The sequence below is a fragment of the Algoriphagus marincola DSM 16067 genome (genome assembly GCF_000429405.1).
GTDB classification, from domain to species: domain Bacteria; phylum Bacteroidota; class Bacteroidia; order Cytophagales; family Cyclobacteriaceae; genus Algoriphagus; species Algoriphagus marincola.
Genome location: NZ_AUBU01000013.1, coordinates 173,015 through 230,685 on the forward strand (window position 1 = coordinate 173,015; position 57,671 = coordinate 230,685).

Consider the following 57,671-nt stretch of genomic DNA (forward strand, 5'->3'; position numbering starts at 1 on the left):
GGTGGGGGAATACCGCTCCGCAGATTATGGATAATCGCTACGCCAATGTGCACTATTCTTTTGCGGATCATTGGAATTACGATGATGTGAGTGAGGATTGCCTCAAACTCAATGTCTGGACTCCTAGTTTGGACGGAAAGCGAAGACCAGTCATGGTTTGGTTACACGGTGGAGGCTTCACAAATGGAAATGGTATCGAACAGGACGGCTACCATGGAGAGAATTTTGCGAAGCAAGGGGATGTAGTCTTTGTATCCATCAATCATCGATTGGGTCCGATTGGATTTACGGATCTTTCGGGTGTAGGAGGGGAGAAATACAAGGATTCCGGTAATGTCGGCATGCTGGATATTATCGCCGCTTTGGAATGGGTTCGGGACAATATTTCCAACTTCGGAGGAGATCCAAACAATGTTACCATTATGGGACAATCAGGTGGCGGGGCAAAAGTTACCTGTGCGATGGCGATGCCTGCCTCAAAAGGGATCGTTCACAAGGGTGTCGCACTGAGTGGAAGTATGCTTACCGCGAATGATAAAGAATATGCTCAAAACCTCGGAAAGTATGTGATGGAGGCAGCTAACTTGACTCCTCAAACTATCGATCAACTTCAGGACTTGAGCTGGAGGGAGTATTTGGATGTGGCTTATGTGGCATTGGAGCGCATGCGAAAAGAATTTCCTCAGCCAGGTTTCAGGGGTGGGTTTGGTCCTGTGGCTGACGATATTCATATTCCGAAGGGAGAGTTTTTTAGTGAAACCTCCACTCATGCATCCGATATGCCTTTGATGGTGTGTACGACTTTCCATGAATGGAATCCAACCCGAACCAATGCTGAATTAGAAAAAATCGATCGACCTGGTGTCATAGATCAATTGAAAGGACGGTTTGGAGATAAGGCCGAAATGGTTTATTCAGCCTATGAAAAGGATTTCCCCAGTGTCTCCCCGGCTGATCTTTGGGCGATGATCCTTTCCAATCGTCAGGGTGCAATCAACACCTCTACAGCAAAAGCCAAACAAAGTGCACCCGTTTATTTGGCTTGGTTTGGCTGGGAACCCAATCTGTACGACGGCAGAATGAAGGCATTTCACTGTATCGACATTTGCTTTTGGTTTAAAAATACAGACCGCATGTACACGCACACTGGTGGAGGGGCGAGACCTCGTGCTCTCGCAGATAAAATGAGTGCCTCGCTTTTGGCTTTTATGCGCACAGGAAATCCGAATGTACCTAGTCTTCCAGATTGGCCAAAGTTTTCGGCAACAAATGCAGAAACGCTGATACTCAATGATTCCTGTCAGGTCAAAAACAAACCTGATGGAAATGGTTTAGCGGCTTTGATGGCCTAATCCAATAGAATGCTGCTCTTCAAAAGGGCAGCATTTTTATTTCAAACGGTTTCCAAGATTTTTCCTTGAATTTTTATCCTTTGGAGCCTTATTTCCCATTGCTTTTCCCATAAATTAGGCGCTCTCAAATGAATGATTATGACTGATTTTAAAAATTATAGCGTTCCTTATCAAATCGCTCCTGAATACTCACAAAAGGTAGCTTATTTCTCCATGGAGTTTGCCGTACATCAGCCGCTAAAGATTTATTCCGGCGGTTTGGGTTTTCTTTCCGGCTCACATCTACGAAGTGCTTACGAATTGGGGCAAAATCTGATCGGAATAGGGATTCTTTGGAAGTATGGCTATTACGATCAAACTCGGAACCAAGATCAAACCCTCAAGCCTGAGTGGTATGAAAAGACCTACAGCTTCTTGGAAGATACCGGAATTAAGTTTCGGGTGACTGTTCACGACGTACCGGTATGGGTAAAGGCTTGGTACCTTGCCCCTGAAACTTTTAACTCGGCTCCTCTATTCCTGCTCAGTACAGATTTGCCTGAAAATGACTACCTCAGTCAAACCATCACGCATAAGCTATACGACTCTGATACAGCCGCCAAAGTTGCCCAGTGTCTGCTACTTGGGATCGGTGGAGCCAAATTGCTGGATGAACTCAATTTCAATCCTGATGTCTATCATTTGAATGAAGCTCATGGTGTAAGTTCAGTTTTTCATTTGATGCGCAAGTTTGGTAGCAAAGAGGAAGTCCAAAAGCGTTTGGTTTTCACTACCCACACACCAGAAGAAGCGGGTAATGAAAAACATGATATTCATTTATTGAATAAAATGAGCTTTTTCAATGGATACTCTCCTGACGAAGTACGAGAGATGGTTGGCTTTACAGGTGATACTTTCAATCATAGTCTTGCAGCTTTGCGCTTTGCGAGAAAGGCCAATGGTGTGTCTAAATTACACGGAGAAGTAAGCCGGGAAATGTGGAGAAACTATCCGAATATTCCTGAAATCACACATATCACCAATTCCCAAAACTTCAAATACTGGTCCGATAAGCAATTGTACCGATTTATGGATCAGGAGGATCAGGAAGGCTTCGATGATAGAAAGTGGTACTTGAAAAAGCGGGCTTTTGAAATCGTGGCCGATCAGACCGGGAAATTACTTGACCCTAAAGTACTCACCATTGTTTGGGCAAGAAGATTTGCTAGTTACAAGCGGGCAGAGCTTATCACAAGGGATATCAGAAGATTCGACGCATTAATGCGAAACTCAAAATACCCGATTCAAATTATTTGGGCTGGTAAGCCCTATCCTCTTGATTACAATGCGATCTCGGTATTTAATCAACTCGTTCATCTGAGTAAACAGTACCCTAATATGGCAGTTTGTACAGGCTATGAATTGACTCTCAGTAAGCGATTGAAACAAGCCTCAGACATCTGGCTGAATAATCCCCGAGTACCACGGGAGGCTTCTGGCACCTCAGGAATGACCGCATCCATGAATGGTGGGGTGAACTTTTCCACCTTTGATGGATGGATTTGTGAGTTTGCTGAGCATGGTAAGAACAGCTTTATCGTTCCTCCAGCCAACTATGCGGCCATGCATGTGGAGGATCAGGATGAGTATGATTTGGAAAAGCTTTACGAGGTCCTTGAAAATGAGATTCTTCCTACCTATTATGATCAGCCTGATCAGTGGAGGGGAATTGTACAAAAGGGAATGAAAGATGTCATCGGCTTTTTTGAAAGTAACCGTATGGCCAAGGAATATTACGAGGTGCTTTACAAAAGTTGATTTACAAAAGTATTTTGACCAATCTATCAAGCTCAAATCGGATATTCCGGTTTGAGCTTTTATTTTGCTTCTCAAAGCTGAACGTTTTATGAAAAAGATCCTGCTCCTAGTATTTCTATTTCCCATAGTTTCCATAGCTCAGGAGGTAATGCCTCCATTGATTCCTTGGAACGGAAAATCTGAAACTCTTCTTGTCGAAAAATCCAACCCATGGATCACTCCCGGTGAACTCAGTAATTTGACAGAGTCACCAACATACGAAGAAACCTATCAGTGGATCAAAAAACTGGCTGACTCCAGTCCCTTGCTTCAATTGAAAAGTCTGGGTAAAAGTGAGCAAGGACGAGATATATGGATGCTTGCTGCCTCAGCTTCTCAACGTTTTGATGGAGCTAGTCTTAAAGCTAGTGAGAAGCCTTTGATCTTCTTCCATGGAGGAATTCATGCTGGGGAAATCGACGGAAAAGATGCAGGGATGATGTTGCTGAGGGATATCGTTCATGGAGATAAGGGAGACTTACTCGAATTGGCAGATATTCTTTTCATTCCAATCTTGAATGTCGATGGTCATGAGCGCAGAAGTCCTTTTGGACGCGTCAATCAGCGGGGCCCTGCTGAAATGGGGTGGCGGACGAATGCTCAAAATTTGAACTTGAACCGAGATTTTTCAAAAATCGAAACAGCAGGAGTTCGGGCTGTCATTGAGGTGATCAATGAGTATCAGCCTGATTTATATGTAGATGTACACGTGACAGACGGGGCCGATTACCAATATGATATTACCTACGGTTATGTCAAAACCGGTGGCTATTCTCCGGCAGTCAGTGAGTTTTTGTCAGATATCTTTCAGCCTGAAGTGGATCAAGCACTTGAAGATTGGGGACACATTCCTGGCCCTTTGCTTTTTGCAGCAAACGGAAGAGATTTCTCTGCTGGGAATGTTGCTTTTTCCTTTAGTCCACGCTTTTCCCATACCTATGGGGATGTCAGGCATTTGCCCTCCATTTTGATAGAAAACCATTCGCTCAAGCCCTTCCGGCAGCGTGTATTAGGTACTTATGTATTTATGGAACAAGCCATCAAAACCATGGCTTCACATTTCGAGGCAGTTCAGCAGGCAATCGAAAAAGATCAAAATCAGGCCAAAGAGTCCTTGGCTGTCAAATTCAAATTCCGGGATGCACCGGCAGATACCATGGATTTCAAAGGAGTGGCTTCCAGAAAAGAGAAGTCAGAAATCACGGGTGCCGAATATGTCGTTTGGGAAGGAAAGGCGATCAGTCAGCAAGTACCCTCACTTTTGATGGATGTGCCGGTACAAACTGTACCGATTCCGAAGGCCTATTGGATTTCTTCCGAATGGGGTGAAGTAATCGAAAAGCTACAGATTCACGGTGTTGAAATGGAAACCCTAACCGAGGCAAAAGAGCTTAAATTGGAATATTCCAAGGTGACAGAGTTCAAAATGGTTGCTCAGCCCTATGAAGGCTTGATGCGGGTGTCGGATTTCGGTTCTGAAAAACTTTATCGGACCCAAACCCTCCTTCCAGGCTCGGTTCGAGTTAAAACGGACCAAGATTTGGGTGAATTGATCGTAATTCTTTTAGAGCCTGAGTCTGTGGACAGCTTTTTCCAGTGGGGATACTTCAATTCGATTTTTTCACAAACCGAATACATGGAAACTTACATCATGGAGCCAATGATTGCAAAGATGCTTCAGGAAGATTCTGCCTTAAAAGCAGAATTTGAAGCAAAAAAAGAAGCAGAACCTGAGTTTGCTCAGAACCCAAGAAGGATTTATCGTTGGTTTTATGAAAAGACTCCTTATTTCGATCAAAACTGGAAGGTCATTCCGGTGGGTAGAGAATGGTAATTGAACTCGGAATATGAAAATCGAACACTTGGCTATTTGGGTGAAAGATCTGGAGGCTATGAAGCGTTTTTATTGCCAGCAATTTGACTTCAAAGCAGGTGAACGCTATCATAACTCTAAGCGAGGTTTTTCATCCTATTTCCTTTCAGGTGAAGGAGGAGCTAGGTTGGAGCTTATGCAGCAGGATGATGTAGAAGATGCAAGTGGCCCAAGAGGGAAAAGATTGGGTCTGGCACATATTGCGATTTCTGTAGGTTCTGAAAAGGCAGTTGATCAATTAACGGAAAAGCTACGATCTGCCGGTGTCAAAATCCTAGGCGAACCTCGGCGGACCGGTGATGGCTACTACGAAAGTGTGATTGAAGATCCTGAAGGAAATTGGGTGGAGTTGACCGTGTGATTACCAGCCTCCCCCGAGTGCCGCATATAAGTTTGAATAAGCAGTAAGCAATTGCTGCTTAGTTCCAGCCCAATTCAACTGTGCGTCAAATGCCTGACGCTGTGACTCCAAGTATTCCAAATAGGAAGTAACCCCCTGATTATATCGTTCCTGGGAGAGAAACTGGGCTTTGACAGCTGCATCCACATGAGCTTGTCGAGCGATCAGTTCTTTTTTGAGGGATTCTATGGAATACAGAATATTTTCAACCTCTTCATAGGCGCTGAGGACGGTTCGCTCATAATTCAGAATTGCTTGTCTTGTCCGACTTTCTTCTATGTCTACTTGCCGTTGCAAAGCCCCCCAATTGAATAATGGCCCGAGAATGCTAGCTCCCATATTCCAAGATGCTCCACCACTTCCCAAAGAAGAAAACTGGGAGCCCGCTACTCCGAGTAGCCCGGATAGTGAAATATTTGGCAGTAGGCTAGCCTTGGCAGCTCCTATCAGAGCATTGGATGCAATTAGGTCTTGCTCCGCAATCAAAATGTCAGGCCTTCGCACAAGTAGTTCCCCAGGCAGAATTTCGGGGAAAGGGATGTCTTCTGGCTGATCTAAAAGCTTGATTCCGATGGTTTTGGAATCGGGTAGCTCACCAACTAATCGGCTGAGAAGGTTTTCGGAAGAAACGATCAATCGCTCCCAAATCGGAATACTTCCTGCTGCAATGGCCTCCTGAATTTGTGCTTGATTTAAATCTATTTCTGCGATGATTCCTTTGTCAAATCGCTCCTCGATGATGTTGAGCATGCTATCTCGTAGGGTAAGCGTCTGCTCGGAAATTTCCAGTCGTAATTTGTACTCCAAAAGTTGGAAATAGGTGGTCGCTACGGTATTGATTAGACTTAGCTTGACAGCCCGGTAACCTTCCTCGGATGCCAAAATGTTAGCTTTGGCTGCCTCATTTAATCGTCGATATTTTCCCCAAAAATCTATTTCCCAGTTTACCGAACCGAAGCCGCTGAAAATGTTGGTGGTTGTACCCAAATCAAATCCTGCGAAATTACCTCTTTGGGCAGCTCCTGAATATCCGATGGCTGGAAGCATTTGGGATCGCTGAATGATGAGGGATGCCTGCGCCTGTTGAATGTTTTCAGCTGCGATTTTCAAATCCTGATTATTTTCCAGAGCTTTTTGGATCAAATCCTGTAAAACTTCATCCGGAAAAACATCAAACCACTGCACATTTACGGCGGAATCTATTTGAAGTGTATCCACATTTACAAGAATCGAATCCAAATTCCTATCTAGATCAGCTGTTCGATACGTTTCAAAAGTCAATACTTCGGCTCCTTGGTAATTCTGTCCTGATTTACAAGACCAGAAAATGCCAACTATTACTATCAATCCTAAAATCCGATTCATTTCTCAGTTGATTTTAGTGCCAAATCACGTTTTTCTTCATACCGGGCTAATTTTCCTACCAAGACAAAAAGCATAGGATATAAAAACAAGCCCAAAAAGGTAGCAACTCCGATACCTCCTAATAAAGCCATTCCCATCACTTTTCTGGCAATAGCTCCAGATCCACTAGCCAGGATCAACGGCAAGACTCCAAGAATAAAGGAAAATACGGTCATCAAAATTGGTCTGAATCGAAGTCGAGCCGCTTCAACCGCTGCCTCAAATAGGCTTAGCCCCTCATCAAATTTGATTTTGGCAAACTCGACAATCAGGATGGCATTTTTCGCAGCCATGGCAATCAACATGACTAGGGAAATTTGTGCGAAAATATTATTCAAATAAAGCTCATCGAATAGTCTTGCCAGATAGAGAAATAGGAATGCTCCAAATAATGCAAAAGGCGTCCCCAGCAAAATCGCGAAAGGCATAGACCAAGACTCGTATTGGGCAGCTAAAATCAAAAACACAAAGAAAAGGGAGAAGGCAAAGACAATTCCTGCTTGTCCCGATGCTGCACGCTCTTGGTAACTCATGGCATTCCAACTGTAGGTCATATCATCAGGCAGAACTTCTTCGGCCACCTCTTCCAGCGCATCAAGTGCTTGAGTGGAGGAAAACCCTGGAGCAGGCCCGCCCGTGACCTCTGCAGAACGATACAAATTAAATCGATTGGTGTAGTCAGGTCCTGAAATAGGTTTAACGGTCACAAAGCTTGAAATCGGGACCGATTGACCCTTAGCGTTTTTGATGTAGAAGAATTCAAGACCTTCCTCCCCTTGACGATACTCTGGTTCTGCCTGAATGTATGCCTTGTAAAGTCTTCCGAAGCGATTGAAATCATTGACATAAGCTCCTCCTAGATAAGCGGCGAAAGTATTATACACATCCGCGAGCTGAAGCCCTGCTTTGAGAACTTTTTCTTCATCAATTTCTATAAATCGCTGTGGAACTGTTGCTTGATAGGTAGTGAAGGCTGATGCGATTTCGGGCCGTTTTTGCGCCGCCTCGATAAATGCATAGGTGTGCTGGGCCAAATAAGCCGGATCTTTTCCTTCCTTGTCTTGAATCATGATACTAAAACCAGATCCATTACCCAGTCCAGGGATTGCCGGAGGTCCGAAGCAAACAACTTGTCCGGATTTAATCTCAGTAGCAAAAATTCTGTTCAGGCGGGCCATCATATCAGCGGCGGTAGCTTCACGATCATCCCAGTTTTTCAAGGTCACAAACATAAATCCCGTATTTGGGATATAGCTACCAGCTAGTAGACTAAAGCCTGAAAGGCCTGTAGCAAACTCTGTTTCTTCTTGGGCCATGACGATTTCTTCCACCTTCCGCATGACCTCATCTGTTCGCTGCATGGAGGATGCATTGGGGAGCTGCACGTTTACGAATAAATATCCCTGATCTTCTTCAGGCAGGAAGCCTCCAGGAACCATTTTGGCAAAAATACCAGCTGCTACCAAGGTAATGATGACATATACCGCACCTCGTTTGAGTTTTCCTGCGAAAAACTTCGCCACTCCCGTGTACCGATCAGTATTGGTGTCAAACCAGCGATTGAACTTCCCGAAAAACCCTTTTTTGGGTCCAGGCGAATCTTTAAGCAAAAGAGCACAAAGCGCAGGGCTAAGACTCAAGGCATTGATGGACGAGAAAATAACCGAAATGGCAATGGTAATGGCGAATTGTTGGTAAAGTTTGCCGGTGATACCTGCCATGGCTGCCACGGGAACGAATACAGCTACCATTACCAAAGTAGTCGCTATTACCGGAGCACTTACCTCCTTCATGGCAGCAGTGGTAGCATCTTTAGGATTCATTCCTTTCTGCATATTTACCTGCACTGCTTCCACGACCACAATCGCATCATCGACGACTATACCAATCGCTAATACTAATCCTAGGAGGGAAAGTGTATTGATGGAAAAACCCAATAGTGGAAAAACCATAAAGGCTGCTACCAAGGAAACTGGGATCGCCAAGGTCGGAATCAGCGTTGCTCTCCAATCTTGGATGAAAAGGAAAACTACCAGAATAACCAAAACAAGCGCAATGACTAAAGTTTCGATGATTTCTGCGATACCGGCGGTGATCGGTGCGGTGGAATCAAGTGAAATTTGATAGTCAATTCCTTCTGGAAAGTTGAGTTTCAACTCCTCCATGGTACTGATAATCTGTTCGGCAAGTTCTACTGCATTGGATCCAGGAGATTGATAAACTGCCACGATTGCACTCTCTTTTCCGTTCAGTCTGGTGAAGGCATTGTAGGACTCCACACCCAATTCCACTCGTGCAATATCTTTGATTTTGACTTGGCTTCCGTCATCCTCGGATCGAATGACGACATTCCCAAACTGCTCTTCAGAAACCAGGCGATCAGGCAATCTGACTGTGTAGGTAAATTCCGTTCCCTCGGGTGCAGGTTCGGCTCCAAATTTTCCTCCCGGGGCTACAACACTTTGCTGGCGTATTGCATTCATGATCTCCGGAACGGTGATTCCTAATCTTGCAAGCCGATCCGGTTTGACCCAGATTCGCATTGAATAGTCACTAGAACCCAAGACCTGTACCCGGCCTACTCCTCGTATTCTGGCCAGTTTATCTTGAACATTGATCAACCCGTAATTTCCTAAAAAAGCTTGGTCATAAGTTCCGTCTGGAGAAGTCAATGCAATCAACATCAAAATGTTTGGCATTGACTTTTGGGTTTTGACACCAATACGTTTGACTTCTTCCGGGAGTTTGGGTGTGGCTGCGGCTGCTCTGGTCTGCGTGAAGACCGTATTCATATCCGGATCGGTGCCCAAGTCAAAGGTGACATCCAAAGCAAGTGACCCATCATTTGCATTGGTGGATTTCATGTAGAGCATGTTTTCCACCCCATTCATCTCTTGTTCCAAGGGAGAGGCTACCGATTGCTCCACACTGATTGCATTTGCTCCAGTAAAGGCTGTACTCACTCTGACTACAGGAGGAGTAATGGCCGGGTACTGCTCAATAGCCAGCCCCAAAATCGAGATCCCTCCTATGATGACCATAAATAGGGCAATGACTATAGCGACAATGGGTCTACGTACGAAAAAGATGTGATTTTGCTCTTCTAGCTTATTCATACTATCAGTCCTTGAATTGAGAGATGAATTCCACTTCCTCGGGAACGATAGTCATACCGTTTCTTACTTGCTGTAATCCTTCAAGTACAATTCGATCTCCATCCTGTACGCCCGATTCGATCAAAAAGTAATCTCTGTATTTTCCAGTAATGACTACCTCATCACGTGAGACTACATTGTCATTATCTACTTTGAAAACAAAAAATCTTCCCTGAAACTCGCTGACTGTGCGCTGAGGAACAATTTCCCCATTTTCAACTTCTTCGATGATAGCCCTTACCCTAGCGAATTGGCCAGGTCTAATCAATCGGTCTGGATTGGGGAAAGAGGCTTGAATCAGGATAGTGCCTGTAGAGGTATCAATTTCGCGGTTGATAAAATCCACATAGCCCTCTTGGTCAAAAACACTTCCATCTGAGAGCACTAAATGTAAGGGTAGATCTGCTTTGGGTTGATTTCTGGCTTCCTGATATTCTCGGAAAAGTGCTAAGTAGTCGTTTTCGGCAAGGAAAAACTCTACTCGAATAGAGTCAATAAGTGACACCGTGTTGAGGATGACTGGGTTGGGACTTCTTCCGACAAATTCACCCACCTTAGCATTGGTTTTGCCTATCAGTCCATCGATGGGAGACTTGATTTTTGAATATCCCAATTGGATGTTTTGGAAGTTTAGATTGGCCTTGGCAGCATTCACTGCAGCTTCTGCAGCATCTCTTTTTGCTATGGCAGCATCCAGATCTTTTTGAGAAATGGCATTGATCTCAGCTAGCGGTTCATATCGTGCCAAATCATTCTCTGCTTGGGTAAGGGCCACTTGGGCCTCTGCCAATTGGCTATTTGCGGCATTCACAGCTTCCTGAAGTTGGTCAGGATCTATGGTATAGAGGAGTTCACCTTTTTTGACGAGTTTACCTTCGCTGAAATGAATTCCTTCTAGATATCCCTCCGTGCGAGTTCGGATTGGCACATCTTGTTTGCCATAGACTTGTGCTACAAAATCCTTCTCAATTTGGACTTTTTGAGAGTTGATTTTGACAACCTTTATTTCAGGGCTGGGTGCAGCAGTTGGTGTTTCAGATTTTTCGCCACAGGCTGTGAGAAGTGCAAGTCCAAAAATTAACTTTAGAAAATACTTCATTGTGCTAGGTTATTTTAAAGAATCAAAATTTAGCAAAAAAAATATGGGAATATTGAAAAAGACTTTTTTTTATCTATCAGAAAGCGTTTTTCAATTAAGAGGCGTACATGTTCAATTAAGGAAAGTGATTTTGAGTTAAAACTCAGCCTTTCTAATTATGAGTTTTCAAATTAACAGGCCTTATGGATGAAATAAGGATGTCAGTCAGATTTTTTCCAAAACCAGCCCGAATTTCACAATGATCGAGTTTTCAACTTTGACTGTACCGAGGAATTTGATTGGTGGGTCAAGCTGAAAGTCTGAGAAGGTGACTTCTTGAGCCCCCAGAAGGAAAGTTTTACCATTTTCCTTGGTGGAAAGCTGACAAGAAATGGGAAATCTACGACAGGTTCCGGCAAGTGTGATTTCTACATTTCCGCTTAGTTTTTCCATTTCTGTGTTCAGATTCTCTCTTTTCAAGTCCAAAAATCTTACTTGGATTTCAGGGTGTTCTTCTGCCTTGACGGTTTTGTGAAAGTCCTTGGTCATCATCCGATTAAAGCAGTCAAAGTTTTGGGACCTGAGTGTGACTTCTCCTGACCAAGTAGCAGTCTTGTCTCCGGGAATTATTTCTTCTTCGAGAATATCATTTCCATGATAATTCATTGATTGGCACTCGAATGAATTGATATTGGTATTACCTTCAATGCTGACTGTGCTTTGGGAAGATACAAGCCATTGATTGACTTCTTTTTCTTTTGGAATGCTTGATATTGAAAATAAAAAGCTCACTAAAATTAGTAGTAGCGTTTTCATTTCTTTGGAGGTTTGAAAGGCTGACACTCCGAGAAGTGCCAGCCTTTTAGATTTGGAAATAAAATTTTGAGAAGATTAGAAGCTGATTGCTGCTTCTAAATTAACTCCTTTAAATTCACCACCATTGTATTTGCTGTCAGCAGCAAAGCCTTCTTTATACTGCTGATTGACATATTCCAATTTGATCAAAACATTGTTGGTCATAAACCAACCTCCACCGATGTTGGTGCGGGTTATTTTTGTATCAATTGCACCTTCACTCATATTTCCATTCACTGAATTCAAACGTGCTCCAAAATAGAATTGCTCCATTCCTCCAAATCGATATAGCGCTTCTCCTGCAAGCTGAGTGAATTGGCCATTTCCTTGTTCCTCGGAATTGCTGACGATTTCGTAAATACCGAAGAATTCAAAACCTTTGACTTTAAGGAATGGGTTGAACTGTATCGCTGACATTTGTCTGAATCGTGGGTTGAAACGTCCCTCGAAATCATTTACTCTTTCAGCGTTAAGCTCTTCCATTATCTTGTAATATCTAGAGCCTGCTCGGTCACCACCGTACAACCATGTACCGGTAGTTGTGCCATTGTTTAGGTACCAAGAACCTGTCAGACGGAATCGTACATCTTCGTTGAATTGCTTGTCAAAACCCAACTTTCCATAGAAAGAGACCTTGTTGTCAGAATTGTCATTGACAACTACGCTTTGATTCAGCTTACCGTTGGTTAGACCAATGACCCCGATGAAACCATTTTTCTGGACTGTTACTTCCCCAAAAGCCTCAGTCGAGAATGCGTCCATGATATAATTACCGATGAAGGGGTTGAATATTACCCGTGCATTGTCTGAGCGTCGGAAGTGTGCGTCACCGTAGTTAAATTCATCCAAACCAAAGGTAAGGGTGGTTACACTCATGAGCCCCTCTAGGAATCCCGGCTTGATAAAGTCAAGTTTGTCAATCTGCATGTGGCCACCCTTTACCCAAGCCTCGTTGTGGTGTTTGGAAGATAGGTAGGTACGAAGGTGTAAACGGACCCCATCAGCAAGTTGCGTATTGATATTGAGGTTAGCAGTTGGAAGGTTTACATTAGAGCCTAGGTCCACTAGGTTATTTAAGGAATTGGAATGGTTGATAGATTGGAATTGAAGGGCAAAGTCTCCTCCGACAAAAACTTTTACTTTTTCGAATGTACTGTTTGTCTCTTTTGGAGTTTCGAAGACATTGATGCCTCTTTTGTCGTTTGCTCTAAAGTATTGAAGCTTGTCAGATTCACTTTCTTGAGCAAAGGTGGCTGTAGTCACGGCAGTGAGGGCAATAAACCCAGCAGATAGTCCGTAGATTAGCTTTTTCATAGTTTAAAGATTTAAAGGGTTAATTTTTTGTAGAATAAATGGCTTGGAAACTCAAAGTGAGTTCTTTACCTGTTTTTATTGTCCCGAAAACCGCCGTAGGAGGCTCAAGAGAGAATTGTTCAAATGTGATGTCTTGCTTCCCGGTAAAGAGAATACTACTGCCCTGCACTGAATAATTGACAGTCATAGTCAGGTCTCGGCTGTTTCCGGCAATATTGAGTTTCCCCTTCGCCTTGATCGTTGATGGAGTCATCTCTTCCACTTTGGTAAGTTCAAAAGTGATTTTTGGGAAGTCATCTGCCTTTATAGCTTCATAGGCATTTTTGTCCATAGAAGACTTTCCACTTTTTAGGGCCTTAGAGTTCAAGCTCAAGGAGAGAGATTGGATGCTTTCGATTTTTTTATCAGCCAAATTGATGATTGCTTGGCCTTCTACTCCCGTTTCTGCGACCATGTCCCAATCGTGTAGAGTCGAAGTACCTGAGACTTTCATCTCCTTGACATCGCTGATACTGAAGGTCTGCTGAGCCTGAACTACTGAGGCAAGCGAGCTTGCTAGCAGGGTCAGCATTAAAGCGATTTTTGTATTGATCTTCTTCATAAGATTAAAGGGTTTGTTTCCGTATTGGATGATTCTAAAGTAGTGGGGCAATCATTCCTAACTCGTGACAAGAGTTGCCTATAAAAGTGACTTTTGTCACAAAGCGACCGGGTGATTGGTCATATTCTTTCCCGTAATTATGTTTTGAAAAATAGGCGGTAGGCAGCCTATAAAAATACTTTATTCTGATATATCTTATTATACCGAATTAAAAATTAAAAATCAGTTATTGTGTAAAAATCAATTTTGGGCTTGACTATATTTCTTCGTCTTAATTCTGAGCTTAAAAGAACTGACCAGGCTCATTAAAAAAATCTAAACCAATCCATATTTTGCCTTGTTCTCATTAAGTTAAGGTCAATCCCCATTGGCATAATTATTTATTACCTTCGCGCTTTAATCGCCAATTCATATTTATGAGTCAAACTACTGCCTCTCAAGAGGAATTTATAGAGATTTTTGGTGCTCGAGAGCACAATTTGAAAAATCTGGATATAAAAATCCCGCGGAATAAACTGGTCGTAGTCACAGGTCTGAGTGGTAGTGGAAAGAGTTCGCTGGCTTTTGATACCATTTATTCTGAGGGGCAAAGAAGGTATCTGGAAAGTTTCTCTGCCTATGCCCGATCATTTTTGGGCGGAATGGAGCGGCCTGACGTGGATAAGATCAATGGGCTTTCACCTGTGATTGCCATTGAGCAAAAGACAACCTCTAAGAATCCTCGCTCGACGGTTGGAACTACGACAGAGATCTATGATTTCATGCGATTGCTTTTCGCGCGTGCCGGAGAGGCCTTCTCCTATCTGACTGGGAATAAAATGGTACGGCAGACGGAGGATCAGATTATTGAGCAGTTGTTTTCAAATTTTTCAGGGAAAAAACTGTACCTCCTTGCACCGGTGGTGAAAGGTAGAAAAGGGCATTACCGGGAGCTTTTTGAACAAATCCGGAAAATGGGTTTTTCGAAAATACGGGTCGATGGAGTCGTGATGGAAGTGGTGCCCAAAATGCAGGTGGATCGTTATAAGATTCATGACATTGAAATAGTCATTGACCGGATTGTGGCGGAAGAGTCTGACCGGTTTCGTATTACGCAGTCAATTAAATCGGCCCTTCAGCACGGAAAGGGAGTGATGATGTTGCGGGATGAAGAAGGGAATATCCACCATTTTTCTAAATATCTGATGGATCCTGAAACTGGGCTTTCCTATGACGAACCAGCTCCCAATCTATTTTCATTTAATAGCCCTTATGGTGCTTGCCCCACTTGTAATGGTTTGGGTATTACAGAGGAGATTACCCGCGAAAGCATCATCCCGGATCCGAGTCTAAGCATTACCCGGGGAGGGATTGCCCCCTTGGGAGAGTACCGGGATATCTGGATTTTCAAAAAAATCGATGCTATCCTGAAGCATTATAAATGCAGTATCAGCACACCCATTGCCAAGCTTCCTGAGAAAGTTATTGAGGTATTGCTCTATGGGAGTCAGATAGAGGTGGCAGTGGACTCGGTAAAGTATCCGGGGACTAAATGGCATACTAGCTTTGAGGGAATCGTCAACTTCCTACAAAAGCATCAGGAAGGCAGTTCAGAGAAAATCCAAGACTGGGTTTCTGAATTTACAGTGACAAGAACTTGTCCAGATTGTGAGGGCTACAGGCTCAAAAAGGAGTCTCTGCACTTCAAAATTGATAATACCCATATCGGACAGCTAGCGATGCTGAATATCCGTGATTTGGGGGAATGGTTTTCGGATGTTGAAAGCCGAATGACTGAAAAGCAACAGGTTATTGGTACCGAGGTGCTCAAAGAAATTAGAAAGCGAATAGGTTTCCTGCTGGATGTGGGTCTAGATTATCTTACCCTGAATCGGCCATTGAAGACCCTCTCAGGAGGGGAAGCGCAACGAATTCGATTGGCGACTCAGATCGGGACACAGTTGGTTGGAGTATTGTATATCCTTGACGAACCGAGTATTGGTCTCCATCAGCGGGATAATGTCAAGCTCATTCAGGCCCTTCAAAGTCTGCGTGACTTGGGAAATTCAGTGCTTGTAGTAGAGCATGATAAAGATATGATGCTTGCATCAGATTTCGTATTGGATATGGGACCAGGCGCGGGAAGACATGGAGGGCATGTGGTGGCAGCTGGAAATCCGGATGAAATCCTAAGTCAAGGGGGAGTGACTGCTGACTATCTCAAAGGAAAGCTTGGCCTGCCAATTCCAGAGCAAAGGAGAAAAGGAAAAGGCGAATCCCTAAAATTGACCGGTGCCTCGGGAAACAATCTAAAAAATATTGATTTGAATATTCCATTAGGGACTTTGACGCTGATTACTGGAGTGTCAGGAAGTGGGAAAAGTACATTGATCCATGAGACACTGTACCCAATTCTCCGACAGGAATTTTACAGTTCCAAAAAAGAGCCAATGCCGTATAAGAAAATTGCGGGATTAGAACATTTGGATAAGGTAATCGAGGTGGATCAATCGCCGATCGGACGTACTCCTCGGTCAAATCCTGCCACATATACGGGAGTTTTCTCAGACATCAGAACGCTTTTTACAGAGCTTCCTGAGGCGAAAATCAGAGGCTACAAACCCGGTCGTTTTTCTTTCAATGTCAAAGGGGGTCGATGTGAAGACTGTGAAGGAGCCGGAATGAAATTGATCGAGATGGACTTCTTGCCGGATGTGCATATCCCATGTGAGACTTGTAAAGGAAAACGCTACAACCGAGAGACTTTGGAAGTACGATTCAAAGGCAAATCTATCGCAGATGTGCTGGATATGACGGTAGAGCAGGCGGTAGAGTTTTTTGAGAATCAACCAAAAATCCTCAGGAAAATCAAAACCCTAAAAGATGTAGGTTTGGGTTACATTACTTTGGGACAACATGCGACTACTCTGTCCGGGGGAGAAGCACAGCGAGTAAAATTAGCTTCGGAGCTTTCCAAAAAAGATACCGGAAAGACCTTTTATATCCTGGACGAACCCACAACTGGCTTGCACTTTCAGGATATAGAAATGTTGATGACAGTGCTTCAAAAACTAGTAGAAAAAGGGAATACGGTACTTATAATCGAACACAATCTGGATGTGATCAAGGTTGCGGACTACATCGTGGATTTAGGACCTGAAGGTGGAGATCAAGGAGGTCGTATTTTAGTAGAAGGAACCCCCGAAAAAGTGGCTGCTCATCCTGAAAGCTACACAGGGAAATTCTTGAAGGGAGAGTTAAATCTCTGATAAGGGAGACAATCAGTTGATTCTTCCTTCTATCAAAATATGAAAAGACCCTTCATGTGCTTCATTTATATTTGAAGTTGGATGAATCGCACCGTATTATATTGGTTGTTGCAAATACTCGGCTGGGGTAGTATTGCCTTAGTTCAGATAGCCTTGGGATCACTGTCACCTACAGGGATTGGACCGGTGCAGATCTTGGGTCTTCTGGTTTTGGCAGCGTTCAATTTGCTTGCCACACACTTCCTTCGATTTATCATCAAGCGTTATGATTGGTTTCAACTGAAATTTCCACGCTTGATTCTTCAATCAGTTCTGGCGATGTTAGCCTTGAGCTTTGTTAATATCATTGCTCAAATTCTGATCAATCTGGTATTTGGCACACTCAATCCGGAAGAGGATTTTGAAGTTCTGGTGATTTTGGCCGGGCTTTTCATTGCATTTCTCTTCTATGCGCTTTGGTTTTTGCTTTACTTTTTGTTTCACTTTTTGGACAATTATAACACCAGTCTGAAGTATGAGGCTCGAATCAACCAAATCCGCCTCAATCATCTCAAAAGTCAGCTGAATCCACATTTTATTTTCAATGCCCTCAATTCGGTAAGGGCTCTGGTAGATGAGGATCCGGATAAAGCCAAAAATGCCATCACCCGAATATCTAATATCCTGCGCTTTTCGCTGATGATGGACAAGAAGCAAACGATCGATTTTGAGGATGAGCTCAATACTGTGAGAGATTATCTGATGTTGGAGTCGATTCGCTTTGAAGAGCGGCTACAAGTAGTGTATAAGATTGAGGATGAGGCCTATTCTTATAAATTACCCCCTATGATGCTTCAGACTATCGTGGAAAATGCGATCAAGCATGGAATTTCTAATCTGGTCAAAGGAGGACTGATCGAAATTAAGTGCCGGGAAGGTCTCGAAGATGATTTGTATATTCAGGTGAAAAATAGCGGCCATCTACATACTCCTCCCAGCCTAAAACCCAAGGCCGGCGGTGGCCATGGTCTGAGTAATACAGTGGAGCGATTGAAGCTGATCTATGGAGACAGGGCCAGTTTTCGAATATTCAATTCGGAAAATGAATTCGTGATTACTGAAATTAAAATACCCAAACAAAGAGTTACCTTCGAAACATAAACACATACATTATGAGAGCCATTGTAATAGATGATGAAAGATTGGCACGAAAGGAGCTGATCAACCTACTCAACCAACTCGAATCTGTCGAAGTGGTAGGAGAGGCGGTCAACGTAGATGATGCTAAGGAGAAAATAGAATCCCTTCAGCCGGATGTGATTTTTCTAGATATACAGATGCCGGAAAAAACCGGATTTGATTTGCTGGAAGAACTGGATGCTGTGCCACATGTGATATTCACCACTGCCTACGATGAGTATGCGCTGAAGGCTTTTCAAGTCAATGCATTGGATTATTTGCTCAAGCCCATTGAGCCAAAGCGCTTAGAAGAAGCGATTTCGAAGTTGAGTAGTAAAATCGAAGGAGCTACTAGCACTACTGAGCCTCATCCATACCAATCAAAGAAACTCACCTTAGAAGATCAGGTTTTTGTTAAAGATGGAGATCGCTGTTGGTTTGTCAGATTGTCCAATGTTCGACTTTTCGAATCTGACGGAAACTACATTAAAGTATACTTTGACAATTTCAAGCCGATGATACATAAGTCCCTGAATGCCTTGGATGAGCGCTTGGATGAGAAGTCGTTTTTTAGAGCGAGCCGAAAGCACATCATCAATCTGGGATGGGTAGAAGGGATAGAGCCATGGTTTAATGGTGGACTCGTAGTGACGCTGAGAGGAGGAGACCGAATTGAGGTTAGCAGACGTCAAGCAGCTCGATTTAAAGAGATGATGAGTCTTTAAAATATTTCATAGGCAAAAAAAAGCATTTGATTTACAAAATTAAATGTTGTAATTAGTGAAAAATTAAACTTCGTTTTAATCTAATTACCCTTTTGTCCATTAAAGCTTGATTACCAATTATGAAAGAAGAGCGGATACTCATAGTCGAGGATGATCCCAGTATTGCGGAAAATATCCAGGAAATCCTTGAGCTATTAGGCTACGTCAATACTGATATAGCCAACTCAGCCAATCAGTGCATCAAGGTCATCAAAAAGTACAGACCAGACCTGATATTTATGGATATCAAGCTCAAAGGTGATAAAGACGGCATCGAGCTCGGAGAGATTGTCAAACAGATGGTGGATGCACCTCTGGTGTTTGTGACGTCCTACAGTGATCCGACCATCATCGAGCGTGCTAAGCGAATTTCTCCGGCAGGATTTATAGTGAAGCCTTTTAATACCAATGATATTCATGCCATTGTCGAAATTGTGCTTTACAACAAGCGGACGAAGCCTGCCCCAGAAGTAGCTGCTGTCAAGACCGGAATAGAAAGCCCTTTTTTGGTCACTGATGCAGTATTTATCAAAGCGGACAATGCCTTCGAGCGAGTTCCTTACGAAGAGGTGTATTATGTGGAGGCCAATGGAAATATGGTTACGATCTTCACCAAAAACCGTGATTACCATATCCGCAAATCCATGAAAGAGATCGAGGAGATACTTCCATCCCATCTTTTTCTCCGCGTGCAAAAGTCCTTCATCGTACAGCTAGGACAGATCGAAAGCTTCAATACCAAAGATATCAATCTCAAATCAGGAGCTGTAGTGCAAGTAGGTAGACAGTACTACAACAGCTTCTTAGCCAAATTGAATACTATTACAGAAAGTTAAGCTTATTATCCACTAACCTTAACCTAGATCCCGCTTCCGAAGAGGCGGGATTTTTTATTGATCAATTGAGATTGATAGTTGCTCGGATTGAGGTTTTGAAAAGTAATTTACCATGAAAATCGAAAGTTTGATTTATGATTTTCATGGTAAAATTCTTCCATATAGAAATAAAAAAAGCACAAAATCGAATCGATTTTGTGCCTAGTGGTGTGGGATCTAGGGGTCCCGATAGCTATGGAGGACGAACCCATGACCAGTACTAGATAGATTCTAGAAAGTGGGATCTAGGGGATTCGAACCCATGACCTCTGCCCTGTCAAGGCAGCGCTCTAAACCAACTGAGCTAAGATCCCATTGATGCTCGCGAAGATAGTCATCCGAATTAGGCTTCACAATAGTAGATTATCCTTGTTACCAAATTTTTTTGGTTTAGACATTATAGGGTTCCATTTCCTTTTTTCTATGGAAAATAGGTATGCCTATCCGGTCTATATGCCTGATCAATTCTGGCTCTTGGATCTGATGGTAACTGGCTAGATCAAAATGATAAGGCATGTTAGTCTCTTCATTGAGGAGGTAACTGATGTGACTCACTGTTTCAAAATTCAATTTATTTCCTTTCAAGGCTATATCCACATCACTTCCCTTACGGTAATTTCCCTTAGCCCTGCTTCCAAATAGAATGGCCTCTTCAACTAGTTCTTGATTCCTGATGATTTCTAATATGGATGCCATATCCGATTCCAAAAGCCCAAATTTATTCTTCATCGACCTTGCGTTTGAAGTTGATCTGTAGATTCTTTAATATGGGAAAGTATTTCTTCTGAATGAGCTTTTCCATTTCTGTAGCCTTTTGCTCATCATAAGTGTGAGCAGTCAGGTTTCTGTCTTGTAACAAATCCATCCAATCATGGCCGTTATCCAAAAGATTGACTTCAAATGCTTTTTTTAAGGCTCCTCTTGGTGATCGGATATCCACAAAGCCTTGCTCTTCCAAATAATCCTTGACCATGTTCCATGCAAGCTCAAAAGACATTTCAAAAAACTGGATAATACCGGCTTTCTGCACCATATCTGGCTCTGAAATTTGAAGAGCATTCTCTAAATGCCTCATTGCTTTGCTAAAGTTAGAAAAGCGTTGTTTCCAACGAATGTCCTCATTTTTCATGCTTCAGTCCCTTAATTTCTCTTCACAAAATACAGTTTTAATTCTGTTTTTCCTTTTTTGTCAATTAAGGTCAAGGGAGAATCCTTCGAGGTTTTATAAATGCCAAAGGATTAAGCAAATCCCTCCCTCACATACTTCGCGGTGTAATTCCCCTTTTCCTTAGCCAAGTCTTCAGGAGTTCCGGCAAATTGAACATTCAATTTGATATTTACGACAATCAGTAAACTGAATAAAAATCACCTTGGGATTCATCAAATGGTTTCAGAAAATACCTGAAGATCTACTTGGATGAAATTGATTACAAGCCTTATTTCTAACAGAAGATACTTAAGGAAAAGTATTTGGCAGACTAAATATCGTGTCAGTTTACCCAAATGTGCGACTTAACCAAAAGCTATAAAATTTGATTCGCTTAACTGAAATATTTATAAGGTCTTTTAGGGAAATTAAACTTAAATTATGTAAAAATGATTTAATTCACTCTCTTCATGAGATCTCATGATGAAACCATTTGTTTTTTCTGCCTTAATTTTTTGCTGTTTTCTCAGTGGCTTGGTGCATGGGCAGATCATCAGTGGAGTGGTTTTGGAAAAAGAGTCCGGGTTGCCTTTGCCCTTTGCCAATGTTTTCGTCAGTAATACCACACTGGGTACCGTCACTAAAGAAGACGGTAGCTTTACGATTAAGGGAGATTTTCCCCAAGAAATCGAAGTTGTAGCATCCTTCATTGGATATTTTCGAGAGGTACAAAAAGTTTTGGTGAGAAGTAGCAACAGTATTGAGCTAAAATTTGAGCTTTCAATTAATGAAGCCATGCTTACCGAGATTGAGCTCAAATCCAAACGTGACAAACAATGGGCTCGGCAGTTCAGGAAGTTTGAGGAGGTCTTTTTAGCACTTCCTGATGATCCCTATAAATCGCAGATAGAGATTCTTAACCCTTGGGTGGTTGATTTTGAGATGGTGAAACCAAAAGGTGCTCCCAATTATCTTATTGCCAGCTCTGAAGAACCATTGCAAATTGTCAATAATGCCCTGGGCTATCAAATCGACTATTATCTGCAAGACTTCCGATTGACAAGGGAGGAAGCTGGCTTTATCGGTCAGGTTTATTACAAGCCTATCCCTACTCTCGATCTATCACAAATGACGCGCTGGCAAAATGCCAGAGAAGAAAATTACTTTTCTTCCTTGAGGCATTTTAATTTATCCCTTATTCTTAATAATACCGATACAGTTCATTTTGGAATTTACCGTGCCCCTTACAGAGGTCCGGATGATCGTACCCCGAATCATTTTTATGAAATAGGTCGCTCAATTTTTCCAACACAAATGGATTCAATTTTAAGGCGGCCGCTTGGTGATGGCACATTTAGGGTTTTTTTGCCAGAAAGATTGGAGATTCTTCACCTCGACCGTTCATGGCCAAATAACTACTATAATAGCGTCTTTCATCCAATAAGTTGGATAGAGGCAAAAGAGAAATTCTTCGACGTAGACCGGAAAGGTATTCTGATCGATCCCCGTCAATTGATCCTGTCAGGCTACCTAAGTCGCCAAAGAGTGTCCAGACACCTTCCTCTTGATTATGAACCCAAATCTAATTTCGTGGCTGTAAATACCGGAGATCAGGTTGATTCTCAGAATGTGTTGACGCAAATTGACCAACTAAGAGAAAAGCCCTGGCTTGTGACCAATAAGCCTTATTATTATCCGGGCGAGAAAGGTTGGTTTGGTGGGCAGATGCTTTATCAAAATGAGTTTCTTAAGGATACTCTCAGCCGAGTAATTCATGTGGATTTGATTTCCGAGGGTACTATTCACCAATCTCACCAGTTTCCCATAAAAAATGGAAAAATTCAAGGTGGATTTGATTTACCGGCTGAACTTCCAGCAAAATCATATACTCTTCGTGCTTACACCAATTGGAGTAAAAATTTTGATCAGGATGGCGTATTTCTAATTCCGATACCGGTAGTGGAGAAGGGTATGGTTCCAACTAAAAAATCGATGACCCAGGAGCAAACTCTCCAATTGATAGAAGTGAAAACAGACTTTTCTCTCGTCGATTCGGTACCATATCGGGTCATGGATTTGGCTCTTGATTTTGTGGATGAATTTGAAAATCCTATAGATGTGAATTTTTATTTATCCATTCTGGATTCTGAGCAGGTGGTGGATTTTCCCTCCGCTCAGAAATTAGAAGATGCCCTAACCTGGCTGGATTCATCCCTGCCAGAGGATTTCGATTTTTTCGCTAAGTTCCCAATTGAATATGGAATTAGCCTGCAAGGTATTTTTATAAAAGATAAGAAAAGACAGGACCTTGAACAGAACATATCAATAGTCAGAGGGGATCTTGAGGATTATGGGACAGTCAAATCTGATACGACAGGTTCTTTTTGGGCAACGGGGCTTTATTTTCAGGATACTGCCAGCATTCATATTTCAGCCTTGGATGAGAAAGGCAGGGCATTCGGTACGATTGAATTAATACCGAATACAAGCCTAACCATTTCTTCCAGTCTTCCGGACTTGGTATACGATGTAGTGCCTTTCACCAAGAATGATTTGATTCTGGATGTGGCAGAAGACTTTGTATTACTTGAAGAGTTTGTTCTAGAGGAAAGCAAAGAGATTGAAACCATGGCAGAAAGAAATTATGGCTATGGTACACCAACTTTCGAAGTAAGACAGGATGAGATGGAAAAGTTGACCTGGCAAATGATACTGGGAAAATATTTCAATTCGTTTAAAAATTTAAATATGGGGGAGTCGACTAGTGGGGTTTTGGCGATTATTGACGGGCAGAGTTTTCCTTATCAGGATGGTGTTGAATTGATCACGTTGAATTATGAGCCTTTCGATTTAGAAAGCATTAAGATTTACTCAGATCCTTTTAGCCGTGCCATATTTGGAATGGCTGGTTATGCTGGGGTAATTATGATTGAAACCAGAAAAGGTTCTCGCTCTGGTCCTCAATTTGATTCGAAATTTGATCCAACCGGCTTCCAAACCTTTCAGGTCCGAGGGTTTTCGAGTTTTTTAGAATTTCCAAAAAATCCTCCCGATAATAGATATTTAAGCAAAAAACCCACAATTTTTTGGGAGCCGAAGGGAAAAACTGTTCAGGGTTCGTTCAAAACCAGAGTTAAAATTCCTTATGGAGTCGAAAGTCTTCGAATAAAGATTGATGGCATCAGTGAAGATGGCGAAGCCTTTTCAAAAGTGCAGATTATTGAGATTCAGAAGTCTTTGAAATAGCTGGTTTAATTCTTTATCAAGCATTTGAAGTATTTCTTATTCAATTTTGAATGAAGACTATTTTGATTTATCTAAGAAAATTGGAAATTGAATATTCCTTTTTCATGATAGTTGTTCAATTTATTCTGTCATAGGCCATTCGGAATTTTTGGAAAGTGATCTGTTAGCCCTTGTATTTAAGCAAACCCCTCCCTCAAATACTTCGCGGTGTAATTCCCCTTTTCCTTAGCCAAATCCTCAGGAGTTCCCGCAAAAGTCAAATGTCCTCCTTTATTTCCGCCTTCTGGGCCCAGGTCAATCACCCAATCAGCGGATCGGATCACTTCGGTATTGTGCTCAATGATGATGACCGAGTGACCTTGGTCAATCAAGGCATTGATGCTGTGGAGGAGTTTGCGGATATCATGGAAGTGCAAACCCGTTGTGGGTTCGTCAAAGATAAAGAGAACTTGATCGCTCGCTTTTGTTCCTCCCTTGCCTAAGAAAGATGCCAATTTTACACGCTGAGCCTCTCCTCCGGAAAGGGTATTGGAGCTTTGGCCCATTCCGATATAGCCCAAGCCGACTTCCTGTAAAGGCTGAAGTCGATTGATGATTTGCGTTTTTCCTTTGAAAAACTCCATGGCCTCGTCGATGGTCATGTCCAAAACCTCGGAAATGTCCTTGTCCTTGTATTTGACATCGAGGATTTCATTTTTGAATCGCTTTCCCTTGCAGGACTCGCAGGTTAGGTGAATATCCGCCATAAATTGCATCTCCACGGTGGTCGTACCCTCTCCGGCACAGGCCTCGCACCTTCCCCCGTCCACGTTGAAAGAGAAAAAGGCAGGTTTGTAGCCTCGTTGCTTGGAGACTGGCTGATCGGCAAAAAGCGTCCGGATGGCATCATAGGCCTTCACATAAGTCACTGGATTGGAGCGGGAGGATTTTCCGATCGGATTTTGATCGACAAACTCTACCTGAGTGATGCGCTTATAATCGCCTTCTATCTTATCGTACTTTCCAGATTCATCGATGACAGTTCCCAGCATTTTTCCCAAAGCCGGATAGAGTACTTTTTTGATCAGCGTAGATTTTCCAGAACCGGAAACCCCTGTCACCACAGTCAGCGTATTCAGTGGGAACTGAACTGTCAGATTCTTCAGGTTATTCTCCCGAGCGCCTTTGACGATGATGGAGTCCTTCCATTTTCGGTTACCTTCTTTTCTGAAAATCTGCTCTTCTCCGCGTAAGTATCGGGCGGTATGGGTTTGAGCGGAAGCCATGAGCTCTAGAATCGAACCTTGGAAGAGTAGTTCCCCGCCGTGAATTCCGGCATCAGGACCGATATCGATGATCTGATCCGCCGCTTTCATCACCTTGTCTTCATGCTCCACCACGATGACAGTATTACCCATATCGCGAAGCGACTTAAGTACGCCAACTAGACGATCGGTGTCCCTGGGGTGCAAACCGATGCTCGGTTCGTCCAAAATATACATGGACCCGACCAGCGCCGAACCCAAAGAAGTGGCCAACTTGATGCGTTGGTATTCTCCTCCTGAGAGGGTGGAGGTCAATCGATTCAACGTCAAATAACCCAAGCCTACCTGATCCATGAATTCTAGGCGGCTGACAATTTCCTTGAATAGTCGGTTGGCTACCTTGGCCTCATGGGGCTCTAGCTCCAACTGATTGAAAAAGACTAAGGCTTCATCGATCGGCATCAGCACGATATCTGTGATCGATTTGTCCTTTATTTTGACATAACTTGCATCCTTTCGAAGTCTCGTTCCTCTACACTCAGGACAGGTCGTCCTACCTCGGAAGCGGGAAAGCATCACCCGATATTGGATTTTGTGGGTTTTGGTTTCTAAGTCTTTGAAGAAAGCATTCAAACCCTTGAAATACTTGTTTCCGGTCCAAAGAAGCTCTTGCTCTTTTTCGGTCAAATCCTCATACGCCCGATGAATGGGAAAGTCGAACTCGATGCCTTTTTTCAAAAGTGGCTCCAACCAAGAGCGGGAAGATTCCCCTCGCCAAGGGGCGATGGCTCCCTCGTACACGGACATCGTTTTGTCAGGGATGACCAAATCCGGATCGATGCCCAAGACATTTCCAAAACCTTCACAGCGCTTGCAGGCACCATAAGGATTGTTGAAAGAGAAAAAGTTGACTGAGGGCAATTCAAAGCTCATTCCGTCGAGTTCAAATCGATCGGAAAATTTACGGGGTTCCTTGTCAGGAATGGTGATTTTGCAGTCTCCATGTCCTTCAAAAAGGGCCGTTTGTACCGAATCAGCAATCCGGAATTGATTGTCTTCATCCTCTTTTCGGACAGAAGCCCGATCAATCAGGATTTCATAGTTTCCTTTCTGAATTTTCTTTTCCTGGAGCAAATCCTCTACAAAATAAGCTTCTCCGTCAATCAAAATTCGGGTATAGCCTTTTTGCAAAAGCAATTCCAATTCCTGCTCGATTTTTCGCCCTTTTGCCACCTGAAGCGGGCAGGAGATCATGACTTTATCCCCTTCCTCGAAGCTGAGAATGTAATCCACAATATCGGTGACGGTGTGATGCTTGACCTCATTACCAGAAATGGGGGAGTATGTCTTTCCCACCCGAGCAAATAGTAACTTTAGATAGTCATAAATCTCAGTAGTAGTTCCTACTGTCGATCGGGGATTTTTAGTAGTGACTTTTTGCTGAATAGCAATCGCCGGAGCCACGCCTTTGATGTATTCGACTTCGGGTTTTTCCATTCGGCCGAGAAACTGACGCGCATAGGAACTCAGACTTTCCACATACATGCGTTGGCCTTCGGCAAAAAGTGTATCAAAAGCGAGGGAAGATTTGCCGGATCCCGAGAGTCCTGTAATAACCACAAACTTATTTCTGGGAATGGCTACACTCAGGTTTTTTAGGTTATTGACCCGGGCGTTTTTGATGATGATATATTCTTTGGGATCGAGTGAATCGATATCTTTTTTTGCTTTCAGGGTGCTCAAAGTCATAGCTGGCAAAGTTAATCATCTTAACCTTAGAAGTCATGCGAAAGTTTGCTTCGATGTGAGTCTGATTTATTGCCGTCCCTACGAGGAGTAACGACGAAACCCGCCTACCAAAGGGCCGTCAGTCTCATGAATTGTAGAATGTCTCTAGATGAGATTGCTTCGGGGCTACAAACTTTTTAGAAAGGATGAAAGGATATCTAAGCCCCTCGCAATAACGGGCGACTTTGACATTCCTCAAAACTCCCACCTTGTAAACAGCCCGAAGTTTTGGGCAGTCTGCCTTTCTGTACCGTATGCATCCCAGTTTGCACCGATTCCAAAGCCAAGAGGGCCTTTTTTCAATCCCGCTCTCAGGTAAAGGAAACTTCGCCTATGTGAAGTTTCAGAAATTCCCTGGATGTACATCAATTGTACTCGCGAGTAAATCGACCACGTGTCATTCAATCGAGGTTTGTATTCATAAATACCAAAAATTTGTCCATCGGCTCCTTGATTTGATAGGACATTGACAAAAGTCAAGGCAAGGACTTCCCGATTGGCAAAGACGTGCTGAACTCCAGCCATAGGCATAAATCCTACTTTGGAATTGGCTTCTGCCCCTGCAGCCAAGCTAAAACCACTTTTCCCAAGCTTGTAGGTCACCTGCACAGGTGCGACTATGGAATTGCCCAGAGTCTGATCCCTATCATAGTTCTGCGCAAAAATGCTGATGGCTACCAAACTGAACTTGCTAGTTGGGCTGAAGTCTCGTTTGACGATCAGTTGGAAATCCAGCCGTTCATTTCCAAACATGATTTCAGCAGGAATTGGCGTATGGGGTGCTTGAGCTTTTGCCTGGAAAGCAAATGCAAAAAGGGTGAATAGGGAGATAAGTGCTTTTTGGAGGAATTTTAGTTTCATTTTGGATGCTATCGATTTAGAATCCAAAAGTAGGGAGGCCTGGCTTCCAAAACCTTGCTCTAGATCAAGGTTTTAGCTAAAGCTCCGCCTTCAGCCGACTCAAGGTAAAAGGGGTGATCCCCAAATAAGAAGCAATCAACTTGCTCGGTAGTCGAGATAGAATTCTAGGGTATTGTTCTAGTAGCCACTTTAATCTTTCCAGTGCACTGTAGCTTTGAAAATTATAAATTCGCTTCTGGGAAGTGATGTAAGCATTTTCGAGCATATTTCGATAAACACGGTTGATGGGAGGAAGGCTTTCAACTAAATCTAAAAAAATGGACTTGGGAATAGCTAACAGTTCGGTTTTTTCATTTGCCTGAATGAATTCTTCCGAGGGCATGCCGGTAATGAAACTGGTAAGATTGGTAGCGAATTTGTTTTCAAATGCAAAGTAGCGGATCAGTTCCTCCCCTTTTGGGTCTACTTTGTACAGTCTCAGGGAGCCTTTGATTACAAAATAATTGTATTTGCAAACCTCTCCTTCTTGAAGTAAAAATTCATTCTTCTTCACTTTTTGGAAAATGAAGCATTGCTCTAATTGGCTTTTGGTCTCTTCGTCCAGAGGATGAAGTTTTTCAATATAGGAATGAAGAGGGCTAAATTCGTTCATTGTAAAAATAGCGTGACGATGATAAGGGGGTATGCCCCTCTCTACAAGATATTCACCTTTACTGGATTCCCCTAAATTAAACTCGGGGATTATTTTAGCCCTTCTTTACCATCTTTACACTTTCTTACTTTCCAACTTTTATCCTTTTCTTCGCAAAATGGATTTCCAATTTCTCCTAGATGGTTTGGCCGAGGGCCTAAAAGCGATGAGCTGGCTCGAAGCGGTGGCAGTCTTTTTTGGGATTGCTTCGGTATTTTACTCCATGAGGGAGCATATTTGGGTGTATCCTACGGGGATTGTCTCTACCCTGATTTATGTTTGGATCTGCCTCCAATACAAGCTTTATGCTGATATGGGAATCAATGCCTACTACTTCAGCATGTCCATCTATGGCTGGTATGTCTGGACGCATCCGAAAGAAAATCAGGCAGTACTCCCTGTCACCTGGCTCAAGCCCAAAGGATGGTTGATTGCTCTTCTCATTTTCATTGCCTCTTATGGAGTCCTGTCATTTGTGCTGAGCAACTTTACTGACTCAGATGTGCCTTATTGGGATTCATTTACTACTTCTTCGGCCTTTGTGGGGATGTGGCTCATGGCCAAAAAGAAAGTGGAAAACTGGATCATGTGGATTATTACAGACTTGGTATCCGTGCCGCTCTATTTTTACAAAGGCCTGATTTTAACCTCTTTTCAGTTTTTGTTCTTTACTGTTTTGGCATTTTTGGGCTTATTTGCTTGGATTAAATCCGCTAGAAGCTATGCAAATTCCTAGGCGAATCCTCATTCTTGGCCCCGAATCTACAGGGAAGAGCACCTTAGCCTCTAACCTAGCGGTCCATTTTGACGAGCCTTGGGTGCCGGAGTTTGCACGAGAGTATTTGAGTATGTTGGATAGGGAATACGAATACCATGATTTGCTGCAAATCGCCAAAGGTCAGGTCGCACTAGAGGATGAATTGGCCCAAAAAGCGCAAAAATTTTTATTCTGCGATACAGACCTTCGAGTGATTCAGGTCTGGTCGGAGCATAAGTATGGGAAAGTTCATGAATGGGTAAAAACAGAATTAGATCAGCGTGTTTATGATCTGATTTTGTTGACAGACATCGATTTGCCCTGGGAATCGGATCCCCTTCGCGAGCACCCAGATCGGAAGATGCGCCAGTATTTTTTGGATTGGTATCAAAAACTAGCTGTGCAAAGTGGAATTCCTTGGGAAAAAATAAGTGGCAATCGCTCCAAGCGCTTAGAAAAATCCATAGATTTAATCGAAAGCCACTTTAGCCAATAATCAAATGATCACACGTATTCTTGCTGCTATTGCCCTCTTTGCAGCTTTCTCATGTCAGTCAGCCGAGCAAAAACCTCAAAAACCAAATATTGTCCTAATCCTCGCAGACGACTTGGGATATGGGGAGGTTGGATTTAATGAGCAAAAACTCATCAAAACTCCTCACATGGATGCCTTAGCGGCAAGTGGCAAAATTTTCACCAATCATTACACAGCTGCTCCGGTCTGTGCCCCGGCAAGAGGGATGATTTTGACCGGTTTGCATAGCGGTCATGCCTACATCAGAGGAAATGATGAGTGGCGGGAGCGGGGTGAAGTCTGGGATTATGCCAAAGCTGCTGCAGATCCAAATCTTGAAGGACAGCGACCCCTGCCAGCTTCTACCCAAACAATTGCCAAGATTCTTCAACAAAATGGGTACAAAACCGCCCTGATCGGGAAATGGGGTTTAGGAGGCCCATTATCCGAAGGGATTCCTACGAATTTGGGCTTTGATTATTTCTTCGGTTACAACTGTCAGCGACAGGCTCACAATCTTTACCCACCTCATTTGTGGGAAAATGAGACGAAAGTATCCCTGAATAATGAATTGATCGTTCCGGGTACAAAGTTGGATTCGTTGTCAGACCCGATGAGCATGGATTCTTACGCAAAGTTTTTTCAGCCCGACTATGCGCCGGATGTCATGCATCAAAAGGCGCTTAGCTTTCTGGAGGAGAATTCCGAGCAGCCATTTTTTCTTTATTATGCATCTCCGTTACCGCATTTACCCCTTCAGGCTCCTAAGGAATTGATTATGGAATACGTGGAGGTTTTTGGAGAGGAAGAACCTTATGATGGCTCAAAGGGCTATTTTCCAGCTCGCTATCCTAGGGCTACTTACGCGGCGATGATTTCGCTTTTGGATCAGCAAATTGGAGAGCTTCGCAAAAAGGTTGAGGAAATGGGCCAGCTCGAGAACACGATTTTCATTTTGACTAGTGATAATGGGCCATCCTACACAGGAGGAGTAGATTTCGAATTTTTTGATAGTTCTGCGCCATTCAGTAATGGCTATGGTCGGACCAAAGGTTTTGTTTACGAAGGTGGAATTCGAGTACCCATGGTGGTAAATTGGCCAGGAAAAGTAGAAGCTGGATCAGAGTCTGACCATGCCTCAGTTTTCTACGATCTGATGCCGACTTTTTGCGAATTAATCGGAGTAGCGGTTCCTGATCAAACAGATGGGAAAAGCTTCCTGCCAGCAATTTTGGGACAAGAGCAAGAGCCCCATGACTATTTGTACTGGGAGTTTCCAGAGTATGGTGGTCAACAGGCTGTGCGCAAGGGAAAATGGAAGGCTGTCCGCCAAAAATTGAAGGAAGGTATCATTCAAACTGAACTCTATGACCTTTCTTCTGATCCTCAGGAGCAGAATGACATATCGGATCAATATCCAGAAATCCTAAGTCAACTAGAAGAAATCATGAGAAAGGAGCACCAAACCTCTAGCATTGAGCGCTTTCAGATTCCTATTTTGGAGAATTAATTACCATTTCCCTAAAGCCAAGGTTGCAGCTTCCACCAATCTCATCTGGTCAGGATGGTAATTGTTATTGAGTAGAATAATCGTTTTATTTTCTTCGATAAACCGCACAATGATTGTTTTGTAGCCAGGGTTATCTCCTGTGTGCATGACCATTTTGCCATAAGGACTATTGGGGTCCAAGTCCCAACCAAATCCATAAGTGCTTTTTACCCCATCATTTAGCTCAAAGGGGGAAAATGCCTGTTCAAGTGTCTCATTGCTGACCAATTTTTCTGTGTAAAGCGCCTGATCCCATTTCAATAAATCCTGAGCAGTACTGCTGACTCTTCCGGGTCCTTTTCGCTTTCCTAGCCAAAGGGTGTAATCGGAAGATCGAAAGCGATTGGCATTTACATAATTCCCCTTTTCATCCTTCAGATGACCAATAGCAAAGTTTGGGACCTGAGCTTTTTCCTCTAAACTTCTGATTGCTGTATTTTCCATACCAACAGGATCAAAAATCCATTCCTTGGAAAGCTCAACGAAGTCCCGGTCTGTCACCTCTTCCACGATGCTTGCTAAAATCACATAGCCGGTATTGCTGTATTCATAGTTGTCACCTGGCTCAAAAAGCTTAGGGGGAGCATAGCGACGGAGATATTCTAAGATCTCTGGATTGCCGGCTGCTTTGCTCTTATCCCAGTACTCATCCATGATAGCCTGATAGTCTGGCAGTCCGGAGGTGTGCGTCAAAAGGTGGCGAATAGTGATATTGGGGTAGGGGACTCGGATATATTTTTCGATGGGATCGTCGAAATCCAATAAGCCTTTTTCCTTGCACATCATGATCATCATCGCAGTAAACTGCTTGGAAACCGAAGCCATTTCAAATACATCATCAGGTTGAAGTGGGATGCCTTCTTCAAAATTTCGCATACCCATGGCCTTTTCAAAAAGGACTTTTCCATTTTCAGCCAAGAGGATTACTCCGGAAAAGCCTTCTGTTTCGGCTCTATCCAGAGCATTTTGGAGATGTCGTTTTTGGCCAGAGGCCGAAAAAACAAATAAGAAAACTAGCGGGAAAACGAGTAGACGGTTCATGGCTTTTGGATTTGTTTCATGATAAAATCAATGGTTGCTTCGTAGGCTTTGACCCAATTGCTGTGCAGGATGAATGAATGAACTTCATCTGGAAAAACTAATTGCTCGACTTCCACACCCTGTTTTCGGAGGACTTCTACCAATTCTACAGATTCAGAAAAGAGTACATTTCGATCATCATCTCCATGTATTAAAAGAACAGGGTCTTCCCAGTTCTCCACATAGGCCATAGGAGATGATTTGAAAGCCAGCTCAGCCATTTCGGGGAATTTCTCGGGCTCATACCAGGAATCAAATACCGGGATGTCATTATTCCAATTATGCACACCGTGGATATCCACACCGGCGAGGAATTTTTCGGGAGCTTGTGCCAAACCATGTGCTGTCAAAAATCCTCCGTAGCTTCCACCCCAAGGGATGATTTTGGAAGAATCTACGTCTGGTCTTGCTGCCAGGTAATCCGCTGCTGCCATCAAATCCAAAACCTCGCTGGCTCCTCCTGCACCGTAGTTTTCAGCTTCCCGAAAGTCCATCCCATAGCCGATTCCTGATCGGTAGTTCAGTGTCAGGGCGATAAATCCATTGGCAGCAAAATACTGCTGAAGGGCATAGGCATTGCTGTAATATTGGGAGTAATTGAAGCCTAAAAGCATCTGTCTACGGCTCCCTCCGTGAAGGAAAATGACAGCTGGATATTTCTTAGTAGCGTCATGGTTTGGAGGAAGGAAAAGCTGGGCTCGTGTTTTGAAACCATCTTCCGCTTGAAGGTCCAAGCCGAGGGGTTTGATTAGTGTTTTTGGAAAGTCCTGAGGGAAGAATTCTTCTGCAAGTGGCTCGGAGTTGTCATTTTGTCGAATATATGGCCAGGCTGGTCGGGTAGCCGTTGCAGAAAGATAGGCCAAGCCATCTTCCAAGCGGACAGGTGACCAATTGATATTTCCTTTTTCGGAAAGATCTTCCAAATCAAAGGAATTCAAATCCAAGCTGTAGATTTTTCTACGCTCAATATCCCCAATATTGCTTGTCAGCAAGAGTTCATCTTTTTTGTAGCTCGTTTTCACTTTTTCGACAATGCCTTGCCCCTTGGTCAGATGCTTGACTTCCCCACTGGTAGGATTGACTGCGTACAATTGCATCCAACCGTTTTTCTCCCAGGGGAATACCAGTTGACCAGAAGGCGTCCACCACAATCTATCCGCTTCTGCAGGAAGATCCCAAACCACAACCGAACCGGGCCCTGTTCCGGAATTCCAAACTTCTTCTGCCTTCATCGTCTCCATATCCAAAACCCGGATGCTCCACGGATTACTCTCCTTAATGGCAGTGAAAGAAAGTAAGTTGTTGATATTCGGTATCCGTAGATAGGCCAATTGTTTGCCATCGGGACTCCAGGCTGGATAGCTGTCTTTATCCAGACTCGTCTCCGGATAGGTCAATTTCTTTTGCTCAAAATCCCAAATCCCAATAAAAGAGTGGTCGCCTCGGGTAGAGACGAAGGCGAGCTTTTCTCCATCAGGGGAGAAGGATAGCTGGCTAGATCCTCCCCTAGATACAAACAGCCTTTCCTGCTGGGATGAACTGTCATTGAGCGATTTCCAATAGACATTGGGTCCAATTTTATAGACTAGGGCTTGCCCATCTGGTGAAAAAGTGATGGTCGAACCCGGACTGAAATACCGGGTTTTTAGGGTGGTCAAATCAATTAAGTGAATTTTAAAGTCCGTGTTTTCCTGAAGTTGAGCCGGATTGGCTGCTTCTCCAGAGGAGTTTCTGGAATTTCCACGCACAAAGGCCAGAATTTTTCCATCCGGGGAAAAGGCTAGCTCTCCTAGTCCAAGCCCTTCATCTCCTTCAAAATTTGTGATTTTTTTTGCTTCGAAATTCGGACTTTCCGCCAAAAAGATATTCCGCTCTCCTTCCGAATTAAAGACCCAAGCGACTGCTTTTCCATCCGGACTCGCTGTCAGATCGGTAGGAAAAGGAGCTGAGAGATATTGTGCGATGGATTGGGCATCTGTTTGATAAGCAGAAAGGAGGAAGAGAACGAGATAGGTTAGAATTTTTCGCATTGCCTAGTTGATTTCAGACAATTTAGCGATCAGAAAATGGCTTTCAAAGTTCTGGTTAAGCTTTGCTACCTGAGATGAATTCTTTTGATTTACTGATTGATCAATAAAACCTGAATCTACCGAACTATTTTCACCATGCTAAGACAAGCCATGCTATCATTTTTTCTTTTTTTGAGCATTGACATGCTTGGTATTGCTCAGCAAAAAAAAGTGGTCTTTATCATTTTAGACGGGATTCCTGCGCCAGAACTAGAAAGAATTCATACGCCTAATTTGGATCGAATATCAAAAGTTGGAGGTTATGCAAGGGCATTTACTGGGGGAGAAAAAGGAGGGAAGTCCGAGACTCCGACTATCTCAGCTGTAGGGTATAATTCATTGCTTACCGGTACTTGGGCCAATAAACATAATGTCTGGGGAAATGACATCGAATCACCCAATTACGATTACTGGACGATATTTCGGCTGATGCGAGAGGCTAGGCCTGAGTCGAAACTGGCTATTTTTTCCACTTGGGAAGACAATAGGACCAAATTAATCGGAGAGAGAAAGGCGGAGACTGCTTACCTGAAATTGGATATTGCTTTCGATGGATTTGAAAAGGATACGATTCGTTTTCCCCATGATAGGGAAAAGACTTACCTCCGAAAAATTGACAATTTGGTGTCATTTGAAGCGGCTCATTCTCTGAAAACCCATGCTCCTGACCTTTCTTGGGTCTACCTGGAGTTTACCGATGCGGCAGGACATCGCTATGGGAAAAGTCCCCAACTTACTTCAGCCATAGAGTTGGCTGACCGTCAGGTAGGAAGAATTTGGGAGGCTATTCGGTTTCGGGAAGAAAATTATGGGGAGGAATGGATGATTTGGATTACCACCGATCATGGTCGAAAAGCACCTGATTTAAAGGATCATGGTGGTCAAAGTGATTCTGAGCGGGAAATTTGGATGATTAGCAATGCTAAAAATCTGAGTGATAGCTTCTATTCCGGAAAGGCTTCCATGGTGGATATTTTGCCGACACTGATTGAATTTTTGGAAATTCCTGTGCCTGAAGTACAGCGGAAAAATTGGGATGGAGCAAGCCTGATTTTGAAAAAATAAAGAGGCTGTTTCATAGGTAAGTTTTCTTGTCAGGCTGAGCGAAGTCGAAGCCTTATATGCGCTAATTAAGCCCAATTCGACGTCGCTCAATATTACAATTGTGTGTTTATGAGACAGCCTCTTTTCAATTAATTATCTATCATTCCTTTTCGGTTTGGAGATCGCGGAACTGGCCAAAATGACGGCTGACCGCTTCTTTGATTGATAGGAACTCTACGTTTTCTGGAGACTAATTCCGGTTCTTCGCAAGCCATGTAAACCAAGATTGCGGTCATGATGGCATTGTTTTTCACTTCCTCAAACACGATCTTATCATAAGTGTCCAGGTTCGTATGCCAAGTATAATTGAAATAGGACCAGCTAAGCGAACTAAGCGAGAAAGCGGGAACGCCTGCAGCCACGAAAGAGGCATAATCTGAACCCCCACCACCTGGGTTCCCAGGGAAAGTAGTTTCAATTTCTCGGGTGATTTCCCTTGGTACTTCCGCCATCCATCTGCCAAGGTATTCATAGCTGTCCACAAAACCCTGTCCGGAAAGTCGGGCAATTCTACCGGTTCCATTATCCTGATTAAAGAGCACCTGAATTTTATCTAACGTTTCCGGATGATCTTCCACGAAAGCTCTTGATCCGTTTAAGCCTTGTTCTTCTGAGCCCCAAAGACCAACTAGTATAGTTCGTTTCGGATTAGGATAGACCTTCTTTAGAATTCGCATCACTTCCATCATAGTGATGACTCCGGTACCATTGTCCGTAGCACCGGTCGCTCCGTCCCAAGAATCAAAGTGAGCTGATAACATGACATACTCTTCAGGTTTTTCGGTTCCTCTTATTTCACCAAAAGTATTGAAGGTAGGTTGCACGCCTGTTTCTCTTGATTGAGCATTTAGGTGGATTTTGGGTTTTTTGCCGTTTTCGGCTAGTCTGAATAATAGCCCATAATCTTCAAGAGATAGGTCTATGGTAGGTACTTTTTTCGTGTAAGCTGAGAATATTTTATTAGCACCAAATCCTTTGGACCAGTATGAAGTGATTACTCCCAAGGCGCCGGCTTCTTCTAATACACCAGGGAGTTCTCTTCGTCCATGACCGGTCTGACTGATTCGCATTTCCCAATCAGCCTGCATTTCACCTCTTTCATCCTTCATCTTGGAAAAAGATTCCTCTGTGGCCCATTCTTCCCAGTTGTAGTCAGGTCGTCCGGAAACTTCTGGAGTAGAAATCATCACATATTTACCTTTTACATTGGGCAACCAGTCTTCAAAGGATTGTCCCTCTTCTAGTCTTGGAATGACGATTACCTCACCTGTTGCACCACCCTCGGGACTTGGAGGGCTCCATGCGAGTTGAGTTCCTGATAGAGATCGCACCCATGGCTCTACCATATCGATGTGGGTGATCCCACGCTCCCAGCCGCGCCATTCTCCCCATTGCTCATTTTTCCCCTCTATGCCCCATTCTTCAAATTGTGCTACTGCCCAATCGTGGGCCTTTTGCATTTGTGGCGAACCCACTAATCGTGGACCGATCCCATCCAATAATTCATGGCCGAGATATCTCAGCTGAGAGTTTTCTTCAGCTTCTTTGATGATGTTTTCAATGACAGGATCTTGGGCTTTTATCTGTGTGCTTATAAGCAACATTAACCCAATCCCAATGAGGTGGCGTTTTCTCATAATAGAATTTGTTTAGAAAATAAAAATATAGGAAAGACTTAGAAAAGGCTGAACCGTTGGTGGATTTAATTGGGAATTGAAAAAGTAAAATTCAACAGGTTAAAAAATCAATTCAAATTTCAAAATTGCTTGCATCAGTCTAAAATGCTTATCCTTCGAATAGAGGGTCAAATTTTCTTCGATTACCTGATTGACGATAATTAAATCAGGAATTCCTACTTTATTGATCCCGCTCTTCAAATTTAATTTTTGAAGATGTCTAATCACCTCCCAATCTATATCCAATTTGACCTTCTCAAGAGCATCTAAACCCTCTATTATTTCTGTTCTTTTTTCGTGATGAAGTTTCGGAATTAATTCGGTTAGAATGATGTCATTAGTGACAACAATATCTTCTTGGAGATATACTTCCAAAGGACTAGTCCTTGAATATTTGAAAAAGTCAATCCAAACGGAAGAGTCAACTAATATTTTTGGGCTAGGCATTATTTTCGATCTCTGCTTATATCTAAATCAAGATCCAAGTCTATGGTGCCTTTCATAGAAATCAATCTTTTGCGCTTATTTTGAGCGATTTTTTCTTCCAAGACTAACTTCACAGCCTGACTTTTGGTACTTGCCCCAGTGATTTTCATCACCTCCTTCAATAATTCCTCAGGGATATCAATGGTAGTTCGCATAAATAATGGTGTATTTGGGCATAAATTTTTATGTAAGATATTGAAAATTTTAAAGTCACGAAAATTTAAAATTCCTGACTTTGCTCAAGTATTGGGTTTTTCTTTTCCACTCTTCCCAAATTGGGTGCAAATTAATTTTTGATTGAGTTTATTTACCTTGTCAAAAGCCCAAAATGATCATGAAGCAAAATCAGGAATACTCATTATTCCTTCTTGGACTACTTGAGAGCAGCGCTGAACAGAAATCTCTGGATTGGCTGGAGCAAAAAGTTTCAAAAATTAAAGATGCCTCCAGTCCTACCGGCTTTTTTCTGGCTTTTTCACAGGCATCAAGGTTTTTTTCAAAAGATCCGCTCAAACTGAGCGATGCGGAAAAAAACAAGGCTGAGCAGCTAGTAGAAGGATTTGATCCTAGTCATTGGAATTGCTTACAAACTGCAAGGACCTACTTGTTATTCCATCTTAATTTGGAACAGGAAGATTGGTTGAAAGCAGTTAATCAGCTTTTTGAGACCGGTGATCTTCACGAGCAAGCAGCTCTTTATGCAGCGCTTCCATTATTGCCTTTTCAAAATGAACTTTTGCCAAGAGCAATAGATGGTTGCCGAACCAATATGACTTTGGTCTTCGACGCGATTGCTTTGAATAATCCCTTCCCGAGAAAGAATTTCCCTGAGCTTAATTGGAATCAAATGGTGCTGAAGGCGATTTTCATGCAGCGTCCTCTCTACCAAATTCAAGGACTGGAAGAGCGAAGAAATTCAGCGCTTGCTGAGATTGCTTCTGATTTTGCTCATGAGCGATGGGCAGCAGGTCGAAATGTGATGCCGGAACTTTGGCGGCTGGTAGTTCCATTTATCAATGAACGATATCTTGCTGATCTTGAGAGAACCCTGAATTCTGATGATCAACTAGAGCAAATTGCTGGAGCCCTAGCCTTGGCTGAGAGTGATTCGGAAGAGTCTAGTTCCCTTCTTCAAGCATACCCAATTCTTATGGGAAAAGTTACTTCCGGAAAATATGACTGGGAGGCAATAGGCAGAGAATTTCAGGAAAAAAGTGCTTGATTTCAGATCCAATTAATAAATCACTTAGATAAAAAAACCTTTTCAACCATGTACATAGATCCGCATATCCATTTAGTTTCTCGTACCACAGATGACTACGAAGCCATGCAAAAGGCAGGAATAGTTGCTACCATTGAGCCGGCTTTTTGGCTGGGTCAGCCTAGAACTGAGGTCGGAAGTTTCAAGGATTATTTCAGCACTCTCGTGGGATGGGAGCGATTCAGAGCCAGTCAGTTTGGGATTGTACACTATTGTACAATGGGCTTAAACTCTAAGGAGGCCAATAATATTCCCTTGGCTGAGCAAGTGATGGAGCTTTTGCCACTTTATGTGGGGAAGGAAGGAGTGGTGGCAATCGGTGAAATCGGATATGACGATCAGACAGAAGCTGAGGATAGGTTCTATCGGGAGCAACTCGAATTAGCCAAAGAAGTGGATTTGCCAGTATTGATACATACGCCCCACCGGGATAAGAAAAAGGGAACCTACCGTTCTATGGATGTGGCAGAGGAGCATGGGATGGATCCGGGATGGATTATCGTCGATCACAATAATGAAGAGACTGTAAAAGAAGTTCTCGACCGAGGGTACTGGGCAGGCTTTACCATTTACCCGCACACCAAAATGGGTTCGGAGCGAATGGTGGAAATCGTCAAGCAGTATGGACCTGAACGAATCATCGTCAATTCTGCTGCAGATTGGGGGATATCTGATCCTTTGGCAGTGCCCAAAACTGCCGATCTGATGCGAAAAATGGGAATTCCTGAAGAGCATGTGCAGATGGTCACTTATAAAAATGCACTTGCTGCATTTTCACTTTCTGGGCAAATGCACGAAGATGATTGGTTGAAGGCTCCACCGATCGATCAGACCAAGAAAATGGGTGGTAATTCTGTACTTCGGGGAGGACAAGTTCCAAGAGTAGAGGGTCCGTCTGATCGGGTAGAGAACTGATTCATGGCAAGCAAGCTATTCGCCTATCTCCAACTCACGCGTCCAGCCAATGTGGTGACAGCTATTGCGGATATTTGGGCAGGTTTTGCTATTGCTGGAGGCTGGTCCTATTTGATGGCAAATTGGGAACAAGGGTCGGGGGATTTTTGGCAAAATTTGCTTTGGCTTTCTTTGAGTACCATCGGGCTTTATGCAGGTGGCGTAGCTTTCAATGATATTGCTGATGCTAACTTGGATGCCATAGAGCGACCCGAAAGGCCAATTCCGAGTGGAAGAGCATCAAAAAATGGAGCGATTCTGATGTCCTCATTGCTACTTTTAGGAGGAGTCTTAGCTGCCTTTCAGGTAAACCATTTAGCAGGAATTTTAGCAATTTCTGTGGTTTTTTGCGCCTTGCTGTATGACTATTGGGGTAAGCATCAAAATTTCTTTGGACCGATCAATATGGGACTTTGTCGGGCTGGGAACTTGCTACTTGGCGTGGCGGTAGCGCCTGAAGTTTTAAGCAAAATTTGGCCGATTGGTCTTTTGCCGCTGGTCTACGTAGCAGCCATTACCATGGTCAGTAGAGGGGAAGTACACGGTAAAAACCGAAAAGCTCTTTTTGGTGGATTTGGGATGTATTCCTTGATTGTATTGGCAATCTTTTTTGCAGCAAAAATTCAAACAAGTGATTTTTGGCAGGTCATTCCATTCTTGGCTTTACTTTCCTACATGATTTTTCCACCGCTTATCAGAGCTATTCGGACCCAATCACCTCAATTTATCGGAAAATCCGTCAAAGCTGCCGTTATTTCATTGATTATTGTGAATGCTTCCCTTGCTGTGGCCTTTGAAGGCTGGGAGATTGGGCTCGTGATTCTTGCACTTTTGCCCTTATCTTTGGGACTAGCCAAAGCTTTCGCAGTCACCTAATTATGCCTTTGCGAAACTTTCGCTTGCTCAGACCTATTATCCCTGTATGAATACCATTTTGCAGCAGTCCTTCTCGGTTTCGTTTCAGTATCCCGTATGCTTTACTGAAGATCTCTTTTCTTTGGAAAATCCAATCTTGGTAGATGTTTTTGAAAAAGGAAAGTCAGTCAAAACTTTTTTTGTGATAGATAGTGGAGTGGCTGAAGCTTTCCCAGATTTGGTTTCAAATATCAAGTCCTATGCAGCTCATCTTCAGGATCGGTTTTTCCTTTGCGCAGAGCCTCTTATTGTGCCGGGAGGGGAAGATTGTAAAAATGATCCCGATGTTTATCAGCAAGTAGTCAAAGCAACCAATGATTACGGGATTGACCGTCATTCTTACATCGTAGCAATCGGAGGGGGGGCAGTATTGGATATGGTTGGATTTGCAGCTGCTATTTCGCATCGTGGGATCCGATTGGTTCGTATCCCGACGACTGTACTTTCTCAGAATGACTCTGGGGTAGGGGTCAAAAACAGCATCAACTACTTCGGAAAGAAGAATTACCTCGGTACTTTCACCACTCCTGTGGCCGTCTTAAATGACTTTAATTTCTTGAAGACGCTAGATGATCGAGATTGGCGAGCTGGAATCTCCGAGGCTTTGAAGGTCGCATTGATTAAAGATTTGAGTTTTTTCGAATGGCTGGAAAAGCAAGCATTAGCCCTTTCCAAAAGAGAAATGGAACCGATGAAAGCTCAAATCATTCGGTGTGCGCAGATGCATATGGACCATATTGCAGGAAAGGATCCTTTTGAATTCGGATCTTCTCGGCCCTTGGACTTTGGGCATTGGGCGGCCCATAAGCTCGAGCATCTCAGCCAGTATCGGGTTAGGCATGGAGAGGCTGTCGCCATTGGGATTGCCTTGGATTCATGTTATTCCCACCTATTGGGATGGATCAGCAAGGAGGATTTGGATCGGGTTCTTGGGGTGATTCGAACTTTAGGCTTCTCGCTTTACGAGCCTGAGCTTTCCGGCGAAAATCTCATTCAGGGACTTCGGGAGTTTCAGGAGCATTTGGGAGGTCAGTTGACGATTATGCTTTTGGAGAAGCTTGGTAAAGGAGTCGAGGTACACGAAATGGATGAAGATTTGATTCAATCTGCTATTCAGATTTTGGAAGAAGAAAGTCAAGCGATCCAAAACCAATAAATTATGCACGTAGGAGATTTTCATTTGACTTACTGTAGCAATATCCATCCCGGAGAAAGCTGGAAAGAGACTTTCGAAAATCTAAAAAGGTATATCCCTCAAGTACGCCAAAACCTGAGTTGGGAAGGAGCTTTTGGAATTGGTTTGCGCCTATCTCATGAGGCTAGCTTGGAACTGCAAAATCCGGAAAACCTGAAGGCTTTTCAGCAATGGCTCGAGTCAGCAAATGCCTATGTTTTCACGCTCAATTGTTTCCCTTATGGAAGTTTTCACCATACCCGAGTCAAAGATCAGGTTCATCAACCCGACTGGACGACTAGGGAACGGAAAGAATATACGATCCGGAGTTTTAGGCTCCTGGCTGAATTACTTTCTAGCGGTCAAGAAGGGGGGATTTCCACCTCGCCCGTTTCCTACAGGTATTGGTTTCCGGATAAAAAATCGACCGAAGCAGCATTGGAAACTGCTGTTCAAAATTTTGCAGGAGTGGTCGCTGAGTTGGAGAAAATTGAACGAGAGACTGGTAAATATTTACACCTGGATATCGAACCTGAGCCAGACGGAATTTTAGAGAATTCGGATGAAATGATCTGGTTTTTTCAAGATTGGATGATCATCAAAGGAGCTGAATATTTATATTCTCAATATGGTTTTAGCCTTGAAAAGGCAAAGGAACTTATTCGTCGGCATATTCAGGTTTGTTACGATGTCTGCCACTTTGCGATCGTGTATGAGAAGCCGGAAGTAACCTTTGAGAAGTTTGCGAAAGCAGGGATTAAAGTCGGGAAAATACAAGTATCAGCTGCTTTGCAAGTCAAGCTGGAGCAGGACCGAGATGCCATTCGAAATCAATTAGCAGCATTTGCTGAATCCACCTACCTGCACCAAGTGGTGGGAAGAAAAATGGATGGTGACTTGGTTTCCTATTCAGATTTGCCTGAGGCTTTGGAGCAACTTGACAGCGCAGTAGAAAATGAATGGAGAATCCACTTCCACGTGCCGCTCTTTGTTGAAAAATATGGGCAATTCTTTTCCACTCAATCCCAAATTGTCGAAGTTTTGGAATACTTAAAGCAAAATCCAGCCTTGTGCCAGCATTTAGAGGTAGAGACCTACACTTGGGAAGTTTTGCCTACCGATATGCAAGTCAGACTAGATGAATCAATCAGTCGTGAGTTGAGTTGGGTATTGGAAAGATTGATTTGAAAATGAAAAAAACCGTCGTCCTAAATATCGTAGCACTTTCAACCCGCGTAATTGGCGAGCATACACCTTTTCTCAAAAGTTGGATAGAAAGTAAGCGAAAGGCCATCATCGAGCCTGTTTTACCAGCTGTGACCTGTTCCGCTCAATCGGTGTATTTGACAGGGAAAATGCCTGCTGAGAATGGAGTCGTCGGGAATGGATGGTATTTTCAGGATGAATGCGAAATTAAATTTTGGAGACAGTCAAACCGTTTAGTTCAGGGACCTAAAATTTGGGACAAGCTCAAATCCGAAAATCCGGATTTTGTCTGTGCGAATATGTTTTGGTGGTACAATATGTACTCTTCAGTTGATATCGCTGTGACTCCACGGCCGCTTTATCCTGCTGATGGACGAAAACTCCCTGATTGTCATTCCCAACCGATGGAGCTTCGGGATAGACTCCAAAAGGAGCTCGGTCAGTTTCCCTTATTTTCTTTTTGGGGACCCAATGCCAATATTTCCTCTACGGATTGGATAGCAGAAGCTGCTAAAAAAGTAGATCATTGGTATAAGCCTACGCTTAACTTGGTTTACCTTCCACATCTTGACTATGGACTGCAGAAGTATGGTTTGGATTTCGACAAGATCGGTAAGCTGCTTGAAGAGGTGGATTTGGTAGCCAAAGACTTGATCACCTATTTCGAAAATCAAGGCACAGAAGTTATTCTTCTCTCAGAATACGGCATTACCAATGTTTCCCAACCCATCCACATTAATAGGCTTTTGAGATCTGCAGGCTGGATTCAGGTGAAGGATGAATTGGGTCTCGAAACCTTGGACGCTGGCACTTCACAGGCATTTGCCATCGCTGATCACCAAATCGCTCAGGTGCATATTCAAGACGAAACAGTCTATGATCAGGTAAAAAGCCTCTTGGAAAATACGCCTGGAATTGAAAAAGTTTTGGACAAGGAGGCTCAAAAGGAATATGGGTTAAATCATGATCGCTCAGGTGATTTGGTAGTGGTCGCTGATTCTGACTTCTGGTTCACATATTATTTTTGGTTGGATGATGAAAAAGCACCTGATTATGCGCGCTGCGTGGATATTCATCGAAAGCCGGGATATGATCCAGTGGAATTGTTTTTGGACCCGAAAATTAAATTGCCGCTATTGAAAGTGGGCTCAAAGGTGCTCAAGAAAAAACTGGGATTCCGGTATTTGATGGATGTGATTCCTTTGGAAGCGGAACTTGTGAAAGGTTCGCATGGTCGAATTCCCGAGGAGGACGAGGACAAACCCATATTTGTAGGGTCGGAAGAGTTGGTTAAGTCCAAAAAAATCAAGCCTACTGAGGTTTTTGATCTGATTTATCAAGCTGTTAAGGCTTAAACCAAACCAAGAGTCTTTTTGACAGATCGCAGGTTCTCTTGTTTTTTTGGGGTTCGATGTTTTTTGCAAAACTCCGTATGGTAATGATGCTTTTCCAAAAATGTCAGTTGCAATTCATTCCAAGCCTGCTCTGAAAAACTAGGATTGAAGTGCTTGAGCTCTTCAAAAAGTGCACTTCCTTGGCGCTCGAAGTCATCCGTACCCAAATATTCCAAATCCGCATCTGCAATAATTTTCTCTAATTGATTGGTGGGGCTTTGGGGGATTTTGGTTGCCATAATCATCCCATGGATTTTCTTTAAATCTTCCTCAGAAACGATTTCTCCAAGGTAATGCGTAGCAATCCCACATCCGATTTCCTCATGGTTTTTTGGATTTTCTATAAAACCAGTATCATGGAAAAGAGCGGCAAGTCGAAGTAGTTCCTTGTCTTTCTGGTTTACATTTTCCACATCAGCTAGGAAAAGTGACTTCTCGATGACATATTCCGTATGGGCAGGATTATGATAGGTCAAGTATTCGGGAAGCTGATCCAGAATATCCTGATAGATCTGTTTCTTTATTTTTTCAAAATCGATCATACGTGCTTTTTTCCCACTTGTTTGACGACTCCACCCTTTACCTCTTTGATAGTTTGCACATAAAAGAAGGCTTTTGGGTCAATTTCTTGAATAGCAAGCTTCATTCGATGAACCTCTAGCCGTGTCACCACTGTCATGATAATATCACAGGGATGATGGATATGAAAGGTGTCAGGAAGGTAACCTCGCTCGCCTTTATAAACGGAGATAGCCTTTTTAAAATCCTTTACTATCAATTCTTTTACCAATTCGTGTTCTTTCGAAATAATTGTTAATGCAGTGTACTCCTCAAAGCCCTCTACAACATAGTCAGTTGTCTTGATTGCTGTGAAATAAGTCAGTATGGAGTACATGGCGGGCTCAATTCCAAAAACAAATGCAGCGGATAGCATGATCAAGGAGTTCAAGAAGACAGTAATCTCGCTTGCAGTAAGGGCAGAATTTTTATGAAAATACTCTGTAACCACCTCAAAACCGTCAATTAATCCTCCTCCACGAATAATCAGCCCAATTCCTAATCCCATTAAAAAACCTCCAAAAACAGCTATTAGGACTTTGTCTTCGGTAACGGTTGGTACCTCCAAAAAGTGAAGAACAATCGTGAGGAGAAATATCGAAAATCCACTTTGGATAGCGAATGTCTTACCGATCATTTTCCAAGCCATAAAAAGGAATGGAAGATTCAATACCACCAAAAGTAGGTTAAGATTTATCCCAAAACCTAAATTTGCCAAGATGGCAATACCAGTCACCCCACCATCCAAAAATTTATTGGGAAGCATAAATGCTTCTAAGGCTATCGCCGCAAGAGCAACGCCGCAGATGGTGTATACCAAGGATTGTGGTGAAAGGATGGAAGCCCAATCTATTTTTTGCTTTGATGACTGCTTCATCCTTTAGATTTAATTAAAAATACCTTCACTATTTAAGGCAATAATTGCAGATAAGTCTTCAATATCAAAATTTTTGATCTTTTAAGAAAATAATTATTTAGTAGTTTAACAAGTAAGATCTTATTTATTTTTGGTCTCACGAGCTTGATTATAAGAAAGTGCCGACCCTAAATGGATCTTAGGATCGGCTTCTATCTATTAATGTTGAAGCGAAGTAGTCACTTTTGGGGCTTCTTTAGTCCAGGAGCTGATATCCAACTTTCTTGGGTTGGGATAGATTTCATCTAAGGTATTTCCATCGTAAATACGCCCGTTTTTGACTACATGGCTGATGGTATTGGTGTTTCGGATGTTCTGCAAAGGGTTTTCTGAAAGAATCACTAAGTCCGCTAGCTTTCCTTTCTCGATACTACCCAACTCCTGATCCAATCCAAGGGCCTCCGCACCTAGAATGGTAGCAGTCCGTAATGCATCCAAATTGCTCATACCACCGCTTGCCACAGTCCATAGCTCCCAATGATATCCAAGCCCCTGCAGCTGACCGTGAGACCCTACCCCCGCAAGTCCCCCCTGCTTGACGATATCATTGATTCCTCTGCCATGATCTTCAAATACATGATCCTCCGGAGCAAACCAGCCACCAAGACTTCCTACTCTACGTCTAGCTTTAGAATTCATCTCTGTGTAAGGAGTAAAGCGGTTGAGCTTCGGATCGTGAAGAGGACTTTCGGTCGTGTAGAAGTAGTTTTCTGCCCAAGGTCCACCATAGGCCACGAGCAAGGTTGGGGTGACAGCCATTTTGCTTTCTGCAATGGTTCGAGTCACGTCTGAGAAAAGTGGGTAGATTGGGATCGCATGCTCATGACCGGGATACCCATCGAATAGCTGGGTCATGTTAAGTTTGTAGTCCAACCCGCCTTCAGTCGTAGGCATAAGTTTCTGCTCTTTAGCCGCCATGATGACCCACTGTCGGTGTTGACGGTTGCCGACCAGATACATTTTGATGTATTGCGTATTGTAGTACTTCGAGTATTGCTTAAGGACGTTTTTAGTCTGTTCTAGGGATTTCAGATTGTACATCCAGAAGCCTACACCGGGTCCTGTAGAATATACTCTTGGTCCCGGAATCATTCCTGCATCGACCATGTCAGCATAGGTAAGTACATCGGTAGTCGCAGTCTGAGGATCTCGGGTGGTAGTCACTCCATAAGCTAGGTTGGCCGCGTAGATCCATACCGTGTTTTTGTGAAGATTCCAAGTTGGCCACATGTGAGCATGCGTGTCCACAAATCCTGGAGTGACAGTTTTACCGGTGATATCGATTACCTCGGCTCCAGAAGAATCAAGAGTGCCTGTTTTCCCAACTGCCAAAATTCGGTTGTCTTCAATGAGTATATCCCCATTTTCAATGACTTCTGCGCCTTTCATGGTTACAATTCGGGCATTTTTCAGAAGGATTTTTCCTTTAGGAATGTCTCTATCGAAGTAGACCTTCACCTGAAATTCCTCAGGTTTGTAGCTCTCTTTTTCCTTTTGCTCAGCTTTATAAATGCTATCCGCCTTCGCAAGCGTCTTATCTGCTTTGAATAGGGAGTCAATTCGTTTTTTCTCTGCTTTTGCCAGCGAATCCGCCAATTTCACAGCTTCTTCACCTTTAGCTTTGAGCGTAGATACACTGTCTGCATCTGCCAGCATTTTGGATTTTTTGGCTGCTGCTACAGAATCCTCGATAGCTTCGGCTCGGGTCAAGTCATAGACCCAGTGTCCATTGCCAAGGGACCAGTGGATTTTTTCTCCATTAGCCTCCCAAGCCGGCCACTCCCCGCCGATTTCAGTCAGTTGTCTGGAAGGAAAGCTACTTGATTTTGGATCGGCTACATTGATGGTTGGTGTTTTCCCCACCTGAGGGATCGTGACGACGTAGACATTATTATTGATCTGTGCGATGGCTTTGTTTCCTTTTGGTGCCATAAAAATGGAGCTTGCGCTGGATGGACGCATCTGAGGTTCTTGCGCTGATGCTCCTTCCGGTAGCATGCAGTAGTTAAGAGCCGCTGCATTGGAAAAAGGCTTGCCCATCACGTAGCGGAAGTCATTGAGGCTTTCATGATCGTGATTTTCATGCGGGTCCAATACCGAACCGAAAGGCGTGATTCCTGTGATTTTGGCATGGGTTTTTTCATCAGTACCATCCCATTTGATACTCATCAATGAACCGCCGGGACCGTTTAGGTAGATTCTGCTCGTATCTTGGGTGAAGTGGGCATTGCCGATATTTCTAGCTTCTTTGATCGTCCGTAGTGAGCCACCTGCTGCTGGAATCCAGGCCAAAACTGACTCTGCACCACTGATTCCGGGACCTTCAGATTCTTCCATCAGGCGCTTGTCCCCTTTGAAAACCACAATCTTTCCATTTGGACCCCAGACAGGACCCATATAGAGAGCACTTTCAGTGGTGAGTTTGCTGACATTTCCATTACGGCCAAAGGAAGCTTTGTACAAATGTCCTCCTTCGTTTTCATCCCAAGTGGTAAAAACCAGTTGACTGCCATCAGGGTTCCAAGAAGGCATGGCTTCGGTAAAATTATGCTCACTCACCCGAGTAGGTTTTCCATCCGGAAAATCCATCACGTACAATCTGTTTAAGACTGTGAAGGCAAGTTTTTTCCCGTCAGGAGATGGAACCGCATCCCGGATTTGGGTGGCTAGTTTGGCTGAATCCTTGACTTCATAATTGAAATAAAGTCGAGGTCCCATGGCAAGTTTCACTTCAGCTTCGAAAGGGATTTCCTTTGCTTCAGATCCATCTACAGGAATCTTCCAGAGCTTTCCTCCATAGGAGGCAATGACATGTTTGCTATCCGGAGTGAAAGCCATGGCAGGAAGTACGCCCTGTGGCGCAATGGATTCCTGCTCGTCTCGCTGCACGGGGTAGGCGAGCCACTTTTCATCACCAGACTCTAGGTCTCGAATGACCAGTCCTGTCTTATCATCCCAGCGGGAGCCATAGACCATCCACCTTCCATCGTCAGATAGGGTTGGGGTGAAAGCTGAACCATAGCGGGAAGTGATGCTGGTGATATGCCCTTCCTCTAGGTCATAAGTGCCGATTTGGTACTGGGGGAGAAGGGCGTTGTAATTCCAGGATCCGGTACGATGTGAAAAGTAGACCTTCTTTCCGTCGGAACTTACAAAAGGATCAATAGTTTTCATAGAACTTGGATCCGGATTGAGCTGAATACCTCCACCTCCATCTTTGTGATACATCCAGAGCTTGGTGATTCTACGGCCCTTGGCTACGACAATGTACTCTCCGTCCGGAGTCCAGTCCGCACCTGGTACGTCTCCGGTTTTATCCTTCGTGACTTGTACGGTATCCTTTTTCTCGAGGTCGATGTACCAGAGATTATCGTTCCCAGCTCGATCGGAGGTAAAGAGAATTTTCTTTCCGTCCGGTGAAAATCGAGGGTGAGTCTCGTAGGCCATTCCTGTAGTGATGGGGTTAGCTTTGCCTCCTTCCATAGGAATCGTGTAGATATCGCCCATGAGGTCAAAAGCGATAGTTCTGCCATCTGGACTAACGTCCACACTCATCCAGGTGCCTTCTTGGGTATTGAATTTGATTTCTCGTTCGGGTTTCAGTGGAAGCTCTTTGAACTTGGGATAGTCTAAAGAGTCTTTTGCCGTGCTGTCATTTTGCAACAATTGATTTTGACTCAAGCTCTTAATCTCTTCAATAGGTTGGGAACTGTATGAAGAACCGCTCAATAATGCGCCAAGAAGTACTAGCGCATGGAAAATAGCCTTGTTCATATTGGGTATAATTATCAGGCTATAATCTACTCTTATTCTTTGGTTTTGCCCAATGATTAAAACAAGAAATATCAAGGTATGAGTTTGATCTTGGGAATTTTGTATTTAGTATCCTTCTCTTGCAGAGAATTCAGGACCTTGGTAATCTTAAGTGTTTGTCAGACAACCATAATTGGAGTAGAGGACTGCAGATCTTTAATAATTTCCTTGATTTTTTCTTCAGTTTCGTGTCGATGAAAAATATGAAATCAGATTTTTAGAATGGAGGTTAAAAAATTAATTTTTTTTGTCAGGCAACATTTAAGCCGTGTTCAAGTAATAAGTGCAACAGTTTTGTAAGATAATAATTTCTCTTTAGGAGTTAGGTAGTTGAATTTTCTTATCGGTCTGTTGTTGATTTTTTGTTCTATTTCTGCGATGGTTTGGTCGGAGATTTCATTCAAGTCTGTTCCTTTTGGTAAGAAAGCTCTAATAAGTCCTATTCTGTTTTCGACTGTTCCCTTGTCCTGTGAAGTATAGGGTCTTGTGAAGAATGTTTTGACTCCATATTTGTCCCTTAATTCATGGTGCAGGGCAAAAGCCATGTCATTGTCGAAGGTGCAGGTTTTGATCCAGCTTGGTCCGACCCACTTGAGGCGCTGTTCGATTTTGGTTTTGACCAGCTCGGCTTCTTTGGATGGCAGGAAGTCCAAAGTGGTGATCAGTGTGGCCCGGTCGGTCATGACCAACAAAGCCGACTGGTGGTTCTTGCCCATCATCAGATCGACTTCTACATCTCCTAACCGCTGCCTGTTTTCAATGAAGTCAGGTCTTTGGTCGATCGGTACACGCTCTTTGATTACCCCTCTGTTTTGTCTGTAGTTGCCTCTTTTCTGTTTCCTTTTGCCGTGTCTGAGGTGTTTATAAAGTCCTCTGTCTTGGATCAGACTCCAGTGGTGGCTCTTCTTGGCTTTCCATATCCAGTCATACAGCGTCTCGTGAGAGACTCCCGGCTGGTTGAGTTTCTTCCAGGTGGCTGATATGAGTTCAGGACTGAGTTTGTCCTGTTCCAGCCAGGCTCTGGCCTGCTCTTTGAGTTGTTCGGTGAACCGGATTTTCTTTCGTTTGAAACGATGTCGTTCCCGGGTTCGATTAATGGCCACCTTTGCTTGATAGCTTTTGGAGTGGAAACCACGCTTTCCTGTATTCCGTTTTAGCTCCCTGCTGATTGTACTTTTATGCACTCCGATAACTGCAGCAATGTGCGTCTGGGTGTATACTTCTTTGATAAGGATTTCGATTTGATATCTTTGTCCCGGGCTGAGATGATTGAATTTCTGCATGACAACACTAATTTAATTATTCAGCCTAAGGAAGGAAGCCTAGGTTTCCTTCCTTAAACCTTTAGTGTTGCATTTATCACTTGAATCTGGTGTTGATCTTCTTTTGAGTGCCTGGACCAGAGGCCTTTGTAAGTGATTCGATATACAGACATGATCTCCTTAAGCTGGGCTATGGCATGTTTTTGGGCTAAAAAAATTCCCATAAACCAATCCGTAATATCGTAATCGTAGCATTTCTTAGGAATCTCATCCAAAGCAGCTTTTCGAGCCACCCAAGCAGACAGATTTCCAATTAAATTATAATGAATAAGGGTTTTTGATTTTTAGAAATCGGGGTTTAATCCTCCCTTTAATTTAGGAAATATTAATTTTTTTGAATTCTGAAGGAAAATTGCATATGGGTTGAAACTCATGGGGCATTGTGGATTGTCTTTTAAAAAATTTATATGCTTTTGAAGCCTTAGTGAGTCAGTCCAATAATCATCCCCTTCCAAGAAAGCAACAAAATTTCCTTTACAAGCCGAGACTCCACGATAATAATTCTTCCCTATTCCTAGGTTTTCTTCGCTAGGTAAAAAATTTACTGGAAAATTCAGCTGGCTAACTTTAGCTCGTATTCGCTCTAAGGTGCTATCAATAGATACATCATCAGCTACAATCAACTCCAAGGGTTCATTCACCTGTTGAATTAGGATTCCATCAATACATTGATCTATATATTCTTCCTGATTGTAGCAAACTAGCAATATGCTTATTTGAATATTTGAAGTCATAGTTGGTATTTGAAATATGTTATGGGATTGCTTGTCCTTGTTTGCTTTCTTTAAAAGTCCTTCATGAAGTTAATTCAAAATAAGATGCCCCTTTCTTTTATCAGAAAAGATTTAAAGGAAAGTAATTTAATTGTAAATGTTGTGTAAATATTTTTCTTGGTTAAAAAAACAGTTTTTTTGTCCTGAAAAAGTCATATTTAATCTATATATTTTAATTTTTAAACAATTAATATATTTCATAAAATCCAAAATTGAAAGACTTATTCGCTGAGGATAGTCATCTTTTGAAATATTTTTTCTTGTAAAGAAATATTTAGCATATGCTGTTTTAAAAATTGAATTACAGTTAGGTAAATATGTCTGTCTAATCCATTTTTACCATAAACAATTTTTATAATGCTGGACATTTTGTTCGTGAATCTCTTTTTTAATTCATGAAAATCTTTAAATAATACTTTTTATTTACAAAAACATACAATTGAGTTCAAAATTCCATTCTAAAGACTCTTGTATCTTTAAGTTTGAATAAAACAAAACGTGTGGTCAAGATTAAAGTCATATTAATTCTTTATTTATACAGTCTATTTAGTTTTACTGGTGAAGCCAAGATAAATACGTCTAAAGATGAAGTATCTTTTAGGATAAATAGACTCAAAGATTTGCAAAACGAAAATCTGGATCAGTATCAGATTGAGTTTGTCGAGCTGGAGAAGAGGTTTAATAATGAAAAAGAAAAAAATCATTTATTAGAGCTCTATTTAATTCAGACCACATTTTTGGAGTCTTCGAATAAACTTGATTCATTAGTATCTACACTTCACCGAATTCGTTATTTACAAATGGATAGCGGAAAGGATCAATTAGCCAATACTTATTTAGATCTAGCTTTAGCTTTTGATCAAAAAGGAGACTACGATTCTTTGCTTTTTTGGTCCTCTCGGGCAGAAGAATTAATCGACACTGACTCTCCTTATTACGGGAAGTTATTGGTAACTCAATCTTTCAGGAGCAAATTTGATGGATCCTATTTGGAATCAATTGAAAAGCTTATCCAGTCAGTTAAAATTTTCGAAAGTCGTGGAGAGAATCAAAGTCTAGCGAATGCCTTTACGTCAATAGCGTATTTTTATGGGCGATTGGGTGACCTAAAAAATCAGGAACAAGCGCTTTTAAATTCTCTTGAAATAAATAAGTCTCTTTCTAACAAATTGGGACTAGTTGGAGTGTATAACAATCTGGGTGTATGTCTTAAAAGTCAAAATAGGCTTACTGAGGCATTGACCTATTACGATTTGGCGTTTGAGATTTTGGAGGAATTAGATTCTCCTATGTCCATTGCGCAAAATTTGACCAATAGGGGAAATATTTATGAGGCTCAAAAAGATTTTGAAAAGGCAGAAGAACTTTTTTTAGCTTGTGAAACTATTTGTCAAACCCATAACATCCAATACGGAATCATGCTTGCCAATTTGAATTTGGGGAATCTTTATCGACAGATGAAGCGATTTAATCAGGCAAGGGTTCGATTGGACATCGCATTATCCCTTTCCAAAAAGTTGAAAACCAAGCGAGAAGAATATTTGACATTTGAGCGATTGGCTTGGTTGGAACGTGATCGAGGTGATTTTGGAAAAGCCTATCAGTATTTGTCTGATTTTCAGATATTAAGGGATAGTGTAGTCAATGAATCTGTGCAAAAGGAGGCTCTAGAACTCAAAGAAAAATACGAATCAGAAAAAAAACAAAATGAAATCATATTACTCTCCAAAGAGAAATTGCGGCAGCAGTCTTTGATAGTCATTCTTACTTTAGGCCTTTTGTTTTTGGTTTTTGCAATTCTTTGGATTTTCAATAAAAACAGATTACTGCGTCTGGAAAAGCAGAAAGAACAACAGCGTTTAAATTATGAATTAGAGCTTAAGGGGAAAGAATTGTTGACAGACTCAATCAGGAGAGTCTCAATAATGAATACCAAAGATGCTGTATCAAAGGAATTGAAGGAACTGGTTGCGGACTTACCGAAAACTCAGGCTCATAGATTTAAAAAAATCCAACGTGAGCTAGCCAGTTCAAAGGATGACTTTTTGTTACAGGAATTTGAAACCCGTTTTTTAGGAGTATATGAAAGCTTCTTTTTACGCTTAAAAGAATTGGCTCCTGATTTGACTCCAACTGAATTGCGAATAGCTGCCTTGATCAGATTAAATTTTACTTCTAAGGAGATAGCTTCCATCACTAACAGAAGTGTGGGCACAATCGATAACCTTAGGAGTAATATCCGAAAGAAGTTGTCCCTGACTGATGATGAATCTTTAACTCAAAAATTATTAGATATCTAATTGACTGTAATTCAATAAAATAATCTCAATTCATGAGAAATTTATGAGTATGTTGATTGGATACTATGAGTATATCGTGAGATCAATTTAATAAACAAGAAATCGACTTGAGGCATTTTTGCTGTGTTAATAGCAAATCTAGCCATGCGTAAATTTCTAAGCCTTTGCTTAATTCAAATTGGTTTCTCCTTTTCGGTAATAGCACAATCACTCACCATTTCCAGTTCTGGCCAATCCGGTACTTCAGGAACCAACTGGAGTATCAGTGGAAATACAATGACTGTAACGGGTACGGCAAACATCCGAGCCTCGGTGATCCAGGATCACCTTACCAATACCGGCCCGCTTGAAGTGGTTGGTAATACCAGCAGTTTTATAGTTTCCGTGAGTGAGGCTATTACGGTGGCAACCGGAGGAAACGGGTTGATTTTTGGAGCCGAGGGAAATACGGGAAATTTTACAGGGAATGCAGCGATATCTGTAAATGGAGCTATTTCCATCTACGCCGGCATCGTAACGGTCAATCAAAACTTAACTTCAACCGCTTCTGAAGCCGATATTTTACTGCAAGCCAACGAAAATATTGTTTTGGCTGCCAATAGAACCATTGAAACCAATGCAGGGGATATTACCTTCCGTGCTAATGCGGGAGGTACTCCTTTGCCAAGTGCACATGCCATTCGATTGTTTTCAGGCACCAGTCTTTTGTCTAATGGCGGTAACATTACTTTGGGAGGAAATTTTGACGGTACCGAGGGTGCAGGTTTATATGCCGCTACCAATAGGGTTGGCGGCCGTGCCGCAGTAGTCCTGGAAAATGCAACCGTCAACGCTTCTGGAGGTGATATTAAAATTTATGGACGAGCTGTTAGTAGCTATGATGATGGGATTCTATTTTACGGAAATTTCACCACAACAGGAAGTGGAACGATTGGATTGTATGGTGATGCTTTTGGAGGAAATAATGGAAGTGCCTATTTCGGAGGGATTACGGTTTGGAGCACAACAAATATTGAATCCGAAGATGGAAATGTCTCCTTAAAAGGTGTACTCACAAATACGCAAAGCAATAGTACAGGTAGCATCAACTTCTATAGAGCTCCAGGAACAGGTAACAACCATATTTCCATTTTGTCGAAAACTGGTGATGTGTTGATTTCCGGCGATGCTGGTAATACAGCAGCTTGGGGTATCAATCACAACAGCGGCGGAAATATCTACTTGGGTTCTCCAGCTGATGGAAGCTGGATTGCAACTGGCGACATTGATTTATCTTATTCAAATTTTACAAATGCAGCTTTTCGCGGAATCAAAGTAAATACAACAGGAAACGTCAGCTGGGTCCCTGTGGGTACGAGTTTTACGGTCGCACAAACATTGCCAGCAACAGCTAACTATGAACTTGCTCAAAACGCATCCAGCCTCACTATAGGTAAAGCAGGGAATGCAGCCAATCTTACCATCGCCTCTGCACTTACGGTAGCCGGTCCTATATCAATATACGGAAATAACCTGAACATCCAGGCTGATCTGGCATCTACTCTTGCCAACGCTGCGATTAAATTAGTGAGTGATGGTGCAGGAGTGACCAATAACAATGGATTTATCTTACTCAATAGTGGTGTGGATATTACCACAGAGGGTGGAAACATCATCCTCTGGTCCAATGCTGCCAACCGTACCAGTGGCACGGCCAACAATGAAATTGTATTAGCCGGCACCAATATACTAACCAGTAAAGGTGGTAAAATTGTCTTAGCCGGTGGTTTGGATGATGGGGCCAATGGAGGAACTGCTACCGACGGCATCCCGGATGGTTTTGCGTACCGAGGTGGAAATGGAGGAGAAGCGGTCGATATTCGTTCCAACATTACCCTTGACTCCGATGGAGGGGAAATTATCATCCGTGGGGAGCAGAACGGCTCTGCAGAAGGTGTGGGGTCTGATAATACCCTTACGATTAGCGATGCAGGCCCAATTACCATTTTAGGAAAAAATACCACGAATGTATCCGTGCGCTTGGGTACTTCCAATATCAGCAGTACCACCACCGATGCACCTGTTTCCATTTTGGGTACTACCCACCTGAGAAATGGCGGTCTGATAAGCGTTACCACCCAAGGTGGGGATGTGTTATTGGCAGCCAATGTGGATGATGCCACTGATGGGGAGTCTGCCATCAATGGCCAGATTCGTATGGGCTTTGGATTGAACATAACGACCAACGGAGGTGACATTACCCTGGGTGGAGAGAACAACGATGGTTCAGGCTATGCCATGGGGCAGAATTTCAACAATCTGCCAGAAGGTATCCGCATTGACGGTTCGGTAGCCCTGAATTCTGGAGGCGGTAATATCATTATGCGTGGTAAAACCCCGGCGGTCGGTGTTGGAAATGAAATTGGTGGGGCCGGGATTATGTTCTACAACATCGCTACCGGGTCTATAAATAGTGATACGGGAACTATTTTGATGGATGGTTATAGCCAGACTTCCGTTGGAAATGCGATTGCAGGCTTGTTGTGGTGGAACTTGAATTTTGGAGGCACTTTTACCATAGAATCTGCTAATTCCACGGCTAATGCAATTACCCTGAATGGTTTTTCAAGCGGTGCTTCTGGTCAGGCTTACGGTATTGAAACGGAGGCAACCAATACCCTTAATATTTTAGCAACTGCTTCCGGAGGAGGCATTACAGTAAATACGGGTAACTCGATTGCGAACTATTTTGATGCCGTTTTCCGAGGACCATTAAATGTTCTGGCAGCTGACGGACCTATTGCCTTAAAAGGTGGCCAATTGGGCGGAGTAGCCAATGGATACCTGTATTTTGCCAATAACGTTTATTTGGGTTCCAAAGCTTCTACCGCTGTTGAATCAAGTTCCAGTGATATTCTTATTGAATTTGATCGGTTTGATTTTCCGGCAGGAAGCCGCTTTATCGCTACGGATGGCGCAGT

At 42.8% G+C, this 57,671-nt stretch carries 43 protein-coding genes and 1 tRNA gene (2 of these 44 running past the window's edge); 21 read left to right on the plus strand and 23 right to left on the minus strand.

Features of this window, described 5'->3' with window-relative positions:
- The 4 genes from G457_RS0112645 to G457_RS0112660 form a co-directional block, all read left to right on the plus strand.
- Positions 1-1,352, plus strand: the 3' portion of a protein-coding gene (locus G457_RS0112645) for a carboxylesterase/lipase family protein (protein WP_026946814.1). 298 nt of this gene lie to the left of the window's left edge; only the last 1,352 of its 1,650 coding nucleotides appear in the window; the start codon falls outside the window, past its left edge; it ends in the stop codon at positions 1,350-1,352.
- Positions 1,353-1,490: 138 nt separating this feature from the next.
- Positions 1,491-3,149, plus strand: coding sequence for an alpha-glucan family phosphorylase (gene glgP / locus G457_RS0112650; RefSeq protein WP_026946815.1), 1,659 nt, complete (start codon positions 1,491-1,493; stop codon positions 3,147-3,149).
- 88 nt (positions 3,150-3,237) lie between these two features.
- Positions 3,238-5,022 (plus strand): M14 family metallopeptidase, encoded by a 1,785-nt coding sequence (locus tag G457_RS21470; RefSeq protein ID WP_051260820.1) that lies wholly within the window; start codon positions 3,238-3,240, stop codon positions 5,020-5,022.
- A 13-nt stretch (positions 5,023-5,035) separates the two neighbouring features.
- Positions 5,036-5,422 carry a VOC family protein gene (locus tag G457_RS0112660; protein WP_026946816.1) on the plus strand — a complete coding sequence of 129 codons (387 nt, stop codon included), beginning with the start codon at positions 5,036-5,038 and terminating at the stop codon, positions 5,420-5,422.
- Here G457_RS0112660 and G457_RS0112665 read toward each other — a convergent pair whose 3' ends face one another.
- The 6 genes from G457_RS0112665 to G457_RS0112690 form a co-directional block, all read right to left on the minus strand.
- On the minus strand, positions 5,423-6,826 hold the full coding sequence (locus G457_RS0112665; protein ID WP_026946817.1) for an efflux transporter outer membrane subunit: 1,404 nt from the start codon (positions 6,824-6,826) through the stop codon (positions 5,423-5,425). It lies immediately after the preceding gene.
- Positions 6,823-9,981, minus strand: a complete 3,159-nt coding sequence (locus G457_RS0112670; protein WP_026946818.1) for an efflux RND transporter permease subunit — start codon at positions 9,979-9,981, stop codon at positions 6,823-6,825. The genes G457_RS0112665 and G457_RS0112670 overlap by 4 nt, the downstream gene beginning before the upstream one ends.
- A 4-nt stretch (positions 9,982-9,985) precedes the next feature.
- Positions 9,986-11,119 (minus strand): efflux RND transporter periplasmic adaptor subunit, encoded by a 1,134-nt coding sequence (locus G457_RS21475; RefSeq protein ID WP_035483811.1) that lies wholly within the window; start codon positions 11,117-11,119, stop codon positions 9,986-9,988.
- 204 nt (positions 11,120-11,323) lie between these two features.
- On the minus strand, positions 11,324-11,914 hold the full coding sequence (locus G457_RS0112680; protein ID WP_155847148.1) for a hypothetical protein: 591 nt from the start codon (positions 11,912-11,914) through the stop codon (positions 11,324-11,326).
- Between the two features lie 75 nt (positions 11,915-11,989).
- Positions 11,990-13,267, minus strand: a complete 1,278-nt coding sequence (locus G457_RS0112685; protein WP_026946820.1) for a hypothetical protein — start codon at positions 13,265-13,267, stop codon at positions 11,990-11,992.
- 19 nt (positions 13,268-13,286) lie between these two features.
- Complete coding sequence (locus tag G457_RS0112690; RefSeq protein WP_026946821.1) at positions 13,287-13,868, minus strand: YceI family protein; 582 nt, start codon at positions 13,866-13,868, stop codon at positions 13,287-13,289.
- A 416-nt stretch (positions 13,869-14,284) separates the two neighbouring features.
- On the opposite strand from G457_RS0112690, the gene uvrA (G457_RS0112695) reads away from it, so the two are divergent.
- The 4 genes from uvrA (G457_RS0112695) (at position 14,285) to G457_RS0112710 (ending at position 19,874) form a co-directional block, all read left to right on the plus strand.
- Positions 14,285-17,116 (plus strand): excinuclease ABC subunit UvrA, encoded by a 2,832-nt coding sequence (gene uvrA / locus G457_RS0112695; RefSeq protein ID WP_026946822.1) that lies wholly within the window; start codon positions 14,285-14,287, stop codon positions 17,114-17,116.
- Positions 17,117-17,197: 81 nt separating this feature from the next.
- Positions 17,198-18,256 (plus strand): sensor histidine kinase, encoded by a 1,059-nt coding sequence (locus G457_RS0112700; RefSeq protein WP_026946823.1) that lies wholly within the window; start codon positions 17,198-17,200, stop codon positions 18,254-18,256.
- An 11-nt stretch (positions 18,257-18,267) separates the two neighbouring features.
- Positions 18,268-18,999 (plus strand): LytR/AlgR family response regulator transcription factor, encoded by a 732-nt coding sequence (locus G457_RS0112705; RefSeq protein ID WP_026946824.1) that lies wholly within the window; start codon positions 18,268-18,270, stop codon positions 18,997-18,999.
- A 119-nt stretch (positions 19,000-19,118) separates the two neighbouring features.
- On the plus strand, positions 19,119-19,874 hold the full coding sequence (locus G457_RS0112710; protein ID WP_026946825.1) for a LytR/AlgR family response regulator transcription factor: 756 nt from the start codon (positions 19,119-19,121) through the stop codon (positions 19,872-19,874).
- Between the two features lie 278 nt (positions 19,875-20,152).
- On the opposite strand, the gene G457_RS0112725 is transcribed toward G457_RS0112710, so the two are convergent.
- The 3 genes from G457_RS0112725 to G457_RS0112735 form a co-directional block, all read right to left on the minus strand.
- Positions 20,153-20,227 (minus strand) — tRNA-Val (locus tag G457_RS0112725).
- A gap of 76 nt (positions 20,228-20,303) precedes the next feature.
- Entirely contained in the window at positions 20,304-20,642 is a 339-nt protein-coding gene (locus G457_RS0112730) for a nucleotidyltransferase domain-containing protein (RefSeq protein WP_026946826.1), read from the minus strand.
- Entirely contained in the window at positions 20,632-21,042 is a 411-nt protein-coding gene (locus tag G457_RS0112735; RefSeq protein ID WP_026946827.1) for a nucleotidyltransferase substrate binding protein, read from the minus strand. The genes G457_RS0112730 and G457_RS0112735 overlap by 11 nt, the downstream gene beginning before the upstream one ends.
- A 498-nt stretch (positions 21,043-21,540) precedes the next feature.
- Here G457_RS0112735 and G457_RS0112740 point away from each other — a divergent pair, with 498 nt between their 5' ends.
- Positions 21,541-24,306: a carboxypeptidase-like regulatory domain-containing protein gene (locus tag G457_RS0112740; protein ID WP_081701435.1), complete on the plus strand. Its 2,766-nt coding sequence runs from the start codon at positions 21,541-21,543 to the stop codon at positions 24,304-24,306.
- A gap of 176 nt (positions 24,307-24,482) precedes the next feature.
- Here the strand turns inward: G457_RS0112740 and uvrA (G457_RS0112745) are convergent, their stop codons facing one another.
- The 3 genes from uvrA (G457_RS0112745) to G457_RS0112755 form a co-directional block, all read right to left on the minus strand.
- Positions 24,483-27,299 carry an excinuclease ABC subunit UvrA gene (uvrA, locus tag G457_RS0112745; RefSeq protein ID WP_026946829.1) on the minus strand — a complete coding sequence of 939 codons (2,817 nt, stop codon included), beginning with the start codon at positions 27,297-27,299 and terminating at the stop codon, positions 24,483-24,485.
- A 234-nt stretch (positions 27,300-27,533) separates the two neighbouring features.
- Positions 27,534-28,199 carry a hypothetical protein gene (locus tag G457_RS0112750; RefSeq protein WP_026946830.1) on the minus strand — a complete coding sequence of 222 codons (666 nt, stop codon included), beginning with the start codon at positions 28,197-28,199 and terminating at the stop codon, positions 27,534-27,536.
- A 76-nt stretch (positions 28,200-28,275) separates the two neighbouring features.
- Positions 28,276-28,851, minus strand: coding sequence for a Crp/Fnr family transcriptional regulator (locus tag G457_RS0112755; RefSeq protein WP_026946831.1), 576 nt, complete (start codon positions 28,849-28,851; stop codon positions 28,276-28,278).
- A 157-nt stretch (positions 28,852-29,008) separates the two neighbouring features.
- Here G457_RS0112755 and pnuC point away from each other — a divergent pair, with 157 nt between their 5' ends.
- The 3 genes from pnuC to G457_RS0112770 are packed head-to-tail and all read left to right on the plus strand — an operon-like array spanning position 29,009 to position 31,671.
- The gene (gene pnuC / locus G457_RS0112760; protein WP_026946832.1) at positions 29,009-29,626 is read left to right on the plus strand and encodes a nicotinamide riboside transporter PnuC; all 618 of its coding nucleotides are present in this window, start codon (positions 29,009-29,011) and stop codon (positions 29,624-29,626) included.
- Positions 29,613-30,143 (plus strand): AAA family ATPase, encoded by a 531-nt coding sequence (locus G457_RS0112765; protein ID WP_026946833.1) that lies wholly within the window; start codon positions 29,613-29,615, stop codon positions 30,141-30,143. Before pnuC ends, G457_RS0112765 begins: the two co-directional genes overlap by 14 nt.
- 4 nt (positions 30,144-30,147) lie before the next feature.
- Positions 30,148-31,671 (plus strand): arylsulfatase, encoded by a 1,524-nt coding sequence (locus tag G457_RS0112770; protein ID WP_026946834.1) that lies wholly within the window; start codon positions 30,148-30,150, stop codon positions 31,669-31,671.
- On the opposite strand, the gene G457_RS0112775 is transcribed toward G457_RS0112770, so the two are convergent.
- Both G457_RS0112775 and G457_RS0112780 read right to left on the minus strand, forming a co-directional pair.
- On the minus strand, positions 31,672-32,751 hold the full coding sequence (locus tag G457_RS0112775) for a serine hydrolase domain-containing protein (protein WP_026946835.1): 1,080 nt from the start codon (positions 32,749-32,751) through the stop codon (positions 31,672-31,674).
- Entirely contained in the window at positions 32,748-34,820 is a 2,073-nt protein-coding gene (locus tag G457_RS0112780) for a S9 family peptidase (RefSeq protein ID WP_026946836.1), read from the minus strand. Before G457_RS0112780 ends, G457_RS0112775 begins: the two co-directional genes overlap by 4 nt.
- 135 nt (positions 34,821-34,955) lie before the next feature.
- Between G457_RS0112780 and G457_RS21480 the strand changes: the two genes are divergently transcribed.
- Positions 34,956-35,924 carry an alkaline phosphatase family protein gene (locus tag G457_RS21480; RefSeq protein WP_081701436.1) on the plus strand — a complete coding sequence of 323 codons (969 nt, stop codon included), beginning with the start codon at positions 34,956-34,958 and terminating at the stop codon, positions 35,922-35,924.
- Positions 35,925-36,052: 128 nt separating this feature from the next.
- Here the strand turns inward: G457_RS21480 and G457_RS0112790 are convergent, their stop codons facing one another.
- From G457_RS0112790 to G457_RS0112800, 3 genes are all read right to left on the minus strand, one after another.
- Positions 36,053-37,600, minus strand: coding sequence for a M20/M25/M40 family metallo-hydrolase (locus G457_RS0112790; RefSeq protein WP_026946837.1), 1,548 nt, complete (start codon positions 37,598-37,600; stop codon positions 36,053-36,055).
- A gap of 99 nt (positions 37,601-37,699) precedes the next feature.
- A complete protein-coding gene (locus G457_RS0112795; protein WP_035483815.1) occupies positions 37,700-38,086 on the minus strand; it encodes a PIN domain-containing protein in 387 nt (128 codons plus the stop codon).
- Complete coding sequence (locus G457_RS0112800; RefSeq protein ID WP_024283841.1) at positions 38,086-38,280, minus strand: type II toxin-antitoxin system VapB family antitoxin; 195 nt, start codon at positions 38,278-38,280, stop codon at positions 38,086-38,088. Before G457_RS0112800 ends, G457_RS0112795 begins: the two co-directional genes overlap by 1 nt.
- 179 nt (positions 38,281-38,459) lie before the next feature.
- Here G457_RS0112800 and G457_RS0112810 point away from each other — a divergent pair, with 179 nt between their 5' ends.
- The 6 genes from G457_RS0112810 to G457_RS0112835 are packed head-to-tail and all read left to right on the plus strand — an operon-like array spanning position 38,460 to position 44,990.
- On the plus strand, positions 38,460-39,347 hold the full coding sequence (locus tag G457_RS0112810) for an EboA domain-containing protein (protein ID WP_026946839.1): 888 nt from the start codon (positions 38,460-38,462) through the stop codon (positions 39,345-39,347).
- 48 nt (positions 39,348-39,395) lie between these two features.
- A complete protein-coding gene (locus tag G457_RS0112815) occupies positions 39,396-40,301 on the plus strand; it encodes a TatD family hydrolase (RefSeq protein WP_026946840.1) in 906 nt (301 codons plus the stop codon).
- 3 nt (positions 40,302-40,304) lie between these two features.
- Complete coding sequence (gene eboC / locus G457_RS0112820) at positions 40,305-41,216, plus strand: UbiA-like protein EboC (RefSeq protein ID WP_026946841.1); 912 nt, start codon at positions 40,305-40,307, stop codon at positions 41,214-41,216.
- A gap of 46 nt (positions 41,217-41,262) precedes the next feature.
- Positions 41,263-42,411 (plus strand): 3-dehydroquinate synthase, encoded by a 1,149-nt coding sequence (locus G457_RS0112825; protein ID WP_026946842.1) that lies wholly within the window; start codon positions 41,263-41,265, stop codon positions 42,409-42,411.
- 3 nt (positions 42,412-42,414) lie between these two features.
- Complete coding sequence (gene eboE / locus G457_RS0112830) at positions 42,415-43,617, plus strand: metabolite traffic protein EboE (protein ID WP_026946843.1); 1,203 nt, start codon at positions 42,415-42,417, stop codon at positions 43,615-43,617.
- Between the two features lie 2 nt (positions 43,618-43,619).
- Entirely contained in the window at positions 43,620-44,990 is a 1,371-nt protein-coding gene (locus G457_RS0112835; RefSeq protein WP_026946844.1) for an alkaline phosphatase family protein, read from the plus strand.
- Here G457_RS0112835 and G457_RS0112840 read toward each other — a convergent pair.
- The 6 genes from G457_RS0112840 to G457_RS0112865 all read right to left on the minus strand — a co-directional run bounded on the left by G457_RS0112840 (position 44,987) and on the right by G457_RS0112865 (position 52,372).
- Positions 44,987-45,571 carry an HD domain-containing protein gene (locus G457_RS0112840; protein ID WP_026946845.1) on the minus strand — a complete coding sequence of 195 codons (585 nt, stop codon included), beginning with the start codon at positions 45,569-45,571 and terminating at the stop codon, positions 44,987-44,989. The genes G457_RS0112835 and G457_RS0112840 overlap by 4 nt on opposite strands.
- Entirely contained in the window at positions 45,568-46,464 is an 897-nt protein-coding gene (locus G457_RS0112845) for a YitT family protein (protein WP_035483821.1), read from the minus strand. Before G457_RS0112845 ends, G457_RS0112840 begins: the two co-directional genes overlap by 4 nt.
- 198 nt (positions 46,465-46,662) lie before the next feature.
- Positions 46,663-50,277 (minus strand): amidohydrolase family protein, encoded by a 3,615-nt coding sequence (locus tag G457_RS21485; RefSeq protein ID WP_035483823.1) that lies wholly within the window; start codon positions 50,275-50,277, stop codon positions 46,663-46,665.
- A 311-nt stretch (positions 50,278-50,588) separates the two neighbouring features.
- Entirely contained in the window at positions 50,589-51,599 is a 1,011-nt protein-coding gene (locus G457_RS0112855) for an IS30 family transposase (RefSeq protein ID WP_051260822.1), read from the minus strand.
- 53 nt (positions 51,600-51,652) lie between these two features.
- Positions 51,653-51,871 (minus strand): hypothetical protein, encoded by a 219-nt coding sequence (locus tag G457_RS0112860; protein WP_026946848.1) that lies wholly within the window; start codon positions 51,869-51,871, stop codon positions 51,653-51,655.
- 51 nt (positions 51,872-51,922) lie between these two features.
- Positions 51,923-52,372, minus strand: coding sequence for a glycosyltransferase family 2 protein (locus G457_RS0112865; RefSeq protein ID WP_026946849.1), 450 nt, complete (start codon positions 52,370-52,372; stop codon positions 51,923-51,925).
- A gap of 659 nt (positions 52,373-53,031) precedes the next feature.
- Here G457_RS0112865 and G457_RS0112875 point away from each other — a divergent pair.
- On the plus strand, positions 53,032-54,711 hold the full coding sequence (locus tag G457_RS0112875; RefSeq protein ID WP_026946850.1) for a tetratricopeptide repeat protein: 1,680 nt from the start codon (positions 53,032-53,034) through the stop codon (positions 54,709-54,711).
- 144 nt (positions 54,712-54,855) lie between these two features.
- Positions 54,856-57,671 carry part of the coding region annotated (locus G457_RS0112880; protein ID WP_026946851.1) for a YDG domain-containing protein on the plus strand (this coding region is incomplete at its 3' end). Its footprint extends 4,028 nt past the window's final position, so 2,816 of the 6,844 annotated nt are shown.

Excerpts from the sequence above, each read along its gene's own strand:
- G457_RS0112780 (WP_026946836.1), bottom strand. The coding sequence starts at position 34,820 with ATGCGAAAAATTCTAACCTATCTCGTTCTCTTCCTCCTTTCTGCTTAT.
- G457_RS0112835 (WP_026946844.1), top strand. The coding sequence starts at position 43,620 with ATGAAAAAAACCGTCGTCCTAAATATCGTAGCACTTTCAACCCGCGTA.
- uvrA (WP_026946829.1), bottom strand. The coding sequence starts at position 27,299 with ATGACTTTGAGCACCCTGAAAGCAAAAAAAGATATCGATTCACTCGAT.
- G457_RS0112750 (WP_026946830.1), bottom strand. The coding sequence starts at position 28,199 with ATGAAACTAAAATTCCTCCAAAAAGCACTTATCTCCCTATTCACCCTT.
- G457_RS0112660 (WP_026946816.1), top strand. The coding sequence starts at position 5,036 with ATGAAAATCGAACACTTGGCTATTTGGGTGAAAGATCTGGAGGCTATG.
- glgP (WP_026946815.1), top strand. The coding sequence starts at position 1,491 with ATGACTGATTTTAAAAATTATAGCGTTCCTTATCAAATCGCTCCTGAA.
- G457_RS0112740 (WP_081701435.1), top strand. The coding sequence starts at position 21,541 with ATGATGAAACCATTTGTTTTTTCTGCCTTAATTTTTTGCTGTTTTCTC.
- G457_RS0112755 (WP_026946831.1), bottom strand. The coding sequence starts at position 28,851 with ATGAACGAATTTAGCCCTCTTCATTCCTATATTGAAAAACTTCATCCT.
- G457_RS0112815 (WP_026946840.1), top strand. The coding sequence starts at position 39,396 with ATGTACATAGATCCGCATATCCATTTAGTTTCTCGTACCACAGATGAC.
- G457_RS0112730 (WP_026946826.1), bottom strand. The coding sequence starts at position 20,642 with ATGAAGAATAAATTTGGGCTTTTGGAATCGGATATGGCATCCATATTA.
- eboE (WP_026946843.1), top strand. The coding sequence starts at position 42,415 with ATGCACGTAGGAGATTTTCATTTGACTTACTGTAGCAATATCCATCCC.
- G457_RS0112680 (WP_155847148.1), bottom strand. The coding sequence starts at position 11,914 with ATGAAAACGCTACTACTAATTTTAGTGAGCTTTTTATTTTCAATATCA.
- G457_RS0112700 (WP_026946823.1), top strand. The coding sequence starts at position 17,198 with ATGAATCGCACCGTATTATATTGGTTGTTGCAAATACTCGGCTGGGGT.
- G457_RS21475 (WP_035483811.1), bottom strand. The coding sequence starts at position 11,119 with ATGAAGTATTTTCTAAAGTTAATTTTTGGACTTGCACTTCTCACAGCC.
- G457_RS0112865 (WP_026946849.1), bottom strand. The coding sequence starts at position 52,372 with ATGACTTCAAATATTCAAATAAGCATATTGCTAGTTTGCTACAATCAG.
- G457_RS21480 (WP_081701436.1), top strand. The coding sequence starts at position 34,956 with ATGCTAAGACAAGCCATGCTATCATTTTTTCTTTTTTTGAGCATTGAC.
- G457_RS21470 (WP_051260820.1), top strand. The coding sequence starts at position 3,238 with ATGAAAAAGATCCTGCTCCTAGTATTTCTATTTCCCATAGTTTCCATA.
- G457_RS0112795 (WP_035483815.1), bottom strand. The coding sequence starts at position 38,086 with ATGCCTAGCCCAAAAATATTAGTTGACTCTTCCGTTTGGATTGACTTT.
- G457_RS0112670 (WP_026946818.1), bottom strand. The coding sequence starts at position 9,981 with ATGAATAAGCTAGAAGAGCAAAATCACATCTTTTTCGTACGTAGACCC.
- G457_RS0112710 (WP_026946825.1), top strand. The coding sequence starts at position 19,119 with ATGAAAGAAGAGCGGATACTCATAGTCGAGGATGATCCCAGTATTGCG.
- G457_RS0112845 (WP_035483821.1), bottom strand. The coding sequence starts at position 46,464 with ATGAAGCAGTCATCAAAGCAAAAAATAGATTGGGCTTCCATCCTTTCA.
- uvrA (WP_026946822.1), top strand. The coding sequence starts at position 14,285 with ATGAGTCAAACTACTGCCTCTCAAGAGGAATTTATAGAGATTTTTGGT.
- G457_RS0112800 (WP_024283841.1), bottom strand. The coding sequence starts at position 38,280 with ATGCGAACTACCATTGATATCCCTGAGGAATTATTGAAGGAGGTGATG.
- G457_RS0112825 (WP_026946842.1), top strand. The coding sequence starts at position 41,263 with ATGAATACCATTTTGCAGCAGTCCTTCTCGGTTTCGTTTCAGTATCCC.
- G457_RS0112685 (WP_026946820.1), bottom strand. The coding sequence starts at position 13,267 with ATGAAAAAGCTAATCTACGGACTATCTGCTGGGTTTATTGCCCTCACT.
- G457_RS0112790 (WP_026946837.1), bottom strand. The coding sequence starts at position 37,600 with ATGAGAAAACGCCACCTCATTGGGATTGGGTTAATGTTGCTTATAAGC.
- G457_RS0112840 (WP_026946845.1), bottom strand. The coding sequence starts at position 45,571 with ATGATCGATTTTGAAAAAATAAAGAAACAGATCTATCAGGATATTCTG.
- G457_RS0112705 (WP_026946824.1), top strand. The coding sequence starts at position 18,268 with ATGAGAGCCATTGTAATAGATGATGAAAGATTGGCACGAAAGGAGCTG.
- G457_RS0112810 (WP_026946839.1), top strand. The coding sequence starts at position 38,460 with ATGAAGCAAAATCAGGAATACTCATTATTCCTTCTTGGACTACTTGAG.
- G457_RS0112735 (WP_026946827.1), bottom strand. The coding sequence starts at position 21,042 with ATGAAAAATGAGGACATTCGTTGGAAACAACGCTTTTCTAACTTTAGC.
- G457_RS0112690 (WP_026946821.1), bottom strand. The coding sequence starts at position 13,868 with ATGAAGAAGATCAATACAAAAATCGCTTTAATGCTGACCCTGCTAGCA.
- pnuC (WP_026946832.1), top strand. The coding sequence starts at position 29,009 with ATGGATTTCCAATTTCTCCTAGATGGTTTGGCCGAGGGCCTAAAAGCG.
- G457_RS0112855 (WP_051260822.1), bottom strand. The coding sequence starts at position 51,599 with ATGCAGAAATTCAATCATCTCAGCCCGGGACAAAGATATCAAATCGAA.
- G457_RS0112770 (WP_026946834.1), top strand. The coding sequence starts at position 30,148 with ATGATCACACGTATTCTTGCTGCTATTGCCCTCTTTGCAGCTTTCTCA.
- G457_RS0112765 (WP_026946833.1), top strand. The coding sequence starts at position 29,613 with ATGCAAATTCCTAGGCGAATCCTCATTCTTGGCCCCGAATCTACAGGG.
- eboC (WP_026946841.1), top strand. The coding sequence starts at position 40,305 with ATGGCAAGCAAGCTATTCGCCTATCTCCAACTCACGCGTCCAGCCAAT.
- G457_RS21485 (WP_035483823.1), bottom strand. The coding sequence starts at position 50,277 with ATGAACAAGGCTATTTTCCATGCGCTAGTACTTCTTGGCGCATTATTG.
- G457_RS0112665 (WP_026946817.1), bottom strand. The coding sequence starts at position 6,826 with ATGAATCGGATTTTAGGATTGATAGTAATAGTTGGCATTTTCTGGTCT.
- G457_RS0112775 (WP_026946835.1), bottom strand. The coding sequence starts at position 32,751 with ATGAACCGTCTACTCGTTTTCCCGCTAGTTTTCTTATTTGTTTTTTCG.